At 33.6% G+C, this 57,671-nt stretch carries 36 protein-coding genes, 2 tRNA genes and 3 pseudogenes (2 of these 41 only partly in view); 13 read left to right on the top strand and 28 right to left on the bottom strand.

Features of this window, described 5'->3' with window-relative positions; all coding sequences use genetic code 11:
- The 7 genes from P5P89_RS19740 to P5P89_RS19710 form a co-directional block, all read left to right on the top strand.
- Positions 1-966, top strand: the 3' portion of a protein-coding gene (locus P5P89_RS19740; RefSeq protein WP_278009857.1) for a ComEC/Rec2 family competence protein. The gene continues 201 nt to the left of window position 1, outside the view; only the last 966 of its 1,167 coding nucleotides appear in the window; its start codon lies off the left edge, out of view; its stop codon occupies positions 964-966.
- Positions 966-3,221: a ThiF family adenylyltransferase gene (locus P5P89_RS19735; RefSeq protein WP_278009856.1), complete on the top strand. Its 2,256-nt coding sequence runs from the start codon at positions 966-968 to the stop codon at positions 3,219-3,221. Before P5P89_RS19740 ends, P5P89_RS19735 begins: the two co-directional genes overlap by 1 nt.
- Positions 3,214-4,527 carry a patatin-like phospholipase family protein gene (locus P5P89_RS19730; protein WP_278009855.1) on the top strand — a complete coding sequence of 438 codons (1,314 nt, stop codon included), beginning with the start codon at positions 3,214-3,216 and terminating at the stop codon, positions 4,525-4,527. The genes P5P89_RS19735 and P5P89_RS19730 overlap by 8 nt, the downstream gene beginning before the upstream one ends.
- A gap of 36 nt (positions 4,528-4,563) precedes the next feature.
- The gene (locus P5P89_RS19725; RefSeq protein ID WP_278009854.1) at positions 4,564-5,418 is read left to right on the top strand and encodes a ComEC/Rec2 family competence protein; all 855 of its coding nucleotides are present in this window, start codon (positions 4,564-4,566) and stop codon (positions 5,416-5,418) included.
- Positions 5,419-5,747: 329 nt separating this feature from the next.
- On the top strand, positions 5,748-6,278 hold the full coding sequence (locus tag P5P89_RS19720; RefSeq protein WP_278009853.1) for a hypothetical protein: 531 nt from the start codon (positions 5,748-5,750) through the stop codon (positions 6,276-6,278).
- Between the two features lie 407 nt (positions 6,279-6,685).
- Entirely contained in the window at positions 6,686-8,176 is a 1,491-nt protein-coding gene (locus tag P5P89_RS19715) for a recombinase family protein (RefSeq protein WP_278009852.1), read from the top strand.
- Complete coding sequence (locus tag P5P89_RS19710; protein ID WP_278009851.1) at positions 8,163-8,381, top strand: PTS sugar transporter subunit IIBC; 219 nt, start codon at positions 8,163-8,165, stop codon at positions 8,379-8,381. Before P5P89_RS19715 ends, P5P89_RS19710 begins: the two co-directional genes overlap by 14 nt.
- Positions 8,382-8,898: 517 nt before the next feature.
- Here the strand turns inward: P5P89_RS19710 and P5P89_RS19705 are convergent.
- Entirely contained in the window at positions 8,899-9,645 is a 747-nt protein-coding gene (locus P5P89_RS19705; protein ID WP_278009850.1) for a hypothetical protein, read from the bottom strand.
- Between the two features lie 425 nt (positions 9,646-10,070).
- Between P5P89_RS19705 and P5P89_RS19700 the strand changes: the two genes are divergently transcribed.
- The 3 genes from P5P89_RS19700 (at position 10,071) to P5P89_RS19690 (ending at position 16,647) form a co-directional block, all read left to right on the top strand.
- Complete coding sequence (locus tag P5P89_RS19700; RefSeq protein WP_278009849.1) at positions 10,071-12,542, top strand: dsDNA nuclease domain-containing protein; 2,472 nt, start codon at positions 10,071-10,073, stop codon at positions 12,540-12,542.
- 188 nt (positions 12,543-12,730) lie between these two features.
- On the top strand, positions 12,731-14,176 hold the full coding sequence (locus tag P5P89_RS19695; RefSeq protein ID WP_278009848.1) for a hypothetical protein: 1,446 nt from the start codon (positions 12,731-12,733) through the stop codon (positions 14,174-14,176).
- 11 nt (positions 14,177-14,187) lie between these two features.
- Positions 14,188-16,647, top strand: a complete 2,460-nt coding sequence (locus tag P5P89_RS19690; protein WP_278009847.1) for a hypothetical protein — start codon at positions 14,188-14,190, stop codon at positions 16,645-16,647.
- Positions 16,648-16,833: 186 nt separating this feature from the next.
- On the opposite strand, the gene P5P89_RS19685 is transcribed toward P5P89_RS19690, so the two are convergent.
- The 6 genes from P5P89_RS19685 to P5P89_RS19660 form a co-directional block, all read right to left on the bottom strand.
- On the bottom strand, positions 16,834-18,354 hold the full coding sequence (locus P5P89_RS19685; RefSeq protein ID WP_278009846.1) for a hypothetical protein: 1,521 nt from the start codon (positions 18,352-18,354) through the stop codon (positions 16,834-16,836).
- A gap of 406 nt (positions 18,355-18,760) precedes the next feature.
- The gene (locus tag P5P89_RS19680; protein WP_278009845.1) at positions 18,761-20,674 is read right to left on the bottom strand and encodes a UvrD-helicase domain-containing protein; all 1,914 of its coding nucleotides are present in this window, start codon (positions 20,672-20,674) and stop codon (positions 18,761-18,763) included.
- A gap of 19 nt (positions 20,675-20,693) precedes the next feature.
- The gene (locus P5P89_RS19675; protein ID WP_278009844.1) at positions 20,694-22,835 is read right to left on the bottom strand and encodes an ATP-dependent endonuclease; all 2,142 of its coding nucleotides are present in this window, start codon (positions 22,833-22,835) and stop codon (positions 20,694-20,696) included.
- A 338-nt stretch (positions 22,836-23,173) separates the two neighbouring features.
- Positions 23,174-26,866, bottom strand: coding sequence for a YecA family protein (locus tag P5P89_RS19670; protein WP_278009843.1), 3,693 nt, complete (start codon positions 26,864-26,866; stop codon positions 23,174-23,176).
- A 400-nt stretch (positions 26,867-27,266) separates the two neighbouring features.
- Positions 27,267-27,452, bottom strand: a complete 186-nt coding sequence (locus P5P89_RS19665) for a hypothetical protein (protein ID WP_278009842.1) — start codon at positions 27,450-27,452, stop codon at positions 27,267-27,269.
- A gap of 213 nt (positions 27,453-27,665) precedes the next feature.
- Positions 27,666-27,739, bottom strand: a tRNA-Arg gene (locus P5P89_RS19660).
- Positions 27,740-27,904: 165 nt separating this feature from the next.
- Between P5P89_RS19660 and P5P89_RS21830 the strand changes: the two are divergent.
- A pseudogene (locus P5P89_RS21830) lies at positions 27,905-27,993 on the top strand (adenine phosphoribosyltransferase); the annotation flags it as partial.
- A 90-nt stretch (positions 27,994-28,083) separates the two neighbouring features.
- Here the strand turns inward: P5P89_RS21830 and P5P89_RS19655 are convergent.
- From P5P89_RS19655 to P5P89_RS19645, 3 genes and pseudogenes are all read right to left on the bottom strand, one after another.
- The gene (locus tag P5P89_RS19655) at positions 28,084-28,692 is read right to left on the bottom strand and encodes a 3'-5' exonuclease (protein WP_278009841.1); all 609 of its coding nucleotides are present in this window, start codon (positions 28,690-28,692) and stop codon (positions 28,084-28,086) included.
- A 1-nt stretch (position 28,693) separates the two neighbouring features.
- Positions 28,694-30,611 (bottom strand): annotated as a pseudogene (locus tag P5P89_RS19650) (DUF294 nucleotidyltransferase-like domain-containing protein).
- Positions 30,612-30,944: 333 nt separating this feature from the next.
- Positions 30,945-31,361 carry a hypothetical protein gene (locus P5P89_RS19645; protein WP_278009840.1) on the bottom strand — a complete coding sequence of 139 codons (417 nt, stop codon included), beginning with the start codon at positions 31,359-31,361 and terminating at the stop codon, positions 30,945-30,947.
- Between the two features lie 138 nt (positions 31,362-31,499).
- Here P5P89_RS19645 and P5P89_RS19640 point away from each other — a divergent pair, with 138 nt between their 5' ends.
- Positions 31,500-32,729 carry a multidrug effflux MFS transporter gene (locus P5P89_RS19640; protein ID WP_278009839.1) on the top strand — a complete coding sequence of 410 codons (1,230 nt, stop codon included), beginning with the start codon at positions 31,500-31,502 and terminating at the stop codon, positions 32,727-32,729.
- Between the two features lie 55 nt (positions 32,730-32,784).
- Here P5P89_RS19640 and P5P89_RS19635 read toward each other — a convergent pair whose 3' ends face one another.
- The 6 genes from P5P89_RS19635 to P5P89_RS19610 form a co-directional block, all read right to left on the bottom strand.
- The gene (locus P5P89_RS19635; RefSeq protein WP_278009838.1) at positions 32,785-34,047 is read right to left on the bottom strand and encodes an NAD(P)/FAD-dependent oxidoreductase; all 1,263 of its coding nucleotides are present in this window, start codon (positions 34,045-34,047) and stop codon (positions 32,785-32,787) included.
- Between the two features lie 144 nt (positions 34,048-34,191).
- Entirely contained in the window at positions 34,192-34,716 is a 525-nt protein-coding gene (locus P5P89_RS19630; RefSeq protein ID WP_278009837.1) for a GNAT family N-acetyltransferase, read from the bottom strand.
- A gap of 20 nt (positions 34,717-34,736) precedes the next feature.
- Positions 34,737-36,071 carry a DEAD/DEAH box helicase gene (locus tag P5P89_RS19625; protein WP_278009836.1) on the bottom strand — a complete coding sequence of 445 codons (1,335 nt, stop codon included), beginning with the start codon at positions 36,069-36,071 and terminating at the stop codon, positions 34,737-34,739.
- Between the two features lie 203 nt (positions 36,072-36,274).
- Positions 36,275-36,952, bottom strand: coding sequence for a metal-dependent hydrolase (locus P5P89_RS19620; RefSeq protein ID WP_278009835.1), 678 nt, complete (start codon positions 36,950-36,952; stop codon positions 36,275-36,277).
- A 25-nt stretch (positions 36,953-36,977) separates the two neighbouring features.
- Positions 36,978-37,940, bottom strand: coding sequence for a 1,4-dihydroxy-2-naphthoate octaprenyltransferase (menA, locus tag P5P89_RS19615; protein ID WP_278009834.1), 963 nt, complete (start codon positions 37,938-37,940; stop codon positions 36,978-36,980).
- A gap of 71 nt (positions 37,941-38,011) precedes the next feature.
- On the bottom strand, positions 38,012-38,845 hold the full coding sequence (locus P5P89_RS19610; protein ID WP_012024845.1) for a 1,4-dihydroxy-2-naphthoyl-CoA synthase: 834 nt from the start codon (positions 38,843-38,845) through the stop codon (positions 38,012-38,014).
- Between the two features lie 997 nt (positions 38,846-39,842).
- Here P5P89_RS19610 and P5P89_RS19605 point away from each other — a divergent pair.
- Positions 39,843-39,923: transfer RNA gene (locus tag P5P89_RS19605), tRNA-Tyr, on the top strand.
- Positions 39,924-40,067: 144 nt separating this feature from the next.
- On the opposite strand, the pseudogene P5P89_RS19600 reads toward P5P89_RS19605, so the two are convergent.
- From P5P89_RS19600 to P5P89_RS19545, 12 genes and pseudogenes are all read right to left on the bottom strand, one after another.
- Positions 40,068-40,266 (bottom strand): annotated as a pseudogene (locus P5P89_RS19600) (NAD(P)/FAD-dependent oxidoreductase); the annotation flags it as partial.
- 149 nt (positions 40,267-40,415) lie between these two features.
- Positions 40,416-40,988 (bottom strand): SDR family NAD(P)-dependent oxidoreductase, encoded by a 573-nt coding sequence (locus P5P89_RS19595; protein WP_278009833.1) that lies wholly within the window; start codon positions 40,986-40,988, stop codon positions 40,416-40,418.
- A complete protein-coding gene (locus P5P89_RS19590) occupies positions 40,915-41,133 on the bottom strand; it encodes an SDR family oxidoreductase (RefSeq protein WP_278012043.1) in 219 nt (72 codons plus the stop codon). Before P5P89_RS19590 ends, P5P89_RS19595 begins: the two co-directional genes overlap by 74 nt.
- A 224-nt stretch (positions 41,134-41,357) precedes the next feature.
- Positions 41,358-44,408, bottom strand: coding sequence for an efflux RND transporter permease subunit (locus P5P89_RS19585; protein WP_278009832.1), 3,051 nt, complete (start codon positions 44,406-44,408; stop codon positions 41,358-41,360).
- 8 nt (positions 44,409-44,416) lie between these two features.
- A complete protein-coding gene (locus tag P5P89_RS19580) occupies positions 44,417-45,298 on the bottom strand; it encodes an efflux RND transporter periplasmic adaptor subunit (RefSeq protein ID WP_278009831.1) in 882 nt (293 codons plus the stop codon).
- A gap of 251 nt (positions 45,299-45,549) precedes the next feature.
- Positions 45,550-46,866, bottom strand: coding sequence for a TolC family protein (locus P5P89_RS19575; protein ID WP_278009830.1), 1,317 nt, complete (start codon positions 46,864-46,866; stop codon positions 45,550-45,552).
- Between the two features lie 69 nt (positions 46,867-46,935).
- Positions 46,936-47,553, bottom strand: coding sequence for a TetR/AcrR family transcriptional regulator (locus P5P89_RS19570; RefSeq protein ID WP_278009829.1), 618 nt, complete (start codon positions 47,551-47,553; stop codon positions 46,936-46,938).
- A 1,053-nt stretch (positions 47,554-48,606) separates the two neighbouring features.
- The gene (locus P5P89_RS19565) at positions 48,607-50,670 is read right to left on the bottom strand and encodes a protein-disulfide reductase DsbD family protein (protein ID WP_278009828.1); all 2,064 of its coding nucleotides are present in this window, start codon (positions 50,668-50,670) and stop codon (positions 48,607-48,609) included.
- Between the two features lie 51 nt (positions 50,671-50,721).
- Positions 50,722-52,137, bottom strand: a complete 1,416-nt coding sequence (locus P5P89_RS19560) for an alpha/beta hydrolase family protein (RefSeq protein ID WP_278009827.1) — start codon at positions 52,135-52,137, stop codon at positions 50,722-50,724.
- Positions 52,137-54,140, bottom strand: coding sequence for a TlpA family protein disulfide reductase (locus tag P5P89_RS19555; protein WP_278009826.1), 2,004 nt, complete (start codon positions 54,138-54,140; stop codon positions 52,137-52,139). The genes P5P89_RS19560 and P5P89_RS19555 overlap by 1 nt, the downstream gene beginning before the upstream one ends.
- Before the next feature lie 62 nt (positions 54,141-54,202).
- Complete coding sequence (locus tag P5P89_RS19550) at positions 54,203-55,600, bottom strand: RagB/SusD family nutrient uptake outer membrane protein (RefSeq protein ID WP_278009825.1); 1,398 nt, start codon at positions 55,598-55,600, stop codon at positions 54,203-54,205.
- An 11-nt stretch (positions 55,601-55,611) separates the two neighbouring features.
- On the bottom strand, positions 55,612-57,671 hold the 3' portion of the coding sequence (locus tag P5P89_RS19545) for a SusC/RagA family TonB-linked outer membrane protein (RefSeq protein WP_278009824.1). Its footprint extends 1,531 nt past the window's final position; the window shows 2,060 of its 3,591 coding nt (coding positions 1,532-3,591); the start codon falls outside the window, past its right edge; its stop codon occupies positions 55,612-55,614.

The following is a 57,671-nucleotide window of genomic DNA, read 5'->3' as shown; positions in this document are numbered from 1 at the left end:
GACGTTTTTATTCTTACCCATGGTGATCAGGACCACTGCCGTGGTTTTAAAAAGAATTTCTACACGGGAGCACCTGAAGATTATTCAAAAGCAGATAAAGAAAATAATCTGATTAGAGTTGATGCTATGTGGTTCTCGCCAATGATTGCTGAGCAGTATAGTAATGATGATGAAGATGCTTACCAGCAGGAAGCGGAAAGAAGATTAGAACTGCATCGAAATGGAGATTCTAAAAAGGACCTACCAGGAAATAGAATCAGAATAATAGGTTATGACGGCAGTAAACAGTATGATGATTTAGATCATCTACGATCAAAGCCAGGTGAGGTCGTTTCTCGCTTCAATGACAGGGATCAAGATAAATTTTCAGTTTTTATTCATGCTCCTTTTAAAATTCATTTAGATTCTCCTGAAAAAGATAAAAATTCGGCAAGCATAGTTTTTCAAGCCAGATTTAAAGAAAATTCATGGGATACAGAATTTTCATGTCAGGCAATTTTTGGAGGAGATTCAGATCATACAACTTGGAAACAGATAATAGAAAGAACCGAAAGATACGGTAACGATATAAATGAAAGGGCTTTGGACTGGGATTTATTTATGGCCCCACATCATTGTTCTTGGACATTTTTTAATGATACAGATAAAGATGACGTAATTGAAACATCTCTGAAAGCGCTTGACTATGCAAAAACTGGCGCGTTTGTTATTGCATCCAGTAAAAAAGTAGTCAACAATGATGATAATCCTCCTTATTATGATGCCAAATTGGAATACATCAAGAAAATTGATTCAAAGGATAAATTTTTAAATACAGCAGTTGAACCAAAAGAATCAAAACCGGAACCGATTATTTTTGAAATTACAAAAAATGGTCCAGCGAGAGTTATTAAGCAAAACATTACAGGATCTGCTACCTCTGCTGGTGGGAGCGGTGCAGCATCAACTATAATATCTCAAGGCTGATGCTTTATAGCGATAATCTAGAATTGTACAATGGCGAGCTGCGTCCGCAGGTTGCTGAGGCCGTCGATGAAATCAAGGAATACTTTAAGAATCCAAGTTTACAGGTGTATTCATGGGACGAACGAAATATTGTAATTGCAACCAGTTACAATGTTTCATTGCCTTCAAGAGGTTCGATAGATGATATTATATTATCTGTCGAACCAATTTTAATAAAAATATCTTTAAATAGATACCCAGATGCTGCGCCCTTAATAATGTCGGATAGGGTATCTTTTCCTAAAGCAAGGCAACCCCATCTTTATTATTCAGCCGAGGGAAAGCCAGCGACTTTGTGCCTAGTTAGAGGAAGTTTGGATGAATGGTTTACAACAAAAACAATACAAGATTTTCTTGTAACTGGTTATCAATGGTTCTTTAAGGCTGCAACAGGAACATTGTTGACAGATAATAAGGAATTTGATCCCGTGCGGCTGGAAACTAGTCTTGGGAAGCACATATTTAAATATGAGAATTTTAGGGATATTGTAAGTGAAGACAAGAGATTTCTACCTAAATTTCCAATGGCTGTCATTCTAAGTTCTTTGTATCAGGGGGAATATAAAAAGGAAAGGGCTTTTAAATCAATATCGGACATTCCGTTTATAAATTTAGATAACGTAAAAAAAACGATATCTAAAATTCGAAAAGAGAAAACAGTAGAAAAGGATTTTCTTCCATTTTATACTGTTTTGGTCTGGGATTCTGATCAAAGAGAACAAAGAACCTATTTCACAAATCTTCCAACTAATTACAGAGAATTACGAGAATATTTACTACTTAGTGGGATAAATATTGCTGAAATATTGGTTTCTTTGAAGGCTGGTAACGTGCCGATAAAAGTAATTTTGTCTGTAACTCATGCAATTAAAAGACCCTGTAAAGTTATTGGATATGATGGACAATATGAATTTTTTACATATACAGTTCTTTTAGAAGATAATTTTACAGGCGTAATTAGCGATGAAGAAGAAGTTTATGTCTCCTCGCATGCCCAGCCATTTACTGCAGAACTTGCATGGGTTTTGAGCAATGAAAAAAGAGAAATAAAAACTTTATTTATTGGAGCTGGTTCACTTGGATCAAAAATAATTATGCATGATGCTCGTTCAGGAAAAAATGCTATTGGCGTTGCAGACCATGACAGTTTTCAACAGCATAATATCAGCAGGCACACATTATTTTCCAATCACATTGGCAAAAATAAAGCTGAAGCAATTATTGAAGAAATAAAAGCATTTTATGAACTTGATACTACTAAGAATCTTGTTTTTTACGATAAACCTATTTCTTTTGTTGAAAACGAAGAGATTAAAAAATATAACCTAATTGTTGATTCAACGGCAAGCCAAGGTGTAATGCAGAATCTGATTCAAAGGGAAAACTTTATTAATACAAGATATTCAAAATGTGAAATTGCAGATAATGGAGAGATTGGCTTATTGTATCTTGAAGGGAATAATCATAATCCAAGAATGGATGATCTTATCTATTTAGCCTGTTACCTTGCTGTTTCAAATTCCGATTTGGAACAATGGAGAATAGCTGATGCAGATCGGGAGCAAGACATATTAGATTTGGGGTTAGGTTGCAACTCTATAACAAATGTTATGTCTGATGATTTGATAAGTTTCCATGCTAGTGCATTTTCCCAGGTTCTATCTATATGCTCGTCAAATAATTTTGATAATAACGGATTTATATATTTGAATGTTTTCAGAAGAGCTAAACAAGAGCTTCCGCGGATTTCAAATGAAAAATTTAATGTAAAGCCGTTTGAAATTTATAGCAGTAAAAATGATAGCGCCTGGACGTTAAGATTTTTATCAGGATTGGGCAAAAGATTACTTGAGCAGTGCCATCTACATGCGCCTACTGAGACAGGAGGCATATTGATTGGTGTAGCAAATTACAAGACTAAGACTATTCACATTTACGATATAATTAATGAGCCAGTAGACAGTACAAGTTCTCCTGTTGCTTTTAACCGAGGGATTGAAGGTCTTCCAGATCAGATTGATCATATAAAATACCAGACGGGGCAGGTTATTGGATATATCGGTGAATGGCATACTCATCCTATGAACTTGGAGGTGTTAAGTAGGCAGGATATGCAAACGATTGAAAAGCTTCAGGCAATTAACAAACAAACACCTATTCCGACTTGTGCTGTGATTGTGACGAAAGATAAAATAATACCATTTGTATATGATTAGAACTCAAACTAAAAATCTTAGAATAGGATTGTCATTGTCCGGTGGGGGATATAGAGCCGCTATTTATCATCTCGGAACTTTTAGAAAACTACGGGAAATGGGCATTCTGGAAAACGTGGACGTGATTTCAACAATTTCAGGAGGTTCAATTACCGGTGCATGCTATGGACTGAAAGGAGATAATTTTGAAGACTTTGAAAAATGTTTAAGAGGGATCGTGCAGAAAAGCATAATTAGAGGGATTTTATATTCCTTTAGATTTATCTCCATATTTATTTTTTTATTATCCATAGTAATTTTTTCTATCTATTTGTTATTCACTAGATTTGCATGGGTTTCAACTCCGCTGCTGGTAATTGTAATATGGAGCTTACTGATATATCAATTTAAAATATTTCCAGTGAGCAGTATTATAAATAGGCTGTATTCCAAATGGTTTTTCGATGGCAAGACTTTAAAGGATTTTAATCCAATGCCTCGAATTGCAATAAATGCAACCAATCTAGAAACTGGGAGGCCTTTCACTTTTTCTAAAAACAAGATGAGTGATTCTACTTATGAGCATCCAGAAAAAGGCAGGAAATCCATAAAATTTAAACCTGATGGATTTCCAATTTCTTTAGCAGTCGCTTCGTCAACGTGTGTACCGTTTGCTTTTACGCCAATATTTATAGATAAAAAATATTTTGAAGATGAAAAAGATTTTGAAACGATAAAGCCTTGCTTAGTTGATGGTGGCGTTTATGATAATCAAGGTGTACATAAATTAACTCAAAAAAACAGTTCGTATGAGTGTGATGTTGTTATTGTAAGTGACGCTGGAAACATCATGCCTAAAATAAATTCTTTTAATAATGTCATACAACTTTTGATGAGAACCAGTGAAATATTCATGAATAGGATCAAAAACTATCAAATGATACAGCATGTTTATGAAAATTACAGGTTTAATAAAAAGTCAATTGCGTATCAATCTTTAGGATGGGATTTCGAGGGCTGTTTAGATGGCTTCATGGATAATTTAAAAAAGGGGGCAATCTTGGAGGAAGTTATAGTTGCTCATGAAATTTCAAACCAAGATATGATGAATGGACGTTGGGATATTATAGAAGACAAGCTTATGAGAAAAATAAATTACTCAGGAATTAAGATGAAAATGCCTACTGTTGAAGAGTTGAAAACTGCAAGAGGAGTGTCTACAAACTTAAAAGCCTTAAAAACCAGTCAGATAAATGCGTTAGTAAAACAAGCCGAATGTTTGACAGAGCTTCAGGTAAAGTTGTATTGTCCAATCCTTTTAAGTTAAATAATTACATTTTTAATAATAAAAAATTACCAATTTATGGGGAACGTTAAAATGCGAGTATGGGATGTTAAGCATGGAAATGCCATCTATGTAAAAACGCCAAATAATAAAAATTTAGTATATGATTTAGGACGTGGTGATTACTCAGAAAAGAGTGATGATAGAAGTCCTTTAGAGACTTTATATGATCATTATAATATTAGAACAATTGATTATTTAATGATTACGCATCCACATCGCGATCATATTGATGATATTCTTAATTTAGATAAATTCGTAGTTTCTTCACTTCATAGACCTAGATTTTTAGATAAAGCTTCTGTAATGCAGAGTATTAGTGAAAGGGATCGGCTGAAATTTGAAAAATACTTCGAATTTGATGAAAGGTACAATGCAGATGCAAGTGATTCGACAACTATTTCAAATTCTGAAAATTACGGAGGATTACGTATAAAGGTATTTCAAACGTCGAATTTGAATAATAATTTAAATAACAGGAGTTTATTTTCGGTTTTAATTTATAAGGGAATAAAGGTGATAATTCCAGGAGATAATGAGTATGAATCCTTAGATCTTTTAATGAAAAGAGATGATTTTAGGGATGCAGTTAAAAATGCACATGTTTTAATAGCTCCGCATCATGGTAGGGAATCAGCATATCATACTGATTTTGTTAAGTTAGTAAATCCACTTCTGACAATAATTTCTGATGGATCTTTATGCGATACAAGTGCTAATTCAAAATATTCAGCGATGTCACAAGGATACAATGTATATAAAAATGGAGAATTTATAAACCGAAAATTATTGACGACTAATTCAGATGGTGAAGTTTACATTGATTTTGGAGAATCTGGAGGTAAGCTATATCTTAATATAAAGATAAAGTAAATATTAATTCATGATCTCTAATGTTACCTTTGTAATTTAATTGAGAAACTTTTTTGAATTAAGGAAACTATTCCAGAAGTAGAAGTTACAAAATAAAAAGGTCGAAAGACAATATGAACTGCCTCTAAAAAGCATATAATTTTTAGGGGTATTTTTTATACTTACAAAGTCGGTGATAATGAATGAAAAAGAGTTTTACCTTCTTGACGTGGATTTCACAAGTGTTGTCACATGTTTTATATAATATATGGCTTACTGCCTAAATGGAAAATTTATAATTTACATGTAATCAAAGATTGTGCTTTGATAGATTTTTTTTATCTTTAAACATGCAAGAAGAAAACAAGCAAATTTTAAATCGCATAGATAAAGAAGCTCTGATATTGATAAAATGCGAGGCAGAACTTTTAATGGATGAAATAACACTTTCTGAAAACACAACAATTAGTAAAGCAAATAATTATTTTCAAATTCTTTTTGCTGTTTGTATTTCCATAGTTGGATTTTTAGTTAGTAGAAGTGGTAATTATGATAAATATTCTCTATTTAATCAGATTAGTTTAATTTTCCTCTTGTTTTTTATGGTATCGCTATTCTTTCTATTAAGAATTCTTTATCCTAAAGCTGAAGGCTTGAAAGGTGCACTTCCTTCAGAAGTTCTACAAAATGACATATTTAATAATTCCAAAGATGAAATTGAACTCTTTCTTTCAAACAGGATAGTCTCTTTGCAAAATAGTATTGCTAAACGGATAAGAAATCAGGAAAATCGAATAAGAGATATGAAAGCAGCTATAGTTTTAATTGTAACATCATTAATTTCAGTTGTAATCTATTCGTTAATCTATTTTATTTCTTAACAATACCATTTTGATTTTCTGATCTTTCTTGGTAAGTTGATGTATCTCTGTCAGGAGTTTGTCTTCCACTACCACTCGAATCTTGAGATTGTGATGTATTGCTATTATCGTCTTTATCGAAATACATAAAATGTTTTTTTGTTACGTATAAAATTACTGATTTTTGTCTTTATTTTCCAATAAAAAAATATTTTTTTTTTCATTAATGATATTATTAATTGCGCAAAAGAAGCCTAAGATCTGTCAGTTGGAGGATAACACTACGCTTCCAATTTAAAACATTTTTTTTTTGAGGGGAGTAATCTTTGTATTGGTGTAACTTTTTAATATTTGTACTGAATGCTTTTTCAATTAATCATTTCATGTGTTAAAAATATTTAGTCTAAATCAATCAAATATATAATTCTATGAAGTCAGCCTATTTATACGTTCGTGTAAGTACGGACGAACAAAAAAGAAAAGGTTACTCCTTGCCGGAACAGGAGGACAGACTATTGAAGTATTGTAAATATTACGATATCGAAGTCAAAGGAATTTATCGCGAAGATTACTCAGCCAAGAATTTCAATAGGCCAGAATGGAACCGATTGTTTTCAGAAATCAAAAAGAAATCCTCAGGAGAAGACAAAAATATATTATTTATCAAATGGGATAGATTTAGTCGTAATGTTGAGTATGCTTACGAAATGATTGGAAAGCTACGGAAATACAAAACAACAGCAAAGGCTATTGATCAGCCAATTGATTTTTCTGTGCCGGAAAGCACAGTAATGCTGGCTGTATATTTGGCTGTCCCGGAAGCAGAAAATGCGAGAAGGGCTCAAAACACTTCAAATGGTATTCGTCGGGCGAAGCTGATGGGCAGACATCCTAGTAAGGCACCATTAGGATTTATCAATTTGACGATGATGGATGGTAGGAAAGGCATTGCTCCTAAAGAGCCAGAAGCCGAAATTATAAAATGGGCTTTTTATCAAGTTGCGAGGAACGATCATAAAATATCCAAAATCATTAAAATAGTCAATGATAAAGGATTAGTATGCTCAAGATCACACTTTTTCAGGATTTTACATAATCCTGTTTATTGCGGGCTTATACCGGTAACACTTGACTCTGGTAATGAGGGAGTGGTAAAAGCATTACACGAGCCATTGATCTCTGAGTCATTGTTTAATCAGGTTCAGTCTGTTATTAATACAAGAAGAAGAATTACTGCCAAGAAAGATGATTTACAATCATTATTTTTTCTTAGAAGTTTTTTAATATGCCATGTTTGTAATCGAAAACTTTGCGGAAGTGTTTCAAAAGGCAGATCAAAAAACTATCCATATTATCATTGTCATAATGGATGTAGAACAAGAATAAATGCATTATTCCTTAATGACTGTTATTATAACAAGCTTCGACAATTAATGCTCTCAAAGAATGCAGTTGAATTATTTAAAAAAGTTTTGGAAGATCAGAATATAAAAACACAGAAAGCAAGTTATTTATGCACCCAAAAGATATTGGAGAGGAAAATAAATGAGGAGGAGCTGACCCTTTCTAGAGGGAGAAAATTATTTATAGCTGGAATATTAAAAATTGATGACTACAACCAATTAAGAAAAGAGAATCAAGTCAGCACTAAAAATCTTAAAAAGGAAGCGCATGATATTGCCGTTAAATTAAAAGATATTGATAGAAAAAATCAAATAGAAGAAAAAGCATTAGTTGAAATCTTTCATAGATTTTCTGAATTTGAGGCTTCAGATAAAAGGCATCTTGTAAATCTTATTCCACCCACTAATATTGATTATAAAACGGGAGATCTATTTTTAGGTTTAAATCAAGCATTTTTAAAAATATTATCAAAAAAGAGAAACCGAAAAAACAATAGAAAAAATGAATTTCATTGAGAAGAATGTTTCAGTAGAGAAAGCCGTTATTATTCTTTCCAAAAACGGCATTCAGGTAGATGAGAAGGAAGCTAAAATTATTTTGGAATTACTGTATTTAGTATCAAAAAATTACGATAAACCAAAAGAGAAAAAATCCTATATCCTTAACGGGATTTCGAACCATCGTTCAGCTTCGATTAAATCTCTGATAGCGTCACTTTAAGACTGTTTATTTCAAACAGACTAAGAATTTCTTGTGAAAAAATCGAACCACAAATATTAGGCTGTGAAGGCTTGAAAAATCTACGTATTAGGGCATAAAAAAAGAGACAACTAATTGCTAGTTGTCTCCTTAAGTGAGGGACAGGACAAATTACAACATCATTTTTGGAGGATTTGAAGAAATTGGCTTTCTATATGTAGTGTCTGTCTTCCATTGGCTATGTAAATTTGGTTTAGATGTCCTGTTGGGGATTGATGCAAAAAATTATAAAAACTCAATTGGTTCATACCAGTAAACTAACATACAATTCTACAAATATTATGGAGGATTTGTAAAGATTGTTTTAAGTTGTGGCGGGATTGTCTTTCTTTGGCCTTATGAAATAATTAATTGTTGTTCCATTGGAGCTAAAAATTGGTTTATTTCTAAAGTATCCTTTTATATATACAACAGAATGAAGGGGGTAAAAAGATGTTAAATTAAAGCCTGCTTTCGTGCAGGCTTTTACGTTATTTATTTAAAAGTAAAACTTCCCTTCTGCTTCAAAACCCAAAGGAATCTGCAGTGGGAGTTTCTCCAATGCTGATTTTTCTCCTTTTCGGGTATAGATTCCAATAAGTCTTTCTCTGTCTTTTCCCATCAGGTGTTTTCCTTCTTTTCTCTCCAGCCATCCGCTAACGGTTATCCCGACAAAATTTTTATAATGTTCTTTACGCGCAAGAGGAGTAGTGTTGTTGAAATTCTCACGTTTGTTTCCTTCCAGCTCTGCCTGCGGATGTTTGCTGTGGTCATATTTCCACCATATAGAAATTTCAAGTTCCCCAAAGCCAATATCGCGCCATCTTACAACGGATTGGAATCCGAAAATTTCTGTAAAGACATATCCCTGATCATCTCTTTTATTCTGTGCGCTGGAATCTTCCAATGCAATAAGCTTATTTTTAAGAAGATGATTTACTCCAGCTATCAAAAGATTACGATACGGGTTCAATGTTTTTGAGAGCACAGGTTGGAACATCTTCTGAGAAACCTGTGCAACGTTTTCTTTTTTTAGAACGCTTTTTTTCAACTGACTGTTCTGAAAATTTTTGAAATTGGTGAATCCAGCTTCTCTGGCTGCAATGTCCAATGCCTTTGTGTGGGTGATGTTCTGTTCTTTTTTGATTTTCTTAGCCAGACGTTTTAAGTGCTCGTCTGTATGGCTTGTTGTACTCTTTTTCATCATGAAATTAAGTCCCGTCAAAAGATGTCGCCCATCATCCATTTTTCGAAACGAGAAATTAGTTTCGCAATGAATTTATAAGTATCTCGGTGCTGATACAGCTTCGCAGTGATGGGCGGCACGCTTCCGATGTTAGCGTAATATAAAAGTAAGAAAAAAAATTAACAGACTGATATTTCCTAAGATATTTAAAAAAAAATAAAGATACTCAAAGGGAGTCTTGATCTGCAAAGATTCAGATCTTAGATTTTTTAATTATAAAATCCAGAAGCACTAAATCTAACAGTGAGAAAGCAAAGGTTAGTAAAACTATTAAATTTTTAAAATACGTAGATATACTTGGAATGTAGTTGATATAATCCTTTATTTTTGTTTATAATCGGCCTGACTGAATTTAGTTGTTATTTTAGAACAGTCGAAGTGATGGTATCAAAACAAAATAACTCATACAATACATTAAATATTAGATGGAAGGTTCATATTCGCAAGCTGGTTTCTATTATCAAAATAACGTCGCAGCACTTAAAATTATCGATTGTTTAATTTTAAAATCAGATATACACCAGATAAGACTTGAGAATTATGATAAAGGCAATCATATAGATGACATCATTGTATATAGAGAAAATAAAATTGAATATTATCAGGTCAAGTGGTCAGAGAATGAAGATAAGGTTTACACCCTGCATAACCTGCTTCAATCTTCAGAAAATGATGACGGCAAAACAACCAAGAAATCATTATTTAAGCAGTTAGCCGAAGGATATATATCGGCAAAAAAGAATAGTGAAAATTTTTCAATTATTCTTCATACCATAAAAAAGGAAAGTCCTCAAAAACGCCCAAGTTCTGGTCTGCATTTTGGACTAACTGAAATAAGGACAAATTTTTTTGATCTGGTAAAAGTATCTAGCCTCAGATATGATGCTATTGCTGAATATCAAACCTATAAAGCAACAATTGAACTCATACGGGAGGAGTGTGAACTAGATGAGGATTCTTTTGACGAATTTATAAAAAATCTGGATTTTAAGTTCAAACAGGAACCAACGGATCAAATTCAAAATATTATAAGAGTTAAACTTGAAGCATTAGGAATTGAGGGCGCTTTATTGGATAAACTTTTAAATGCGGCAGTCAAGTGGAGCATTTCGGGAGAAGCTATCACAAAAGATCTTCTATTAAAAGAGCTTGGAATTCTGGATCGTTTTGAAGATAAATTGTCTCATTATTTTAAAATAGTTAACGATGAGCATTATGTTCGAAACCAAAGTTTATTTGTTCAGCTGGAGAAGGCTTTGAGTGAATTAGACCGAGGATATATTTTTATTGAGGGACTGCCTGGAGTTGGAAAATCAACCGCTTTAACCAAGTTTAAAGAGTCAAATCCCGATGTAGCTCTTGCTTATTACTGTTTCATTCCTGATGTCAGGAACAATTTTGGAGAATTCAGGCATCAATCACAATATTTTTTAAAATCTCTATGCATTTCCCTGGAAAAAAATTTTCCTGAGGTTGATTTGCCAAGCAGATATTCGGATAAATATGAAGAAAAATTTAATTTTTATCTGGAGAAAATAAGCGGTCTTAAAAGGAAAGTTATTATTATAGTTGACGGTCTAGACCATGTGCACAGGGGCACAGCTGCGGGAGATAAATCTCTTTTAAACTCCATCACAGGGGATTTACCTGAAAATATTTTTTTTATTCTAAGCTCGCAATACGATACCGTTTTATCTCCTTCTGTTAAATTGCAGATAACTTCGGATTCGAGAAGACATATAAAAGTGAATCCATTTACTCAGAAGGAGATTAAAGAGTACATGGAAAACAAAGACATTACAATAGGTGAACATATAAATCTTCTGGAGCAGGTTACCAGAGGAATTCCAATATATTTGCATTATCTATCTGAACTGCTTTTAAATACATCCCGAAGCCATTATGAAGAAACTATAAAGAACCTGCCCCAGCTTACTGACGGGGAGATTAATACTTACCATGAATATCTTTATCAGCGTATAGAAAATAATGGATTTGCCAGATGGATTCTGGCTGTATTAGCATATAGAAAGGAGAATACCTCTCTTCAAACGATTAGAGAAATTCTAAAGCTCGCAGGAGAGGATAGAAATATTGCAGAAATAGAAGACGTTATAAAAGATTTTAAACATCTTTTAAGGCAGGTAGAGGGAAGATCTTATACAATTTTTCACAACAGTTTTCGAGAGTTCATTATAACAAAGACTCTGGATCTTAAAGATACGTTTAATAAATTTCTGGCAGAGTTTTACCAAATCAATCCTTTTACAGATGATGCGTACAGGAATTATTTCTCGCATTTATATGAGATAGGGGATTTTGATAAAGTTATGGAAAATACCACATTAGAATGGCTAAAGTCTGCCTGGTCGCATTTCAGGGCCATGGAGGAGACGGAAGATAATCTCAATATCTCCATAAAATCAGCAATTCAGAAGGGGTCTATTTCAGAATTTATCAGAATTGTATTTTTAAAAGCGCAATTTGACCGCATCAAATGGAACTTAGACAATTCAGATGTCAATTTTACAATTTTGCTTCTTGATGCGGGACAGACAGCTAACAGCCTCCGAACTATATGGGATGGTGATTTTCTTTCCTGCAGTAAAGAATTTTTCTATTATTATTTGGGTAAGTATTATAATAAAATCGGCTCTATACTTCCTAGAAACATACTTAAACAGGGACTTAGCAAATCACTGATAAAACAGAATGTAGAAACTCTAACAAGCGAGTATAAGGCAGAAGCAATTCTTTACAATGACATTGATGGGCTTTTTAAAGAAATCGATGACATCAAGTGGCTTGATGCAGACAGTAACAACAGAAGCTACAAAAAAAGAAAAATTCGGAAGAGGAAAATTCAAAGATCAATGAGGGAATTAAGGTTAAAGTAATCGAGTATCTAGTTGTATTCAAAGAGCTGGATAAGTTATTTCAGCTTTCTAAAATCTATGGCAAAGCAGAACATGTATCTAACCGAATTTATGCTGGGATATTTAAACTGTTACTGCCAGTAGCCTCAGAAAGACAAGCAGCTATAGAAGCTGTTCAAAATATCGATTTCAATAAGGTTTCCGATAAGATGTATCATAAGCTTATTTCATTTAGCAGTGATTATCTAAATGAAGATGAAATTAAAAGTATATTTCCAAGCCGTATTAAGGAACCCGAACTATACAACGAAATAGTGGTGGAGGCTAGAATGGATTTTATCCTGCGAAAAGAGATTGTGAACCTATTTGACGATTTGAAAGCGGTATGGATTTTTCAACCTGAGTTAATTGAAACTCTTCTGGAAAATGCTTGCTTGCTGCATGGTCCCTCAGAAGATATTTATGATTCAATTTTTTCACTTTCCCGTTTATGGAATGATGCAAGGAAAGGGGTATTGGAAGGGGAAAGTGTCCTTGAGAATTTTAAGGAGTGCATTGATTGTCTATGCGTAAGGAGGTCTGAGTACATACAGGAAAGATCCTCTGGTCTTTTTGATATGAATACGGATAATTCGTTTATTTCGCGTGATATCAAATATTTATATAGAAATATATTTCAATTAGCAGCAAAATTGCTCACCAGTACAGAACTGGAAGATTTAGTAGATTACTGGATATCAATTGATCAAAGTGCAAATTTTAACCATTATTCCACTGGACTGACTATCAGCCGTCAAATTTTTGACAGCAAACAGTTGGATACTTCTTCATTACTCAAAAAGATAATTTTACACGCGGAGAAGATTGCCAGGGCAGAGCAGGATACGGGAACTTTAACAGGAAGTCTTGCTGAAGTTTCACGCACCTACGGTTACTGCGGTTTTAACGATGAATTTAAAAGAGTTTACGATCAGATTATTGAAATTTCATTTGGACTGGGATATCGTAAAGATTATCAGGCATCCAATATAGTCAAGCCTTTAGAGTATATGCATTTACAAGATCCCGAAGGGACTTTGAAAAGACTTTCAGAGGTTTTTTACATTCAAGATAAGTTGGGGGAAGCTGGTAATGGAAGAATGCGTCATATCTGCATGTGCGATCTGATTGCTTTTACATCCACAATATACCCGGCTCTTAGTTTGACACTCCTGCAGCTGGAGGAAGATAATATTGCTCGCAGTGAGGCTATGAGCAGAATAATTGGTCCAATGATCAATAACAGTACAGAAAGTGATCTGGTACTTTATCTGGCACTTGTAAAGACGGTGATACGACTGAAAGATACAGGAACTTCTGACGGTCATTTTATCCATCTGGCAAAAAAAATACTTAATAAGGCAATTCATTATAAGAATATTGAAATCATTGAAGAGGTACTGCAACTTATCAGATACAATCTGGAAGTAGAGCTTAAAGATGAAAAGGAGCTGATTAAATTTTCAGGATTTTTATCCGATAAAGGTTTTGATCCTGCTCATTATTCGTTTCCTGTTCATGAAATTCCGATCGTTGCTGTTAAGGAGGAATCTGCCTCTGAGCAAGATCGTATTGAAAAAATTAAATTTGTCAGCCAGCTTAAAAAAATCCAATAGACGAAGTTATAATGCTTTACAATGCTAATAAAGAGGGATTTATAAAATATATTAAAACTAGTTACGAAATTCTGACTAGTAACAAGCGGAATCAGATTTTACGAAAGGAATTTAAATCATCCGCTAATTTATTTGATGGTTTTCTTGAAAACCTGACCGAGCCTCAAAAATTAATTTTTAATGGAGCAAAAGGTAAGATTGTACAGCGATTTGCTACGCTGAAAAATACGATAAATAATTTGGATTCCACCGCTGATGTTAGTCTCCAAGAAATAAAAACAAATTTCTATTCCCTAGTTGACATGGTTGACAGTTTGTTTACTGATAAATTATTGTCAATTTACATTGAGGATCAGCTGGAAATCGATCAATGGCTTGAAATAATAGCAGAAGAACTAAACGCTAGACATGTATTTTTATTCGAGCAAATCCTTACCAGTAAAGAGATAATGAAACTTATTGACCAGTGCTCGACAGTAGACTTGAAAGATCTTTCTGGTTTTGTTGATAAGTGGTGCAAAGGGAGAACCAGAACAGCGGCATTACTTAAAATAGCAAACCGCTTAACAGCTATTGATCCATCAAAAGCTAAGGAAATTGTATTGACAGTATCTCAGTTTGAATATGACAGTATTCTTTTTCAAAAGGAAGATGACCCAGATGGACTAGATTTTGACATCTTCGAATCTATTTTAAAAATGGATCAGGAATTTGGGAAAAAGTTTCTGCTGGAGAGCTATATTTCACAGAACGGCCGTTATTCGGGTGATCTTACAAGCTCGGTGGACAAGCTCTTAAAATACAGCGATTATTTTGAAGATAATGCTGTACAAACCTATTACGAGTCCAATCTTTTATATAATAATGAATTAGCTACCGGTCTTCCGAAAAAGCTATCAAAATATGGATTTTTGACCGGTCATAAAGAGAACTATGGCTTTTCTGAAATTATCATTAAGCACTTAGTATGGCTTTTTAATTATCCTGTTTTTAAAGTTCGGGAACTTGCCCTTCAGTCGATGTTGGATTTAGTTATGCAAGACAGCTTCCGTTTGAACCTATTTATAAAATTTGGAATTGAAAAAGGAAGTAATAACGAAATAGAATATAGTTTAGTTGTACTTCAGGCTCTTGCTTTAAAAGAGCCGTCAATGCTTATAGCTTTCAAAGCCCAGCTGCTTTCCCTGCTGGATAAAGAACATTTCAATATTTTAGAGCAGTGCAGGGCACTTCTGTTGCTGCTGCAAGAATCCGATACTAAGTTTTTAAGTTCACGTGAATTATCAAGGCTTGGTCAGATTAATAGGGCTTCGAAAAGAATCAAACTGCTTTCCAAATTGCCGGACTGGCTGTCTAAAGGAATTTTATGGTCTAGCAGATTGTTTGCGCAGAATACAGAGCAGAATACAGAGGGCAGGAGAACAGTTTTTGTCTATGCTCCGTATCAACTTCATTTAATTAAGAAATTAAGTTTAAATCAGAAAGAGGGATTTTCAGTTAAAGATTTTCTTTATGACGATATGTCGGCAAAAGGACTACTGGACTACGATGGAGAACAAGAAAGCATTATCCACAGGCGGTATAATATTAATACCAATTTTGATACTATTGAAATATATTCTCCCTATTATGATGAGTTAAAAAGCAGTATTAATAAAGTTTTGTGTTCTGGAGTAAATAATGGAAGTTTCGAATCGTTTTATATTGACGAAATAAAAGCACTTTTCAGGGTTTATGATCCTTCAAAACTTTTGTATAGGGAAATTTCTAAACCGAATTATATAAACTGGATTCCAGAGGACATTACAAAAGCAGACTATTTAAGATTTACCGATTTTGAGACGATGGCAGCGCAGTTGGCAACAAGGGAAAAGGATTATATCACATTAGCAGAGTATGGTAGCCAGAGGGTTAACAGATATAAAGTACTGCACGGAACGTGTTACTTTGAGGTAAGCGCATTTTTAAAAAATAAAGATGGTAAATTAAAGAAATTAAAACTGTATCCCTATCTTGAAATGGGAAACCAGTATGCCTTTGAAATTTCATCCCCAAGCTTCACTTCTTCTTTTTATAAAGAAGAGGACAGCTCTGCTCTAATTCATTTATCCCGCAATAATTTTAGAGGACATAGCGATATAACATGTGCCAACTTACTTTCAGATTTATTTGTGAAAGCTGAAATAAAACCAAGAAATCTTCTGGAAATAATATGCCAGGATGACGATTATCCTTTAAAGGCATTCAGATGGATTAGTGCCAGTATTTCAAGCACTGACAGGAGAAGATATGAACCCGCATCTGAGGGTTTTAATTTAAAGATCAAAAAGGAAGTTCTGGTTAATTATCTCCGAAGTAACAATATGAAACTTTGTTACCATATTAAGCTTGAAAGGGCTGCTGACGAATACATTTCCGAAAACAAAATGGCATGGTTTGATTTAGATAAGATAATAGAAATAGATTTATAAATTTTGTATTAATTCTTAACATCTTATCATTTTCATCACATTATTAGAGGCATTATTTTGCTTGGGATTTTTAAGTAAAGGTAAACTAAACTTAAACAACTTACTAAGTTAAATGTGAAGCAAGTGAAGAATTTTACGTAAATGAAATACTAATACGGGAAATGATAAATAATTTTATAGTTTGGTTTAACTCCTCACATGTTTTCTAAATGAGCGGATAATTTCAAAAATACCTATGCTTACTATTATTCGTGAAAAGAAATCTACTAATGAACTCCATGTACCAAGAACATCTGTTTGGTTCATAAAATCAATACGGTGCAACGGATTGATAAACTGTGGAAAGAAAGGTAGAAGGTAGGTTTTGAAAAATATTCTAAGTCCCGATAAGCTTGGGTCAAGCTCCACATCTTTAAGACTGTAAACAAATAAGATAAAAAAGAACAATGATCCTACAAGAGTAACAAGACATGCTTTGAGCCAGTCTGTGCCGTGGTTGCTGTAAAGCAAGGATACGGTAATAGATATGCGTGATCCGATATGTCCCTTTTTCGCTGTAGATTCATACCGAAGGTATTTGTAAAGATACTGTTGCGAAATACGGTAGTAATCAATCTTGTCTTTAGTATTATTCTGTTTAGCTGCAGAGGTATACAGGTCATTATATACATTATAATAATTTAGATAATTGTCTGAAACACCAACATCGGGGATATGTGAATTTATAAGTTTAACTGCAGAAAGATCGGAGTTTAATAACTCCAATTTGTATTGCTCAAACTTAATGTTTTTTAATTCAAGAATACCTGCTGATGAATTGTTTATGAGGAATTTAACTGAGATGTTCTCTTTGTAAGAAAGAAAATCGGTAAAAAAATTTTTCTCTATAAAATCCTTAAAATAAAAAACGGGTAAGTAGCCCATTAAAAGTTCTAGAGTACTGTGTTTTGCTGAAATTTCGTTAATAAAATTAATTTCTTTTTGATGAGCTTCGTTTGATTCATTAAAAGCCTGAAGATACTTTTTTAGTGGAAGGTCTAGGAAACCTTTTACACCTGCTTGTTTTAAGTGAGTAAAATAAATTTTACCATCATTGTTTAGGTTTTCCAGTTCGATTCTCTCATTGATTATCTGGTTAAAATTTAATCTAGAGGAAACATTATAGTATCCGTTAATATGGATGCTGTTAATTACTGCTTTATCTGCTAGAAGTGTTATGCCTGAAGTAGACTGGACAGCCAGAAATTCGATCAGAAGGAATTTTCCAATAAAAGAAAATTGTGTTTTTTCATTTACAGGTATGATGTCAATTATTCGAAGTATTCCCCCTTCGATATTTATGCCGTTCTGTGATTCTGACTTGTGAAGATGTAACGTATCTATTTTACAGTTTCTGATAAAAAATTTCTTAAGGAAATCACAGTTATAAAGCCGTAAACTGGATGCTTTAATATAAGTAATGTCAAAATCCTTTGTAAAAGTACAGTTATTGAATTCGATCGCCACAATGGAAGCATTATGTATAAATATGTCATCAAACTCACAGTTGGAAAATGTTACTGGTTCTTTAATATTGTCAATGTTAATTACTAGTCTACCTTCAATTTTTTTGTCTGATATAAGTTTTGTTTTGTAAACTGTCTGTGTGATAATTAGTTGTGTATGTTCTAATAATCTTATAACATCAAAAGCTTGTAGGTTTTCCACTGATATAATTTTAAGGTATTTCGAATGATCTAACTAATGGCTATTGTAAATATAGTTTTTTTTGTTCTTTGATTATCTCTTAATTTGGTGTTCTGTTTATGGATGGATGTGCTAAAGAAAAAAGGAAATATAATTAAGGATACAACATTTTGCGAACTTAATTTATTTTACAAATCTTATTTTATAAATAGCATAATGTATTTTAAAATTTACCTAATCTATGTGTTTTTATCCTTAATATTTGCAATTCTCTTAATTCTCGAAATTGCTACTAATTTTAAAGAATTGCTTTCTAAACTATACATTTAGTTCTTTTCATGGTTATTCTTTTCAATAAATTCTAGAATTTGAATTTCCGATCAATTTGGGAGAAAGTGTACTATTTCTCTCACTTGTTCGAGTGTTCCTATTGGATAATTTCAATTTCACTTTCACTAAACCATTTATAAAGAACAGCATTTTGTTTAACAATCTGCGGAGTATCGCTATAAACTACGATAGCTAAACTTTTTTTAGCTCTGCTGCAGGCAACATAAAATAGTCTCTTAGTTTTGTCAAATCCAGTTTCTTTCCCAATCTTAATATTGTCTTTATCAGTTTGTGATAAAGGTTTAGTACCAAAAAGTTTGTCATAACTAAAAGAATTACCTCTAGAGGCAGTGTCATCCAAAATTACCATCACTCTGTCAAATTCAAGTCCCTTGACTCCCTGATGTGTCCCAAATTTTGAAGTCTCCAATAAATATTCATTGTAGTTTACAATTTGGCTAAATGGAACTTGTAAGGCTCTGTCCCATGCGTCGATTACTTCATTACTGTCATTGTTTTCTTCATTTGAGCTCTGATTCATATAGTTCTCTGCCGCTTTTTTTGCTTCTGAAGTTCGGTACGCAATTGTTGATAATGGATCTGGAATTTGGAATAGATCCGACGCACCAACGTTTTCAATAATTTCGAATAAACTAGGATCTTTATTATCTTTCCAAAGACCAAGAAGTGATTCGATTTTTTTGCGGGTAATGTCAATTTGATTCCCTTCAGAATTCTTCTTTATACCTTCTTTATTTAGGTCTGGAGAAAATTGTTTAGCTATGCGGGCAATAGAAAACTCGTCTTTCTCATAAAAGGCTTTCCATAAAGGCAGAATAATTTTTATAAAAAAAGTCAGAGATGAAAGTGATCCTTCCAGCAGACCAGTTTTTAGTTTCTCAACTGTGTACAACGGCCAGAAAAAATCAGAAAATCCCATTCTTTGAGCTGCCATATGGTGTTCTAGGATTAAAGTTTTTACATGGTCAGTTCTATCATTGTCATTCCATAGGGCATCATTTGTTATTGCCACCATTTTCTTCTGTACGTCTTTTTCTAATTGTTCTTTATTTCCTGCCGTTCTATCGATTATATACAATCGGACATGGCCATCTTCTTTTTCTATTCGAGGAAGCTGTGTTTGTTTATCAACTTCTTTTCTAATTGTGTTCACTAAGGTCACAATTCTTTTATTGGAACGATGATTCATTTTTTTACTGGGTGTAATCCAGTCCAGGGGCAAATTCTTTTCCAAGTTTTCCTTTCCATCAAAATATATTCGTTGCATAGTATCTCCAAAAAGACCTAAGCTGAAATTATCTTTCTTAGCTTTCTGGAGAACAAAAAAAGATTCGATGAGTTCTTTGTTGGTATCCTGGCTCTCATCTATAACAAGAATTGGGAAACGCGATACCATTATATCCCGCATTAAAGGTTTTGCATTCAAAAAATAAGCTAGTATATGGAGGACTTCAGAATGACTGAGCGAGTCTCTGGTAGAATTATTTCCATTCGGGTCATAAGTGAATTTTGTAATACTTTGGAGGTTATCGAGCCTCCTGGTTTTAGATTCTATGCGGCGTTTTCTGTCAAGTGAAGTCTTATTTTGAAGATTTAATGAGCGGCTCTGTTCCTCTTGTAATTTTGCAATTTCGGCTACGAGATTGTTTTTTAACCATTCTCGGATATCATTATTAAGGCCCTGAATAAGTTCCCATGAAAAACTATGGATTGTGCTGACCGAAAAAATCGGATGATAATCAAGGCGGTGTATTATTTCGTTACACGCAGCATTCGTATATGTTATTATGGCTACTTTCTGTCTTTTAAGACGAAATTGATGGCCATAATTTTTTTTAAAAGTTGTAAGGACATTAACTAAAGTCCTTGTCTTTCCTGATCCTGCTCCAGCAAAGAGAAAAAAACTCTTTGGGTTTCTGGGATTTAGAGCGGTGTAAATCTCGTCATCGACTGATTTATCAATATCATTTGTGTAAATAGGCTGAGTCATATCAGATAAATAACTAATTTTATTTTTTAATTTCGAGCTTTTCCTCCATCCAAACCAAGCCTTCCTTTATATATTGAGGAACTTCTAATACATTTGGTTCTTTAAGATAAAGCAGTTCCAATGCAAATTCTGCCTTTTTAACGCTTTTAGCAGTTATACATTCGTACATAGCCTTTGCAGAATTATTGATATCACTTTCTTTAGAGGCTAGAATCATTTTTTGCAATAAACCAGTTGCAGTTGGCAATGCTGAAAAAAGATTTTTGTTTTCCATGACAAGCGAGTCTTCAAAGGTATAGGGCAGGGCTTCATTATTTACCGATACCTGGATAGGAATTTGAAATGCTACTCTGATTGGATGATTTTTATGGAGCTTCTTTTCAAATTTTACTTCATAAAGATCATCCAGTTTTTTTGATTTAGATAATATTTTTTTAAGAGTATCATTATTTGTTATTTGATTGGATGCTCTTTTAGGCTGGCATTTTGTTTTTCCGGGAGTGATGATGGTGTCGATATCTGTGATGATCAAAGTAATTATGCCCAATTGTTCGAGAAGCGGGAGCAGGGTATGAGCGTGGCTGCCTCCAATTTCAAGTATTGAAATGTAGCATGTTGAGAGTTTATTGTGTTGATTTTTAATAAAATGAGGCACAAGCATTCTTTCTACTGGGCCTTCAACTATAATTACTGCATCGGCAAAAAACAAGTCACTATGAGTTGTCTTAAGATAGCGAATTGCAAACTTTGTTGTTCTGTCTTCAGACCCAAATGTTGTTGAAAGATTGACTACAGTAGAAGTACTAAGACTGCCTTTTGTGCGAGGATTCCTCTTGAAGTATCTTAGAGCTGTAAAATCGATTTCATGTGCAATGTGATTAGAATGAGTACTTATCAGCAGCTGGGAATGGAATTGTTTTTTGCCACCGAGCTCGGGATGGTTACGCAGAACCTTATATGCTTCTTTTATAAAAACTTGTTGAACCTGCGCATGTAAGTGAGCTTCAGGCTCTTCAATGATTACTAAATGCAATGGCTGGAATTCTTCGGCATTTTCCTCATGTAGCTTTTTACCAACATTCATCCAATCGTCTCTGAATCTAATAAGCTTAAATATCATTGATATAAGATTTTGGTAGCCTAGACCATTATATTTTTCAGGAAGACTAAGCTTTGGATTATCTCCTGATAAACTATACTGCACAGAGGAATCGTGATTTAGACTTTCTACTGTATCGATACGGCTTGATAGAGAAATTGTCGGGTTTCCAAATCCTGGGTAATTTAAGTGTGCAAGTTCACCTAATGCTGATTTAAAGCTTTCTTGAAGATTCTCGTCAAACTGTTTTTTTGCATCATTAATGGCGCCAAGAGCTTTTAGATCATTTTTTGTTGGATTATCTGAAGGATTTAAGTGCTTATCATAATAGTCTCTAAGCTGGTTTGAAAGGTTTCTGATGTTTGATGTTTCGCTTGTATCTGAACCAACATCTGAAAAGCCTCTTTGAGCGTTTATAATGTTAACTTTTATAAGTCCTTTTAAAACGTCCTGCTCAAGAGGAAGACTTGAAATAGGCAGGGGTTGAAAAGGTGTAGTATTTAATGGATTAAGCAAATATGATCTAACAGTAAAGAGTTTATTTAGATTATTTTTCTTATCTAAAAAATCCCACAAATCATCAGGCCATAATTTAAGCCTTGATGCATCCAAGTCCTTTTTGTTTTTTTGAGTTAGTATGAATTCCTTATATAATGTTTCTACATCCTGGGGTTCGAAACGCATACGTATTCCTAATCTGCCTCCTTTCCACTCTAAAGTTGGTATTAATGGCAAAACATAATGAGCTTCATTTTTTTCAACATGCAGCCACAGATCCAGAGTAGGTATGAAATCTGCAAATTGGTCTACCGATAAATCTATATTACTAATTTCCTTTTCTTTCAGCCACCTGTTTCCAATTTTGTTTAAGCCAATCCAGTTATCCAGCGTGAAATCTCTAGTGGAAAAGATTTTTTTCGTTAGGAATATTCTAAGTGCATCCAGCGAGGATGTTTTCCCGCTGTTATTTGCTCCGACAAATACAGTTTCTTTTTCAGCCAATTCAATTTTCGTCTTCTTGAGCTTTCTAAAATTCTGCAGGTCAATTGAGTCAATTCTCATAAATTTTTATATTTAGTAAAGTTTTTTATGCCGTTTTTTTTCGGGAATAGTTTAATTGATACCGATCATATCTTTTGAATGCAAATTGAAAAAAATATAATCAAAATAATGACCATTGCTAATAATCAACTAAACCGGCGTGAAGTAAAAATAGAGAAGCAGACCAAATAAATTTTAAGTATAACTACCTGTTTTTTGCGGTAAAAATGAGATAAAGATTAATAACAAGGAATCCACTCCATTTTTTTTGAAATATTCAGGTTAATAATCTTACTTAAAATACTATAGCCATTTGCTGTAAAAATGGCTGCAACCCGATTCTATATTAAATCCTCTTGTTAAGCAAAAAGCCTTTCACGCTTAATTTCCTGAAATGAGTAAATGGGAATTTTTATGTTATGCAAATATTTTACTGGCAATTGATAGGATGAAATTACAATTGCAGAAACGGTATATCCATTTAGATCAACATTTATTTTTTTAGAAAGCTGCTCTAAGTTATCCGATATGAATCCACCTCTTTTAATATGCTTTGGCAATTGCTTTTCAAGATAGTTTTTAGAATCAAAATGAAAATCATACATAACTTTAGCCTGTTTGGTATTTTTGCATTCAATCAGATAAACTATTTTTTTGCTGTGATCAATAGTTAAAAGATCAATGTCGCCATAGTCTCTGTCAGCATTAGGGAAAACACTTTTTCTAATTTTAATTTCATTTTCGATAACCTGCAGGGAGGTGTTTTTAAACCATAGTAATACTTTAGTTCTAAATTCATCTGATTTTATATTTAGCCGCTCATTTAATAATGCCGTTATATTGGGGTGAACAAGTTCATCAACTTTTAATGTTCCATTGTAGAATATTGCCTTTAAGTTATCTGATGCCATGACAAGGTGCCTTGCACTCCATAATAACACCTCTGAATCTCCTTTTTTTAATTTTATTATGGGTCTTCGAATGTAGGATAGTTTTCTGTTAAATCGCCAGATCCATGTTTCTTTAGCATGATGGCCCTCCGGCACATTTTCTATTTTGCCTCTGGATTCTAATTGCATAAAAGATAGAAATGCCTGAACTTCAGCCTGTGAAAGGTTTGAGTTTGAAATTACTAAATCTGTAAGTTCATTTTCGGTACAACACCACCAAGAACATTCCTGCGAAAAGCAGTAACCTGCCATGAATTCGGCAATCATGCCAATTTGATAAAAGTCTATTCCTAGATCTTTTTCGAACAGATTTGTAATTTTATCGTAATATGCCTCTTTTTCCATATCAATTTCAGGATTTGGCTCATTACTTTGAAAATGACTTTCGAAATCTTCGTTAATTCCCTGAATTTCATCTAAGATTATGGAATCTTTGTAACCTGCCAAAATTGTATCGTGAAAATCGTGATCCATCCCCAATCGTCCAGATGGAAGCAATCCCATTTTTGGGTTATCAATCCCCAGAGAGATACTATCTCTGGTAGTTCCATAGAAAATGATTTCATTAATCATGGCCAATAAAAAATCGACATCATCAATATTTAGTATTTTGCTGCCTTCAGGCGATTCCGCGATAGCATATTCTATTAAACTTCTCAAAGAATGTGAAGATTTGACAACGTTGTTGTAATCTTCTTTATATTCCGTAATTACGTCCTGATATTTTTCAAAGCATTTTATTCGAGCAGGTAGATCTAAGTCCCACGAACTTGAACTTTGAATAATCGATTCATGCCTTAACATTAAGTCGACAAGGAGTTCTTTTGCGTTATAATCTTTTAAGCACTCCTTTAGTTTACGGGTCAAGGTATTTATCAATTCATTTAAGAAAGGAACTTTATCTATATCATTTATTTTTTCAGGAACCTGATACGAAAGATTCATCCATTTTATCTGGCTCTCAAGAACTACCGAGATATCAGCATCTTGTATATATCTTGGTTTGGGTATGTATTTGTCAAATCTTTTGAAGTCATTTTCTTTATGGGAAGTCAGCAGCATTTTTTTACTGTTTAGCGGCATTTGAGACACTAAAAATCTCTCTTTTTCTTCCGGAGTAAATTCTTTAAGCCCATAACTGCGCTGTAAAACATTGAATGATTTTAAAATGGCATCTATTAAAATCTGTTCCCCGTAGTTATCTTTTCTATGTAAAGCGGAAAATATTTCAATGGGAATTTTAAGCTTAATCTTTCGTAGGTATATGTCGGCTTCATATTTAACATTAATTTTTACTCCCTTTTCAATCTCAAATCCTGAAGACAGAATAGATTGCAGCCTTTCATCAAATGACAAAATAAATTCAATCGGAAGATTGCCCAGATTTGCCAGGTAAGGACTCAAAGTGCTGGCAAATTCATTTAGCCAGTAAACCATAGACTCAATAAAATTGCTGCCTACAGTCCCGACTCTCTGATCATAGCTGAACCAGATCGGAAAAGGGTAAGCTTCTAAAACTATTCGTAATTTTCTATTGTATATTTCTTCAGAAGTGTAAATTGGAGCATAGTCTTTTGTTTTAACCACCGGCAGGTTTCTAAGTTTAATTTCCGAATTATCTCCGATTTTATTTTCTACCTGCATAACAAAATGCCTGTCGGTTTTTTGCGCAGATTCAGCAATTATTTTCGCTTGAGTGCTAAAATCAAAAGTTACAAAGTTAGGTGCCGCATCATCTGTTGGAAAAAATGAGTCTTGATTTCTTTTATACCATTGAAAATATGATAATATAGAAAATATCGGCATCATTTTCATGTCAGCTTTGTCTGCTCTTTCTTCGGCTTTGGCATATTTCCATAAAGTTAATTCATCTGGTTTCCAATGATAGAATATGCGCTCAAGGTCAAAAAAGCTGAATGCTATTTGATATTTGGTTTCCTTTAGGTACTCGATAGGATACGAATGGACTTCATCTATTTCATGACCTGCAAAAATAGTTATTGAAAGAAACTCGCTTTCTTTATTTTTGAGGTTAATTTTGGCTGCCGCAATAGTTGAGTCTGCCCTTTGTTTTATATCATTATCCTGATGTTTTGAAATAAATCTTACATGCGCATATTTGTTGGCATCCATCTGCCATAATGATTCATTGCTTTGCAGTTCCAGACCTAAATCTACACTGTCCCACATAACATTGAGATATTTATAGGACTCATTTAAGACCATTTTGGCATAGCATGAATTTAATACTTCAGTCTGGCCTTTCAATTCTATCTGCTTCCTAATAAAAATGTTTAAACTGTACATCTGCGCAGAAGGAAGTGCCAAATAAAATTTATCTTCAAGTTTAATAAAAGGCCTTCTTACTAATACCGTGTCTTGTCCCTTATTTTTAATAAAATCTTCGCGTGTGGCAACAAAATGGAGTATGACATCCTGCTCAATATGGAGCTTTTCATAAATTTTATCAATATCTTCTCTGGTAAACTCAAACAGATCTTTATGATTTTTGAATACACTGCTTTCGGGAAAATAGATATCACCTTTCCAGTCATCTTCGAAAAGGTATCGTTTAAGCCCTATATTTTCTGCAATCATATTGTGAATAAACAGCATAAAGTATGTTCCGTCATGAATGGTTCGTTTCAATTCTGGAGATAAATCATTTTCCCATGTAAATATTGAATTAAAAAGCATTTGGTTTATTAAAGTGCTATCTTTAGCTATTCCGGGAAATACAATATTGTTGCCATTGAAAAACATGAAATTTTCCGTTCCACATGCTTCGGCAGGATCTTCTCTATAATCTGCCGCATAGTCATTGCCAATTAATCGTTTTACAGAATCGTAATCTATTTCTTTGCCATCTGTTTTTAAGTGTGAACAGATTAAATCTTGTATGCTTTCCAATCTAATGAGTTTGGATTGGTTAATCGGTAACAGCTGAACTAGCGAAATCATCTTCAATAATTCAGAGGTATCATGTGTTTTGAGGTAGTTTAGAAAAGTATCTGTCGAAATTGTCGATTCAGAGTTTATACAGCATTTTTTATATTTTTGACCACTCCCACATGGGCATGAATCATTTCTTCCAATTTTCATTTTGATTGTATTAGTTAGTTCCTAAATTTACAATAAAAAATGAGGTGACTAACTGAATTATATTCAATTGCCTTAAGGATTGTTTATAAATTGAATTGGGTTTAAATATGAGCATTAAACTTCAAAAGGCTTACCAGTTTTTAAATCAAGTGAGTAAGCTTTATTGAGTTGAAAAGCAGATATTTAGTTTATTTCTAATATTTATGAGGCTACTGAGTTTTTACTTTTTTTTTATAAGCTTGCGCCACAAATCTGCTACGAAATCAACGAACAAATAAATGATCATTAGAATCGCCTTAGGTATGTGTGTAAAAAGAGGTGCTTAGTTCATTTCTGGATCTATCATTTATATGGAGTTTTTTTGCACTAATTTTAAAGAATAGCTATCTAAACAATATAATTATTTTTTTTCAGTCGTTTTGTTCTTCTCGATAAATTTTACAATATGAATATTTGCTATAAGTCGGAGAAAATATAATATTTCTTCTGCCTGCTCAACTGTTACATTCATTCCTTCCTTTTTAAGCATTTTCTGTGCCTTTTCTGGAGATATTTTTCCCTTGTTTTGCTCATCTCTATAATTCATAATTTAGTTTTTTAATGTTAAATTATTCTTAATATAAAGATAAGTTAAATGTTTTTGTATCTGTAAATCAGCATGTTAAGTTTGGTTTAAATCCTGACTAGTCACCTCAACAGGATGTCTAAACCGTGTATTTAAGTAGGATAAAGTGTGTAAAAACTACATGAAAAGAATAAAAAAAACGCTAAAACCTAAGTTTTAACGTTTTTTTAGTAGTGACCTCGACTGGATTCAAACCAGTAACCTTCTGAGCCGTAATCAGATGCGCTATTCAGTTGCGCCACGAGGCCTAATGTTTTCTCAGTAAGCTTATTTTTGCAGCTTTGATGAGCGTTGTTTGCGGGTGCAAATATAGGCATAAATGTTGGATATACAAGCAAAAAAATACATAAAAATAAAAAAAAATGAACTTATAAAATTATATATTTGATATTCAGTGATTTCCTAAAGAAGGAATTTTATTTAGAGATATTACTCCACTACTAAATATCCTCTGGTTAGAGAATATTGTCTTAGAGTTTTACTAAATTCTTTAGGTGAACAGTAAATTGATTTTCTTAGCGGAAGAGATAAGATAAAAGCATATCCCATATTTACTGCTATTAACTATTAATTGATTCTACCGATTAATTTTTTAAGGACTGACTTGTTTAATTCCTAATCTGGATTTTAGCTTTAAAAATAATAGAGAGATTTTATATGCATCTTCTGATGAAGAATTTCTGTCGCTTTTTGGAATCTTATATATTTCACACAAATCATCAAGAGAAAATTGCTTGTCATTAATATCATGCAATTTTCTATACATAACATCAATATCCAGTGCCTCGTTTTTTAATCTTCCACAACCCAGTCTCTCCAATGCTGCATTTATCATTTCAATATCAAAGTTGACATGATGACCCACTAAAATGGCATTCCCCAGATAATCTATAAAAGTTTCGAGTGCATCATTTTCCTGAAGTTTAGTCATTTTACTTTCAATTATAAATTCGTTTGATAAGCCATTATCATGTAAATATTTATATTGCAACAAAACCGCTTCGAAATTATCTTTAATTATGATACTGTCATCAACAATTGCAAAAGCCCCTAGTGACAAAATAACATCTTTTACAGGGTTAAGTCCTGAAGTTTCTGTTGATATCACTACAAATCTATTGGGTTTAGTTTCGAATTTACCAAGGTAGTTTTTCCAAAAATCAGGATATTCTTTATTAATATTTTTCAGCCAGTCCAGCATATTATGAAAATTGTGTAAGTTGAAATTTACTTTTAATTAATTCCTCCAAATCACGCATTGGAGCTAATGCATTCTTTAATTTTTCTCTATCCGTCTTAGATAATTCTTTTATATTTATATATTGGCCAGAGTCATCATTTTTTAACCCTTCAATTGTTCTGAATTTTAATAATGTCAAAAAAGCTTCGGCACAGCTAAGATATATTTCAGCATTTTTAGAATCCGAAATAGCAAGTTGTTTAAATCTTAAGTAAGTGTTATTTATCCCCTTAATATTGGAACTTAGAATTAAGAGTCTTGCAGAATCGATTAAAGGCATTAATGCTCTCGTTTTAATGTCAAATTTCATTTTATGAGGACCTTCTTCTTCTAATATGAACTTTTTGAAAAAACTTAATGGGGAATTCTTTTTTTAAAGCATCGTTTCCTAAGAAGTCAAAAAATAAAGTGTTGTTGATTGCATTTTTAAAAATGACATTTTCAATTGCCTCTTCAATTTTTGGCTCACCAAAAACAATCTCATAATCAAAGAAAATACTACTCAAATCATTGCTGTTTTCACCTGGAGTATTCATCCAACTATTATATTGTTTTATCCAGTCTGTCAATGATTTACACCAAAGCATATTACTTCCCATATGGCCATTTGGACAAAATTCATAACCCACTTTTTCAAGTAAAGAGGTAGTTCTTTTAGCTAATCTTAAAAAGTAATCCTTTACCTCTCTGTATTTCTCCGGTGTAACATCTTCAAAAATTAATATACTGTCCTGATCCGTAAGCAAAAGCTGTTCTTTCCTTCCCTGGCTCCCTATGCTTAGCCATGCAAAACGGGCAGGAGGGGAGCCAAGATCTAAAATCGTTAATTCAACTGCTCGCTTTATCAATGCCAGATTAATTTCATTAGCAATATTGCACACATGTGAAATCGGAATATTTTTTTGAATTGAATTCTGAATTAAATCAGATAATCTGTCTCTGATCTGTTTTAAATCTTTTGGTAATTGTGATCTCTTAATTTCTTTAATCAAAACTCCAGGATTGCTGGCCTGGGCAACCACTAAATCATGTTCAGAAATAATTCCTTTAACAACCGATTTATTAGTCCCGTCTTTAGTAACACATAAATGCGTTACATTATGCTTTAGCATTAATAATTGCGCTTCTGCTAAGGATACGTTTTCAATAACGGTTACAACAGGAGAAGACATAATTTTGTCTATCGTTTCTGTAATTGGATAACGTCCTGTGGCTATTTTTGAGGATAAATCAGAATCGGTCAAAATACCTATAGGATTGTTGTTTTCGCAAACAACAATATTATCAACCATTGAATCAGTCATTAAAATAGCAACATCTTTTACGATTTTGTCAGCTGTGGTTGTGAGTGGTGAATTATTATAAGTAAGTGACTGGATATATTGCAGTTCTGATTGTGTATCTGAATAAAATCCGTTGTCGGGCATTAATTTGTTTGATGAATTCACATTGTCTTTCGTATGACGTGAATTAATTGCAAAACTTTCTAATAAGAAGTTCAGAACATCTGAATTATTTGCTACGAATGGTCTGAAAACAGCAATAGGAATAGCATAAACAATACTTTCCTCACGTGCTTTAGCAGTCATCATATAATTGTTTTTTGCAAAAAAAGGGCGTAAACCAAAAATATCACCCTCATGACATTTGTTTATGATGGTTTCTTCAGCATCAGCAATAGTAGTAAGATTGATGATACCGGATGCTACAACATAAAAGCTGTCATGAAGTATATCATTGTTTTGAAATAACACAGCGTGTTTTTCTAAATTTATTACACGTATATTGGTAGCAATATTAAAAAGTTCCTGAAATGTCAAATTATTAAATGGCGGATATTCTTTTAAAAAATCCGCTATATGTTCAGCAATTGTATTCATAGTAAGTTTAATATAGTCGATTGTAAAAATAATAAAATAATAAATCACTTTATGATATTGTTACAACTAAACGGAGGATTTAAATAATTATTGATTTTTTATTTTTTTTTGATTAAATAACTAATTTTTTTATTGTATTTATTTGATTATCTTTTATTTATAAATATTCGTTTGAATCTTGATTTTTGTAATGACTAATTTTGTTATGCAAACTTAAAATAGAATATAAACAAAGTTTTCTATTTTACATAATATAAATTATAGTTCAAAACATATATCAATTAAAAAGGATTAACTTTACTAATAAAGTTAATCCTCACCATTTCAGTAGTTTCAAAGTTTTTTTGCATAAACTGCTTTACCATTCAATGAAACTTCAATTTCATTTTTTTGTTCGTTGAAAGTCGTTCTTAAAACATTTCCTTTGAAAACTGATACATCGCCGTAAATCTTTCCGGTTTCCGATGACACATATTCGAATAATAATTTTTTATTGTCAGGCTCAATTCCTAATTTATAGCTTGAGAATTTAGTGCCCTTTAAATCGAATTGTTGTTGTGAATCAATGATTTTTCCGTCTGCATAAAAATTTGTGATGGACTTGTTAAGCGTAATATCCGGATAATATTCATTTACCTTTTTAAGAAGTTCGTATTGTGATGCACTCACTTCTTCAATTTTTGATGAAATGGTCTGTGCAAATGAAATTGTGCTAAAAATAAGAGCTAATAATAGTGTGAATTTTTTCATAATTTAATTTTTTAATTAGTGTGATAATGTTTCTCTATTTTACATAATTCCCGTATTTTGGGATAAATGTTATTATTTGAGATATTAAGGTACTAAATATTTACCTTTGTCTGAAATTAAAAGCGATATTTTAAGGAAATGACAACAAAAAAATACGTAAAACTCATACTTATTCTTGGATCTATGACTGCACTTGGTCCTTTTTCAATAGATATGTATCTCCCAGGGTTTTCAGGAATTGCCGCAGATTTACATACTAGTGTAGCAAAAGTTTCAATGAGTCTGTCAAGTTATTTTATTGGTATTTCTGCAGGTCAGTTGCTTTATGGTCCTTTATTAGATCGTTTTGGGAGAAAGAAACCTTTATTTTTTGGTTTACTCGTTTATATTTTAGCTTCTTTAGGATGTGTATATGTAGCAAATATTGATACTTTTATATTTCTGCGATTTATTCAGGCAGTTGGAAGTTGTGCAGCAACGGTTGCTTCTGTTGCTATGGTTAGGGATTTATTTCCTGTAAAGGATATCCCGAAAGTTTTTTCTCTACTCATGCTTGTTCTTGGTCTTTCGCCAATGCTGGCGCCAACTATTGGTGGTTACATAACTGAAGACTACGGCTGGCATATAGTGTTTTTGATCTTAATGTGTATGGGAATTGCTATTCTTATAGCTTCACAAATTGGTCTTCCAAACACTTACAAACCTGATACTTCGATTTCGTTAAAACCAAAGCCAATCATTTTGAATTTTTTAAAAGTAGTTAAAAACCCACAATTTTTTACTTATGCCTTTACAGGTTCAATTGCTTTTTCAGGATTATTTTCATACGTGGCGGCCTCCCCGATTATTTTTATGGATATCTATCATGTCGATGCTAAGACATATGGATGGATTTTTGCTTTTATGTCAGTAAGTTTTATTGGTTCCAGTCAGTTGAATTCGGTTTTATTAAAGAAATTTTCCAGTGAACAGATGATATTTAGTGCCCTAATTACACAGTCATTAATAAGTATTGTTTTTCTGATTCTTTCATGGAATAAACTTATAGGATTATATGGAACTATTGGAATGTTGTTTTTATTTTTAGGATGTTTGGGGATTTCTAATCCCAATACAGCCGGACTTACACTAGCTCCTTTTGCTAAAAATGCCGGAAGTGCCTCTGCGTTGATGGGAGCCATCCAGCTTGGTTTAGGGGCTCTGGCTTCTTTTGCTGTAGGTAGTTTTGTCAAAGATTCTGTTGTTCCAATGGTAGTAATTATGACATCAACTACTATTTTAGCATTTATTATTCTAAATATAGGAAAACGCTTCATCAAAGAAAAAATAGAAGCATCCTCTGAAGATGAAATTACGATTGGTCATTAAAAATTATATGAAATCATATATGAAAAAACCGGAATTAAAAAAATTCCGGTTTTTTTTATGGCTGTTTTTTATCTGGTCTGATAATCATTCTAAGTGATTGATCTCTTGCAAAATAAGCGACCATCCAATTGTAAAAAGTATTTATTCTGTTCCTGTAAGTGATTAATGAAATTAAATGAACAAATAGCCAAATAAACCATGCAAAAAATCCTTTAAAATGCCATTTAGGTTTTGGTAAATCAACTACGGCTTTGTTTTTCCCTATAATTGCCATTGACCCTTTATCTTTGTAAATGAATGGTTTAAGCGTCTTGTTCTCAAGAGTAGCTTTAAAATTCTTAGCAAGGTTAATTCCTTGTTGTATGGCAACCTGTGCAACCTGAGGATGTCCATTAGGGAAGTTTTTATCTGTAGTTAAAATAGCAGTATCGCCAATCGCATATATATTTTCCGTAGCATTTACTTTATTAAATGCATCCGTTGCCATTCTTCTTCCCCTGCCATAACTTTCGGCCGGCATTCCTTCAAAAATCTTAGCGGTAACACCTGCCGCCCATATTAAGTTTTTAGTTTTGATGGTTTCTCCATTTTCAAAATATACGGTGTCATCTACATAATCTGTTACCTTACTGTTCAGTTTAACAACAACACCTAATTTTGTAAGTGCTTCTAAGGTGTCTTTTTGAGAAGCTTCGCTCATTGGTGCAAGCAGTGCGTCTCCACCATCAACTAAATAAACATTACTGGCGGTGGTGTCTAATTCAGGATACTCTTTTAATAAAATGTTTTTTCGCATTTCTGCAAACATACCTGAAACCTCTACTCCTGTTGGTCCCCCACCGGCTACAACAATTGTTAGTAATTTGCGTCGTTTACGGATTTCTTTGCAAATAGCTGCTTTTTCGAGATTTTTAAGCAATGTATTTCGCATTACGATGGCATCGTTTAAGGTTTTCATCGGAATAGCATTTTTCATGACATTCTCCATACCGAAATAGCTGGTTTCAGCACCTGTAGCAAAAACCAGATGATCATATGATAATTCGCCATTGTTCAAAACTACCTTATTTTCAGCTGGAACGACTGATAGTAATTCCCCTAAACGGAATTGGAGATTCTTTTTTCCGGCAAAAAACTTCCTAAACGGATAACTGATGCTTGAAGGTTCTAAAAAAGCTGTAGCAACCTGATATATAAGGGGTGGAAAAAAATTATAATTATTCTTATCTACAAGCGTTACCTGTATTTGAGGATGATTTAGAAGTTCTTTTGCCAGATTTAATCCTGCAAAGCCCCCTCCAATGATGACTATATTCATAATGTTTTGTATTTAAGACTTTTGTGTAAAAACTATTTTGTTTGCATTACTTTATAAATTTAACACTAAATAATTTCAAGTACAAACTCATCTTCGAAATTTATTTTGAATAATTACTGCAAAGTAATAGTATTAATTTTTGTTCTAATTATTTAATTGCAACTTCATCATGATATCCGTCTGAACGTCATTCCCTAATTTAAAAATATGTTTGTCAAATTCTATAAAGCCATTTTTTGTGTAAAAACGTATTGCTTTTTTATTTTCTTCCCAAACGCCCAGCCATACGTATTTTGAATTTTGTTGTCTGGCTCTTTCTATAGCTTTTTCATAAAGTAATTGACCCACATTTTTTCCATGAAATTCTTTTGTGACATAAATACGTTCAATTTCCAGGGCATTACTATCTTTTAATTCGGTTTGCGCCTCTCCAAAGTTTATTTTTAAGTAACCAATTACCTTGTTTTCTAAAATTGCAAAATAGAATTCAGAGTTTTCATTTATAAGTTCTGTTGTTATTTTTTCGTTAGAAAATGCTTTTTCAAGATAATTTTTCATGTTTTCTTCAGAATTTGATTCTGAAAAAGTTTCCCGAAAAGTCTGTTTGCTGATTTCCTGAAGCTGATTAATTTCTTTCAGCGAAATTTTTTTTACATCAATATTGCTCATCACTAATTTTTAGAGTTGATTTATTTTTTGAACTTCTTATTAGTTCTTTCAGTTATTTCAACTTTGTTTTGTAAAACATAGTTTGCCAGTAATTTTTCAATTAGTTCCTCTTTTGTGAGATGATGAAAAACAGTTTTGACCTTTGTTTTTAAATCACTTGAAATATCGTGATTTGGTTTTGTTTTAAAAATTTGTTTTGCCCAAAGCAAAGTATTGTTTTCTTCAAGGCTAATAGCTGAAGGTTTTTTGAATTCATTAAATTTCAAACCTAATTCTCTTTCAAAATCTGCAATTTCAACAACCTCTTCATGCTGCAAAACAGTTAACGAAAGTCCCTTTGCTCCTGCCCTTGCTGTTCTTCCACTTCTGTGGACATAGTTTTCGTAAGTATCAGGCAAATGATAATTTACTACATATGAGATTTCTTTTACATCTATTCCTCTGGCAGCCAAATCCGTTGCTATTAAAATATTGATATGTCCTTCACGAAACTGCTCCATAATTCTGTCACGAATTCCCTGTGACAAACTACCGTGAAGTGCTCCTGAAGAAAAACGGTTTATAGCCAGATTTTTAGCCAGTTTGTTTACAGCAGCTTTCGTTTTACAGAAAATGATTCCGCGTTCTCCTTCTTTTGAGTTTAAAAAATGCATCAAAACATCTAATTTTTCAATAGGATCAACTACAATGTATTCGTGATCTATTCCCTGGTTTCCTACCGTTTCCATGTTAGCACTTATCTGAACTACATTTTTATTTAAGTAGTTCTGAATTAACTGTTTGATGGTTCCGGGCAATGTAGCGGAAAACAATATAGTACGATGTTTTTTAGGAAGTTCAGCAATGATTTCGTCTAAACTTTCTTTAAGGATAGCAACCATTTCGTCTGCTTCGTCTAAAATCAAATATTTGGTTTGTTTTAATTCGATTGCTTTTCGCTGAATCAAATCAATCAAGCGTCCTGGTGTTGCTACCACAATATGTGTTGGATTTTTAAGTCGTTCGATTTGAGGCTTTATTGGAATTCCGCCACAAACAGATGCAATAGAAATAGTTGGAATGTGCTTTGCGAAATCTTCCAGATTCTTGAAAATCTGCTGTCCAAGTTCTCTGGTTGGTGCTAAAATAACAGCCTGAACAACCGGGGATTCAGTATTTACTGATTGTAATATTGGTAATCCGAAAGCAGCTGTTTTTCCAGTTCCTGTTTTGGCTAAGCCAACCAGATCATGTGTTTCAGATAAAAGTAACGGAATTGTTTTTTGCTGAATTTCGGTTGGCTCAACAATGTTCAGTTCACTTAGTGCTTTTAAAATTGGTACTGAAATTCCTAATGATGCAAATTGCTTAGACATTGTTTTTATTTTTAAATTTTGAATTGTCCACTTAGATATGTGGATTTAAATTGTTCTTTTGAGATAATTAATATCTTATAAAAACTAAAGCCCTAGCCCTGATGGAAACGGCATCCTTTTATGCCGGTCCCGATAGCTATCGGGAGGCATAAAAGATATAGTGTACAGCAGGAAAGAGCTTCTTAATAAATGAAATAATAATTTTAAAGTTGGATTGATTCCCCGATTTTGAGAAGCATCAAATCTTTTCCTTTATCAAAAAATTTACGGATCGATTGTTCGTGATTGATTTCGATGTAACCAAATGTATCGTAGTGATAGCCGAGAATTTTGTCGCACTCTATAAAATCAGAAGCGATAATAGCATCATCAATATCCATTGTAAAATTATCTCCGACTGGCAAAATAGCCAAATCCAGTTTTGTTCTCAAAGGAATCAGTTTCATATCCATTGTTAGTGCTGTATCTCCGGCGATGTAGATGTTTTTATGTTCACTTTCAATTACAAAACCTCCGGGATTCCCTCCATACGTACCGTCAGGAAAGGAACTTGAGTGAATAGCACTAACATATTTCACCTTTCCAAAATCAAATTTCCAGCTTCCTCCATGGTTCATAGGATGTGCTTTTAAACCTAATTTTGCATAATAACTTGCGATTTCGGCATTTGAAACAATGGTCGCTTCTGTTCGATTTGCGATTGCCTCAACATCCAGAACGTGATCGCCATGTGCGTGGGTAAGCAAAATATAATCTGCTTTTAATGTGCTTATATCAATCGCAGATGCTAATGGATTTCCTGTAATAAAAGGGTCGACAATGATATGCTTACCTCCTACTTCAATTGCTAAAGATGCGTGGCCAAAATATGTAATTTTCATTTGATAAAATTTTAAAGTGAAACAATTATCTTCCTCCTAAAAAAAGATTTACAATAATGTCTGAAATTAATGAAATCATACAAACTGTTAATAAGATAGAAAGTAAAAAAGTGCTTATTGCTAATTTTTTTAATTCCGGATCTAACAGCTTAGGATTCTGATTTTTATAAACAGTAATTAAATGTTTAGTTAAAGGTATGTAAGCAAGTAAAAAGAGATACTGGTCGAATCTGTAATTGCTTAAAACAGCAAAAATAATTACTAAAAGCATTGCCGTAATTATCAATGAAAAGTGATAAATTTTGGCTTTTTTTCCTCCTATTTGAACTACAATTGTGTTCTTTCCTGATTTTCTGTCTGACTCTTCATCACGCATATTGTTCAGGTTTAAAACCCCGACACTTAATAAGCCAATTGAAATAGCCGGTAAAATCAAAAGCGGGTCAACTTCTTTGGTATGCAGAAAATTAACGCCTAAAGTACTTACAAGTCCGAAGAAAACAAAAACGAATACATCTCCAAAACCTCTGTAACCATAGGCAGAATTACCAACTGTGTAACGAATTGCAGAAGCAATAGCTGTGATTCCGAGTATTAAAAAGAAGATAGAATACCCAAAATTATTTTCTCCGAAAGCAAAATATATTAAAATAATCGCAGACAAAAGCGTTAATAATGAAGTGATTATAATTGCTTTTTTCATGGCCTGCGGTGTAATTGTACCACTCTGGATAGCTCTTTGCGGACCTACTCTGTCAGCGTTATCAGTTCCTTTTACCCCATCCCCATAATCATTTGCGAAATTGGATAAAACCTGTAGCCCCAGTGTTGTTAAGAGTGCAAAGCCAAAAACTTTCCAGCTGAAAACTTCTGTTGGTGTATTGACAGTTTCTGTTGGATTAGATAAAGCATAGATACTTCCTACTATAATTCCGGAAACTGATAAAGGTAATGTGCGCAATCTGGCGGCTTCAATCCAATGTTTCATTATTATCGTTTATTCATTAATTGTTTTGAATCGTTTATTTGATTCTATTATGCCTATTATTAATTTTTCAATTATGGGAGCCATTTATTTTCTCCAAAATTCGGCTTTCTTTTTTCCAAAAAGGCATTTCTTCCTTCTTTAGCCTCTTCGGTCATATAGGCAAGACGTGTTGCTTCTCCCGCAAATACCTGCTGTCCAACCATTCCGTCGTCTGTCAGATTCATGGCGAATTTTAGCATTTTTATAGAAGTAGGGGATTTTTGAAGAATTTCCTGGGCCCATTCGTATGCGGTTGCTTCCAGTTCATCATGAGGAATGACTGCATTTACCATTCCCATTTCGAAAGCTTCCTGAGCAGAATAATTTCTTCCTAAAAAGAAAATCTCACGTGCCTTCTTCTGACCTACCATTTTTGCCAGGTAAGCTGATCCATATCCACCATCAAAGCTGGTTACATCAGCATCTGTTTGCTTAAAAATAGCGTGTTCTTTACTTGCCAGTGTCATGTCGCAAACCACATGTAAACTATGACCACCGCCAACTGCCCAGCCTGGAACAACTGCAATTACAACTTTTGGCATAAAACGAATTAATCGCTGCACTTCAAGAATATTTAAACGGTGTTGCCCATCATCTCCCACATAGCCTTGGTGGCCGCGTGCATTTTGATCTCCTCCACTACAAAAAGAATATACGCCATCTTTTGTTGACGGACCTTCGGCAGATAGCAAAACTACTCCTATTGAAGTATCTTCCTGTGCATCGTAAAAAGCCTGATACAACTCTGATGTTGTTTTTGGTCGAAAAGCATTCCTTACATTCGGTCTATTAAAAGCTATTCGTGCAACTCCGTTACATTTTTTATAGGTGATATCTTCGAATTCTCTGGCAGTTATCCAATCCATTTTATGTTATTTTGTTTTAAATAATTATAGTGTAAAAATAAATCATTTTTACATCTTTACCTACTCAATTCTTTGCTAGTACTTTTTTTGAACAATATTTCAGGACATTTTAAGAGTACTAAAATAAAAATAACACTTTTTAACACTTACTTTTGAAAAAAAATAATTAATTTTACAACCTAGAAATCAATAAGATACATTTTTTTTATTGATTTCTATAATGATTTCTTTTCACTGATTTATTAACCTAAAAAATGACTTTTTTTGAGAAAAATTAAAAAAATTGTCGCTCATTTTTTTATGGTTTTTAATTACAAAACTAAAAACAATGAGCAAATGATTTATTCATATGTTTCAACTTCAAGAAAAAAATAGTAACACCAAAGGTTAAATAGTAGAATTGTTATTTCAATTTATCAAAGAGATTACGATAGATGAGAATTAAAATTGAAAACTTTCTAAAAATATATTACAAAACCAAAGGGTAAGCCGTGAAATTGATTGATTGTTATTGAATAGATGAATCAATTGTTTAAAAGACATACGTTAAAAAAGTAAATCTTAAAATTCGTAAAATTTTTACTTTTAAAAATGCATTAAAAATTATTTTATTTCTGTTTTTTTTTAATTACAATTTTTTAAAACTAGAATAAAAAGAGGAAGGCTATTCGTATAAGGATAGCCTTTCTTGTTACTATAAAATATTTTTAAGGGTTTAGCTATGTTTTTTAGCAGGTAAATTTTTAATAAATAAGTATTTTCTGTAAGCTGGTTTATATTTATATACTGAATATTGCTACTTAGCATTTTTGAACCTGAGAAAATGTTTCTGCACCTGACTTATTTTAAGAACGTAAAAAATATTCGTTTTTATTTTATTCACTACCAATGAATTAAAAAATAACTTAAAATTAAGTTCAATTTTTGTTTGCAAACATCAAAAACGTTCCTATATTTGCAACCGCTTAGAACAACAAAGCGCAACAATGCTGAGATCGGGGAGATACTCAAGCGGCCAACGAGGGCAGACTGTAAATCTGCTGTGTGAACTTCGCAGGTTCGAATCCTGCTCTCCCCACAAAAAGGGAATAAGAAACGAAAATTTTTCAATCTTTTCAAAAAGCCTAAAAAAACATCGTAAAGCCTGCAAATCGTAAGATTCGCAGGCTTTTTTTGTTTTTCTGCACTTTTCATATTTTTTAAAACGGATCAACACTAGTCCTTTTGCTTTTGCCGCAATTACACTTGGTTTCTCCCCGTCCTGTGTTGAAGTTATGCGAATGAGACGTCTGCCGGTTACAGGGCAGACCACTGTCAATAATTAAAACATTTCTTAATGCTATTCCCAAAGCCATAGCTGCAGAAAGCCCTGAATAGCTTCCGCCAACTATGATTACGTCAAAATTTTTGTTATCTGTCATTTCGTTAAAATTTAAAAATGATGTTATTGGTAAAGGTAAAACTAAGACTGCTATAGCGAGCCCTCCTTGTTTAATCAATTCTCTTCTTGATATTTTTTTACTTCTACTATTTGGTTTGATATATAAATTATTTGACCGGCAGAATAAATTTATTTTGCCGATCTTACACTTTTATGAATTGTATTTTCAAACATTGGATAGGCGTAATTATTAAGGAATAGTACCATTCCTGCCATTTTCCCTACGATGTTTCGGAATTTTGGATTTTTGGTATTTATCACTTTGATAATTTTGTCAACTATTACAGAAGGCTCTTCTCCATTAGCCAAACCATTTTTGATATAGTGATTCACCTGCTCTTTATAGTTTCTATATTCTGATATATTGCCATCAACAGCAATCATATTCTTGCCAATATTTGTTTTTGCCCACATAGGTTCTACCATGCTAACCTTGATATTAAATTGACTGACCTCAAAACGCAATGACTCAAAAAATCCTTCCAAAGCATGTTTGGATGCAGCATAAATTGGATGCATAGGCAGCGATATAAGTCCCATCATTGAGCTAACTGTAATAATTTGACCAAATTGTTGTTTTCTGAAATAAGGCAATATTGCTTTTGTTACATTTACTGTTCCCCAAAAGTTAGTTTCGAATTGAAGTTTCCCTGCCTTCTGTTGAAGTTTCCTCTGCCAATCCGGTGAGCATATAACCCGCATTATTAACCAAAATATCCAGTTGATTTACGGTTTCAAAAATTTGTCTGGTAAATTCTTTTATCGAATTCTCATTCGTAATGTCCAAAGCCATTACTTTAAAAGAAACAGTGGCTTGTAGTTTTTCTGGATGGCGACTTGTACCAATTATCGTATGACCTTGCTCATAGAATTAATTGGCTAACATCAAGCCAAAACCTGATGATGCACCCGTTATTAAAATTGTTTTTTTCATCTTATTATTTTATTTTTTTAACCACACGGAAACATAGTTTTTATACCTTTTTAGATGCTTTGACTATGCAGCTCTTTTTATTTTATATTTCTGTGTGGCTTATAATTTATAAATGTTTTACTAATTAAATGTTTGATTTATAGTTTTTCAAAAGACGGCGGAATCAGTTTATACATTACCGGAGTTACAATTCGTGCCAAGATTGTCGAACTTATCAAGCCGCCAATTAGTACAATTGCTAAAGGCGATATTTGAGGATTGGAATTGAGAGCCAGAGGAATCAGACCGCAGATTGCAGTAACTGATGTTAAAACTACCGGAAGAAAACGGGTTTCTCCTGCAATGGCAATCGCCTCGTCAATGGACTTTCCATCCTGTCTTAATTGATTTGTAAAATCGACCAGAAGAAGGGAATTCTTGACCTGGATTCCAGATAGTCCAATAAAGCCAATAATAGAAACCAGTGACATTGGATTTCCTGATACTATTAAAAACAGTACACCCCCTAAGATACCTAACGGAATGATTGACATTACGATAATGATGCCTTTAAATGTTTTAAATTGAAGCAGCAAGACAGCAATAAACAAGAACGTACTCAATATGATTACAGAAAGAAAGTTGCCTCCCAAAGCATCCCCTTCCGATTCTTTTTCTCCTGATAGTTTGTAATAATACCCTTTAGGCATTTCAAGTTTATCCAGTTTTGGTATAATATCTACGAGCATATCATTGGCTAGATAACCATTTTTTGTCATGGCACTTACTTTGGAAAAGCGTGATTTATTAAAGTGGTTTATGGCTGTTGGTGCTGTTTCAAAAGATACTGTCGCAATTTGATTTAATGCTATTGGCGTTCCCTGAATATTATTTACATATAAATTTTTCAATGCATCAAGATTAGAAAACTTATCCCTTGGTAAGGTGATAGTTACATTTCTCGCATCTCCACGATCATCTATATAATTCCCTACGGTTAAACCAGCAACAGCTAGTCGGATTACCTTGTCGATTTCGCTTGTCAGTACGCCCAAAGTTCTTGCCTTTTCTTTATTAATTTTTACTTTAACATCTGTCTTATAAGTATTCAGCTCATTGTTGATGTATACAGTTCCTTCCTGATCTCTCAGTATGTTTTCTACCTGGGAGGATAATTTACGTAAAACAGACTGGTCTTCGCCAAATAACCGCACTACAATATTTCCCTCCAATGGCGGTCCCTGTTCAAAATCTTTTACCTCTATTTTTGCGTGAGGCATCGTTTTAAAGGCATTACGCAATTCTTTTATTAAATTAGTTTTGTCTGAAGGTTTTGTTTCATCTTCCAACTGCACGAAAATTTGGGCGTAATCAGATTTTCTGTCCTGTGGATGCACATTGTAATAAATCTGTGGGTTTCCGTGTCCCACATTTGAAGTATAATAAACAATCTCTTTGTGTTTCTTCAACTCTGTTTCCACCACTTTTGTAACCCTGTCACTTTCCGAAATATTGGCCTGCAGAGGCATTTTAATGTTGACTAAAAACATAGGCTTTTCTGAAGTCGGGAACAATTTAAATCCGGCTACCAAAAACAATCCAAAGGCCACCAAACTTAAAAATACAGAAATGGCAATTGTGGTTTTCGGAAATTTCAATGCTTTTGGCATAATGCCGCTGTAAGCTCTGGTCAGAAACTTTTGCAGATATTGAAGAAAGATGTTTCCTTCGGCGTGATCATGTGTTTTTAAAAATCGGCTGCCCAAAAACGGGACAAGTGTCAGCGCTACGATCATAGAAGCCAGTACACTAGTGATAACTGCCATAGGTAGGCTTTTTAGAAACTCACCTGCCATATCAGGAAGGAAAGTCAATGGTAAAAAGGCAATTACCAAAGTAGCCGTAGTACCTACAACAGCAATACCTATCTGCTGTGTACCTTTTAAAACGGCATCCATCTTAGAATGTCCTTCACGCAGCCAGCGTTCAATGTTTTCAACCACCACAATACTATCATCCACCAATAACCCCAGAGCAACTACCAGCCCCACAATACTCAATTGGTTTAAGGAATATCCCAGGGCATTCAGTGCTATTAATCCTAAAGCCAGCGATAGCGGTATGGATATCATAACGATTAGTGATGCTCTTCCGCCTAATGGAATTAATGTAATGACAACCAAAACAATGGCTAACCCAAAATCGAAGCCCAGATGTCCCAAACGGGTTGCCACCATATCAGCCTGGTCAAAGTTTTTTACCAGTTTGATGTTAGCAGGCAGGTCTTTAGAAAATGCATCTATTATCGGTAAGTATTCTTTTTGGATATCGCTGATATTTACATTGTCCTTCAGCCCTGCAGTAACCAAAACACATCGGTGTCCGTTAATCCTGGTAATATGGTTTACCACTTCAGATTTATATCCTACTTCGGCTATATCTTTCATGTAGATGATTTTCCCGTTGGCATTGTAAACCAACGTATTGGCAACATCATCTGCATTTTTAAATTTACCGCTTGTTTTTACATTGAATACTTTGGTATCCATATCAATACTCCCGCCGGGAATATCGACAGCTTCACTTTGCAGACTTCCCATAACTACATTTAATGGGATTCTAAATTGTGCCAATTTTTCCAAATTCAAATCTACACGGATTTCCTGCTCTGGAATTCCATGGTATTTTACCTCCTTAAGATTGGTTATCTTTTCAATTCTTGTCTTTAGTTTATCGGCCTCATCACGCAGTTTTTTATCAGAAGCATTCTCTGAAACCAGAGCAACCTGAAGAATCTTTACATCCGAAGACGAAATTTTTTCCGTCTTAATCTGATAGATATCTTTGGGAAGTTCACTGCTTTTAAGTGCATTCATCTCAGTTGAAATTTCCTGATATTTATTATCAATATCCACTCCATATTTGAATTTTACCTCAAAAGCGGCTACACCATCTTCTACGGTTGTCAGTATTTTTTCGATATTATCCAATCCGTAAATTTTATTTTCGATAGGTTTTACAACCTGTTCCTCCATATCTTTTGGACTAGTACCTGGATAAATAACGGTAATCAGATATTGTGGAGGATGTGTTGCCGGATCTTCCGATCTTGGCATCGTGAATAAGGTCAGAACCCCTACCACTGCCACTAATAGCGCCAGAATCAGTGTGAACTGATAATTTTTAACAGAAAAGTTTGTAATTTTCATACGATTCGTTATTTAATGATTTTGATAGTGGATTGTTCGTTTAGGTAAGCACTGTTGGAAATAACTATTTGATCGTTTTTTTGAAGCCCGTCTTTTATACATACCTTGTCCTTCTCAAAATTATTGATCGTAACAGGCTGGCGTTTTACCTTGTTGTTTTCTACAACAAATACAAAGGCTTTATTTCCATCGGCTTCAATCAGTGAATTATAAGGGATGATGATAAAATCTTCGGCTTTATCGGCCTTGATTTCCGCCTTTCCGAACATACCCACTGCCGGCTTGCTGTTTTTCATATTCAGTTTTAATTCTACCTGAAAAGAACCAAGTGCAGCATCTGCCGCTTGCGACTTCCTAAAAACAGCGGCATCAAAGCTTTCACCAGGAAACCCATCAAGGCTAACAACCGCTTTCTGGCCTATTTTTACAGCTGCCCATTCCTGATCTGTCAGACCAACTTTTAGAAGGTAATTGTTGTTTTGGCGGGTTTCGTTTATGGATAGAATTGGAGACCCTGCTCCCACAACTTCACCTGCATTAGCAATTTTTGAAGTAACAAAACCGTCTGCGGCGGCATATATTTTCGCATAACGGGCATTAAAAGCAACGGCTTCTTTCTGTTTTTTAGCGATGTCAAGTGCTGTTTTTGTGTTTTGAAGCTGCTCTAAAGTATATACACTATCTTTATAAAGGTTCAAAGCACGTGTATAATCACGCTCAAATTTCTTGACGTTCAGGTCGGATTGATTCAGTCCAGAACCGATTTCAGTTGCGTCTAAGCTGGCCAGAAGCTGCCCTTTTTTAAAAAACTGTCCTTCTTCTACATAAATATGGCTGATAACTCCGCCTATTTTGAACGAGTAATTGGCTTGATTTTCTGTTGTTACCAATCCTGATACACTTATATTGTGAGTAAGTGTAAGAGATCCGGCTGTTGCAGTCTTGATCGGGATAACATCTGCAGCTTCGAAAGGTGTATGCTCTTTTTTTCTTCCTTGCAGGCGAAGAAGAGTGGTAATGCGAATAGGAAAATAACTATTGATTTTTTACTTATAAGTGCAAATTTGATTTTTTTGTATTCGTGATCCGAGCCATTTTGGCGAACGGATGCAGTAATCTTTGATTTCATGATCTTATTTTTTTATTGATTTAAGGTAAAAGTTGCATTGGCTCTTTCTAATTCTGCATAGGCAATCCAGGAATTAAAAAGTGCTATATTTGTATTGAGCTGGGCATTTACCCACTGATTTTGAGCATCCAGGAGTTCAATATAGATGGCCTGACCTTCTTTATACAATTTGGTTATATCATCATTGTAATTTTTGGCAGACTCTTTTTGATTCTTATTCGCTTTGAATTGTTCCAAAGCGGATTGTAGATTATTTTGCGTAACCTGAAACTGAAGCAGCAGCTGCTGTTTTACATTGTCTATTTGTGAGCTTATCTTTTTATTGTCTTCTTCTACTTGTCTGAGTTTGTACTTGTTCTTATTGCCCGAAAAAATATTCCACTCCAAGGCAACACCTGCGAAATAATAGCGTGAGTCTTTATTTATTTCAAAATCAAAATCCTGAAAACCGACATCGGCAAAAGCACTTAATTTTGGAAACCAATACGATTGTGTCAGCTTACTTACATTTCCATTAAGCTCTTTAGCCAGACCAAGTTTTGCTAGTTCTTCCCTGTTCTGGGTATTCTCACTGACCATAGCTTCAGGCAACAGCTCATTCTGATTATCAGCTTCTATTTCAGAATCAAGCTGCTGGTTAATTAAGAAGTTAAAATATGATTTTGCATTATTGCTTGTCTGCTTTGCAGTTTGAAGATTTGATTCTATGCGAATTACCTCGTTTTCACTGCGTAAAACTGCCGTACGGTTTATTTTCTCATTTTTGAATAAGGATTGGTTTACCCTCTCGTTTTCTTTAACCAGTTTTAAAGCATCTTCATAGATTTTAATTCCCTCAATAGACTGGAGGTATTTGTAGTAAGCAATTTTGATTTCCTTTACCAGCTCCCTTTTGTAAATTTCGAGTTCTGTTTTCTGTAATGAATTTTGCTGCGTTTTGATTCTCTTGTTGTAGATGATTTCAAAATTCAGCAATGGCATAGTAGTGTGAATTTTGGCATCGTAAAAATTATCAGGATTTATGAGAACTGACTGATTTTGTAAAGCCGGAAAAGCATTTGAATTGGTCAGTTGGTTCAATGTGCTGTACACTGAATTAAGCATATCTCGAATAGGAATATCTATTGTTCTCCCGCCTTCAGCCTTTGTGTAATTGGCATTTAGGGAAACACTTGGGTAAAAAAGTGAATGTGCTTCTTTTAATGCATAAAGACTTTTGTTGATATCAAAATTATGCTGCTTGATGATTTCATTGTTTTTTAATCCGGTTTCAATATAACCGTCTAGTTTACTTTGGGAATATGTATGATACCCTAGTAAGATTGTCATTAGAAATAGCGTTTTTTTCATTACATTGTTTGTTATTTGAACTATGTTCATTTTTTTAAGCAAAAAAAATTAAAATTTATCTATCATTTTTACATAGGCATTGTATCCTTCAAACAGTATAGTATCTGGGTTAGTAAATTTCACGCCTTTGATTCTTTGCCTGATTTCCAGACAACACATGCCGTGTACCATACTCCAGGTCATGAAAGAAAGCGCTTCTACATTGTGTCCTTTAAAATGACCATTATTCATACATTCTGCAACTGTCTTCTTTACCAATCCGAAAGTTACCGCCCCTTCATCCCAATAATCGTTATCAGATTTTTCAAGATACTCCATCGGCGCTTTAACATTAAACATCAAATCATACATTTCCTGATTTTCGATTGCAAACTTGATATATTCCATCCCCATTTTTTTCAGCCTTTCCATTGGGTCTGCAATAATAAACAACTCTTTAAAATGCTTTCCAAGTTCCTGAAATCCAACACAATGAAGATCATGCAGAATAGCATTTTTATCTTTAAAGTAAACATATACTGTCCCTACACTATAATCTATTTCATCAGCTATATTTCTAATAGTTGTCTGCTCAATTCCCTTCTCTAAAAAAAGCTTTTTTGCTCCTTTCAAAATCAATGCTTTTAAGGCTTCTTTTTCTCTCGCTTTCCTATCTGCTACGCTCATAAATATTATTTTCTCTGCAAATGTATATATTTTTTTTGAACAACGTTCATTTTTAAAGTATTTTTTTTGCCTTTATTTATTTTTCTGAAGGTGTGTGCATCTTTAATCTTTTAGTTAAGAATAAATGCATAAAAGCCTTTGGATAAAATATTTTCTTATTTCCAAAGGCTTTTTTTAACCTACTTTAAATATCCAGTCTATTATTTTAGTAACCTGCCTAATAATTCTTTAACTATTTCATTTACAAACAAATGGAAATAAATTATCCAAATTTGACATACCATAATTGAAAAAAGCAGGGCTTCAATTCTTGAGCCTTTTTTTCTATTGTTACTCAATTAGACAATTAAAACATATGCTGAAATTGGTGTTACCTGCAGTACTGCGGTAAATCAATAGCGAGATAATCCGGGAAAACATTCAGTTTTTGGTGTAGATGACACAAAATTGTCTCCAAGAAGCTATAAAAATTTATTAATTAAAGAGAAAAAAAACAAAAGAGCTGCTGTTAAACAGCTCTTTAAGGTTCTTCATGATAGTTGTATATGCTTACTAATTCAAAATACTTCTAAAATTAAATGAAAAACCAAAATATTTAATATTACAATTTAGTAATATAAGGCTTTGATTCACAACCCACTCCAGCATGTTCTGTTTTGTGAAAAACTATTTCGAAAAGCTTTTATATCCTTCGCTGTTACTTTATTTACTGGATTTTTATAAATTACATCACATCAGCTTTCATTATTTAACATTATATTTTTAATACTGATCATGCAGAATCTCTTTTTCAGAACTTTTAGGTCCTGCCTCTAAACTTTGTTTTTAATAGACTCAATATCCTCCTGTTTTGTTACAGCAGTTTGAGTTAAATTATATGTTCTTAATATTTTTTTAGCTTTTCGGCATTATCGTCAAAATTAATTATCATTACCTAATTATTTGAAAATAAAATAATTATACTTGAAGATACATGAACGCATACTACTTAATACTAAAAAAAATTAACATCATTTTAATTATCTGGAAACGAATTTTATGAGTTTGAATTTTCTATTTTTTAAAATTCTTTACACCTTCCTGAAGCCATTTATAATAAGCTTCAATGTCAGGATTATAAGCCGACGGTTTGTTTAAATCATTTTCGTTATGATCCATCAAAACGTAGTATGGCTGCGCGTTAGTTTTGTATTTTAAGATTTGAAGTTCACTCCATTTTTGCCCTGTATATTTTAAAGTTTTTCCGGTAATTTTAGAAACAACTTGTTCATTTTCCGGCAGAGGTCTTTTGTCATCTACGTATAAAGAAATCAGTACAACATCATTGTTTAATATTGATAAAACTTTTGGGTCAGGCCAGACTCTTTCTTCCATTTTTCGACAGTTTACGCAGGCATAACCTGTAAAATCAATCATTACGGGTTTGTTTACTTTTTTTGCGTAAGCTAAGCCAAGGTCATAATCATGAAATGTGGTAATTCCGTTTGGTCCACTTTCCGCGCCTTCCGGTAAAGCCATTTTTTCAGTATTTACAGTTGTTGTATTTCCAAAACCATTTGGTGATTCACTATATTGTTTTGCGGGAGGAAACCCACTGATGTATTGTAAAGGAGCTCCCCAAAGTCCTGGAATCATGTAAACTACAAAAGAAACAACCAGAATACCTAAGCTTAATCTTCCGACAGAAATATGTGTTAACGGAGAATCATGCGAAAGCTGGATTTTGCCAAACAGATATAATGCGAGAACCGAAAAAATACCAATCCAAATCGCAATAAAAACTTCTCTTTCTAGTAAGTGTAATTGTAAAACCAAGTCGGCATTACTTAAGAATTTCAACGCCAATGCAAGTTCCAGAAATCCCAAAACTACTTTTACAGAATTTAACCAGTCACCGGACTTTGGAAGTGAATTCATCCAGCCCGGAAAAGCAGCGAAAATGGCAAACGGTAATGCAATAGCTAATGAAAAACCAAACATACCTACTATAGGAGCAATTCCTGCCTGACCTGCAGCCTGAACTAATAATGTCCCAACAATTGGTCCTGTGCATGAAAATGAAACCAGTGCCAATGCCAAAGCCATAAAGAAAATGCCAATGAGTCCCCCAACTTCCGATTTCTGGTCGACTTTAGTCATCCATGAACTTGGTAATACGATTTCGAAAGCTCCTAAAAATGAGATTGCAAAAACTACTAATAATAAGAAGAACACGATATTAAAAACAACATTCGTTGCCAGTGCATTTAAGGCATCGGCGCCAAAAACAGCAGTTACAAGACTTCCTAAGATTACATAAATGATAATGATAAAGATTCCGTAGAAAGTGGCATTTCTAATCCCTAAAGCCTTATTTTTACTTTGTTTGGTAAAAAAGCTCACTGTCATTGGGATCATTGGAAAAACACAAGGAGTCAGCAAAGCGGCAAGACCTCCTACAAAGCTAAAGAAAAATAATGTCCAAAGGCTATCATCAGAATTTGGCGATGACAATTTTACAGGATTCTCCTTCGATTTAAGAGTTTCCTTTTCGCTTGCTGTAACAGAAATTGTTGTATCTTTTTTTATTTCCTGCTTTGTAACTGTATCAGTACTAGTTGTTTCAGTTTTTGTTTCTTCTCTGTTTGTCACTGTTACTGCCGGATCTTCTTTTATTGGAATAGCCGATTTTTTGAAGGTGAATTTTAAATCTTTATCACCTGGTGGCAGACAGCTATTGTCATTGCACACCATAAAAAATATGCTGGCATTTATCGTAAAGGCATCTGCTGTTTTGCGTTCTATATTTTGCATAAAAACCGCTTTATCAGCAAAATATTTAATTCGCATATTGAATACAGGATCGTCTAATTCGTGACCGCCCGGTTCTGTAACACCGCCAATTGTTTTATAATTTTTGGATTTCGGAAACGTAAAGGCTGTTGGTGCGGGTCCGCCTTTTGGAACATTTTGTGAATAAATATGCCAGTTTTTATCAATTTTGGCGGTGATAATCAGAGTATACTTATTCTCTCCAATTTCTTTTACTGAAGTCGTAAACGAGACCGGATCGTAAATTTGGGCAGTAAGGTTGCTTATTGTAAAAAGTAAAATGATAAAAAAGATTATTTTTTTCATGACAATTTGGAAGTAAATTTTATATCTCAGAATTTAAATTGTTGTAACGAATTATTTTTTATAACGGTCCATAATCCATTTTGAAACATCATCAAGGACTTCGGGAGAAAAAACCTCGTCGATTTCCTTACTTTCTGCCTGAGTACATTTTATACAATGCTGGTACATATGGTTCAGACCCGGATAAATTTTGGTCGTAACATCAGTACTTTTTAAGTATTTCTTAAAGCTTCCTAAATTTTCTGCTGCAGGAACCATGATATCTTTGTCTCCGTTTACGGCAAATACCGGAATATCTATTTTAGGCAGATAATCTTGTGGATTGTAGTGAATGCTGTATCGGTACCATTTGCGTTCTGCATCATTCCCATAACGGTATATGAAATCTTTTTCACGCCCGCCCCACATATGAATTTCTTTTAGTGTAGTTGAATCTTGTGTTTTTATCCACTCATCCAGTTTTACCTGCAAAACCGGTGTTACAGAATCTGTTGCTTTTGTATCGTAAACAGCTTTAAACATAATGTTGTACATTTCCATTTGTTTGTTTACCACTTTATCTGTAAAACCATAATTTTTTAAAATTGCAGTATTTTGCAGGTTCAGCATTTCCAGCCCGCTAACAGCGACGCCTGACAAACTCACCATGAATTTTACATTTTTATTTCTTGCACTCACGATAGAGGCAATCATACCGCCTTCAGAGTGTCCTATTAAACCGATATGTGAGGCATCAATATTTTTATCACTTTTTAAATAAGCGATCTGAGCATCTACGTCATCAGCAAAATCCCCGGTGGTTGACTCTTTGAAATTGCCGGATGTTTTGCCAATTCCTCTGTCGTCAACCCGAAGCGAAGCAATTCCTTTTCGGGCCAGTTCGTCTGCCAAAACCGTAAAAAATTCTCTTCCCATGTAGGTGTAATTACGATCGTGCTGACCTGTCCCTGAAATTAAAATTGCCAGCGGATATTTCTTTTTCCCTTGTGGGATTGTTAATGTGCCTCCGTAAGTTAGTTTGGTGCTTTTTCCCAAAAAAGTCATATCAATAACCTGATACGGATATGGCTTTTTAGGATGTTGTGCAAAATAAAGAGGCTGTACTTCTTTTTCTTTCTTTAAAATAATATTTGTATTTGGAATGGAATAATAGTCAAAAATTCCTGAAATAGCCGTTTTGTCTGCATTATATTTCCCTTTAAAAGAAAAACCATACATTTCATTTTTAAAAGATATGCTGTCTCCTTTTATGGTGGTTACTACTTTTTTATCAATTTCTAATTCAGGTATTTTAACACTTAGCGAATCGGTTTTGTATTTCGCCAAATCTCCTGACAAAACAACTCTGTATGAATGATGCTGGCCTTGCCAGATAGTTTGTGCAAAACTATACTGGCTGGTCATCATCAAGAAAATTGCCAATCCAAAAAAGACGCTGTTTCTGTTTAAATTAAATAAAACTTTCATTATTTTTTCTCTGCCTTTAAATGCTCAACAACAATTGAAATTTCATCTACTAATTCGCTTGGACTTCCAAAATAACCATTAGACATCCAACGTAATTTTCCACTTGCATCAATAATCATTTTCTCCGGAATTCCGGAAAATTTAAATGCTTTTGCGTACTGTTCATAAGCAACATCCATTTTTCCTGTTTTAGGATTTTTTCCATCATAAAGAACGTTAAAATCAAATCCTTTTTCTTTGATGAAAGCCTGAGTTTGTTCTTTGTAATCCTTGATATATTCCATTGTATCTACAAAATAGAACTTTACATTTTCATCCTTTTTGTATTTATTGACTGCCATCTGCATTCCCGGCATTGCATTTTTACATGGTCCGCACCACATAGCCCAGAAATCAAGTACTACAATTTTTCCTTTCTGGTCAGCCAGTTTTACTCTGCCGCCTTTACTGCTTTCTAAATCAAAACCTGCAATTGGAAGGTTTATTAATTCTGAGATTACTTTCTTTTTATGCTCTTCAATATTACTTAAAGATTTTAGAGATTCTAAGTAAGCATCAAAACCTGCTGTTGCTCCGCCATCTTTCAAATAAAGTTCTTTTAAAGAAGCTAACATTTCAGGAGTTACCTGATTTTGTTTTACCGAAAGTGCCATATAATTTTTAGCATCGGCTGTCTGCCGTTTTCTTAATAACATCCTGATGTAAACCTCATTATATGTAGCATCATTATAGCCGAACAGAGGTTTAATTTTAGCTAAATATTTTTCTTCTACATCATAGTTTTTTGTCTTTTCTGCTAATTTAGCATACGTAAAATATTCTCTGGCAAGCATCTGCAAAGCCTGCTCCTGCCATTCTTTTAGGGATAATTTTCCTACATACATTTTTGGAACAAATGTTAGTCTGTTCTCTAGTTCTGCCATAAAAATATCAGCGTATTTTTTTAATGTGTCTATGTTCGCTTTTTCAGTTCCTTCATGATCTCTGTCAAAAGGAATAGAAACTAAATGCCAGTGGTAATCTAATAAGTTGCCAAAAGAAACTCTTTTTACACTGTTTAAAGCGTAATCATAATCTTTATTATTTACGATATAGCCATAAACAATAGATTTAACCATTTTATCGTAAAACAAACTTTCATAATCGGTGTAAACATCCTCAAATTTGCTTTGTGGAAAATTCTTTTCGAAATCGGCGAACAGTTTTACTTTAGTCTTAAAATCTGTTTCACTAAATACCTTTTGAATTTGTCTGTCTCTTGCTAAAACTCCGTAAGGATATTTTGTTACCAACACTTTTTGAACAGAATCTATAAATACCTTATCAGCTGGATTTTCTAATAAAAATAAAGTCTTCTGAATATCGTATTGTGTTGTATTGTCCAGATTTGGATTTGCCAATAGACCACGCAATTCTTTTTTGATGGCTACACCTTCATCTTTACCCGATGTTAATTGTTTTAATTTTAAGCCATAATAAAAAATCTTTTTACGGCTTTCCGGATGATATTGCAATTCATAATTGATCCACATCAATCCCACCTGATCGGCTATGTATGCGCTGTCATGAACTACATTCGGGACTTCATTCTGAAAGGCCCTGCTTCTCAAAATCCCCCAGCCTGTATAAGATCCGGGAACTTGTGCAAACATGTAACCATTTGGAAATTTTACTCCTCTGTCTACTATTGTATCTGATTTGAAAACACAATTAATAAACGAAGCATGGTTTGAAAGCTTCATTTTGGTTTCCCATTTTTTATCCCCGGCTGCTTTTAAAGTGATGTCGTTTGCAATCCATTTAAAATTATCAAAAGTATATACAACTCCATTTACATACATCGCATTCGCTAAGGGTCCGTTTGCAGCATTATAAGTAATGGTAACTTCATCTCCCGGATTAGGATGTTCAGGAGAAAGAGACAATACAGGTGCAGGTGCATTCTGAGCAAATACTGCAGTTGTAATACTGAATAAAAATAAGATCAGTTTTAAATTTTTCATTTTTTGTTTTTTGAATTGAGTGCACTCAAAAAAATTGGAGTGAACATTTTTAATTAATCGAATTATGGGTTTTGTTGCAGGTTTGGAGCGTAATCAAAATAAATTGGGGCAAATGGCATTTGATAACGTTCACTATTTGGAGCAAGTGTGAAAGACTGTGTACCAAAAACATGTGTAATTGTTTTAGCAAATTCAGGTTCTTTGTTCAGTCGTTTTAAATCAAACCACCTAAAACCGCCTGTTCCCATTAGCTCCCTTCTTCTTTCTGCCAAAACTTTAATCAAAGCATCTTTATTGTCAGTAGCCGTTAAGGCAACATATTCTCCTGCTCTGAATCTTTTTTCTCTTAACTTATTTATTTCTGCCATAGCTAAGTTACCGGAACCTGATCTTGCCAGACATTCTGCTTTTATAAGCATCATTTCCGGTACGGTTGGTCCTGCATTTCTGCTTTCTCCTGTTAAACCTTCTTTAGCATAAGTTCTTCCAATTGTATAATCAAAATTAAAATTACTTGATGGCTGTGTAAACAATACGTAACGTAAATCATTAGTGTCAAACGAATTGATTAATTCATTGCTCAACGATAATATTTGCGGTGAATAACTAAAGGAGTTATAACCATTCCATTTTGATAATATTAATTCTTTATCCTGTTTTCTTGACGGAAAAGATGTAAATTCATAATCTGCCAGATTGTTCAATGTACTTTGTAATGCTAAAGATTTTTCGGCATTTTCTAATGCTAAAGGATAATTACGCATATATAAATAGGTTCTGGACAAAAGTGCATAAGCCGCTGCCTGTGAAGGAAATGCAACATTATTACCAGAATTAACCGGTTTTAATCCTGAATTCACAGCGTCTTTAAGATCACTCAAAATCACATCGTAAGCCTCCTGAACCGAAGTTCTTTTAATATCTTCTGATACTGTTGGAGTTGTAAAAAGCACAATTCCTGGATCTGTCGCAGACGTTGTAGCATCATACGCTTTTCCAAAAGTATTTACTAACGTCAGAAAGATGAAGGCACGGTGTACTTCTGCCTCACCTTTTATGGCTACTTTTTGAGCTTCTGTTCCATTTTTACTTTTCATTACTTCATTGATAACGATGTTAACACTATATAATGCATTATACAAAGCATTCATATCATAATCTATCTCACTGCCAGAATAAACAACGTCAGACCATTTATACAAATTAGTAAAAGGACGATAATAATCGGATGCGCCTAATGCAGTAGTTTGTGCCTCATTTTGAAAACTGATATCATCTGAAGGTATATCTACATTACCATAGGCTTTGTCTAATGTGCTTGTATTTTGCAGAAGGTATCTGTAATTTGATGTTTCTTCCGGTATTAATTTTCCTTCGGTCTTGATATCGACGTAATTATCGCAACTTAAAACAATTGTTCCTAATGCAACAACTGTGATGTATTTTAAATATTTTTTCATCTTTAAAAAAATTAAAAATTAACATTAAAACTAATTGAATACGTTGCCATTGCCGGCAGTTTCATATTAATTCCTGTATAAGGCATAAAATCCGGATCTAAACCATCTTTGTTTTTTCTCCAGAAGAAACCAAGATTTCTGGCTGCAAAAGATATAGAAGCACCTCTTACAAATCCTCTGTCAATCAGGCTGGTCAAATCATATTTTAAAGAAAGCTCTCTGAAACGAATATGATCTCCGTCAATAACCTGGTCATCTCCAAAAACATATCTTACATAACTTAACCCTGTTGATCCCTGAATTCCTGGTACAGAAGTCGTAGCTTCGTCTCCCGGATTTCTCCATCTTTGATCAATATCTGTATTTAAATCGTATTGGTTGAATCTTCCCTGTCTGTTTACGTACCCTCCATAAGTTGGTTTAAACAATACATAGTCAAATTTATAAGTTGCTAAAACGTACAATGATAATTTTTTATAATTGAAAGTCTGGCTAAAGCTTCCGTAATAAGAAGGGATATTGGTTCCCATATATTTCATATCGCCGATTTCTTTTAAAGACGTAAAAGAATTTACAATATTCCCTGCTTTATCGTATACCTGGGTTCTACCGGCTGCATCTAAACCTGCAGATCTGAAAGCAAAGACACTATTTAAAGGATAACCTTCAATTGGTGGTGTTGACCCTGTACCGTTTAAATAAGAACTGTAATTCTGAAGACGGGTATCTGTAACTTCTGTATTGTTAAAAGAAACTACAAGAGCCGAATTCCATGAAAAATCTTTTGTTTTCAGAATAACTCCGTTTAAACTTAAATCGATTCCATGCCCTTCTAAAGTTGCAGCATTTTGTACCAATGTATTGTTTGGCGCTCCGTAAAATGGTGAAACAGGAAAGTCTACAATTAAATCTTTACTATTTTTTTTATAATATTCTACCGTACCATTTAATCTGCTGTTGAAGATCGAAAAATCCAATCCAAAATTTAAGATTCCCGTTTTTTCCCAACGTAAATTAGGATTTGCCGGTTGGCTAATAAAAGCATAAGGCTGTTGCGAAAAAGTATCTAAATCCGCTAAACTGACATTGGTAAATGGAAAAACTTCTAAGTTAATATTTCCGCTATATCCATAACTGGCTCTAAAACTTAAATTATTAACCAGACTTACATCTTTAAGAAAATTTTCATCTTTAATATTCCATTTTGCTCCGGTAGACCATAATGGTGTTCGTCTTAATTTTTTACTTACTCCAAAATTGTTGTAGTCATCTAATCTTGCGCTTCCTGTAAGTGTATATCTATTTTTGAAAGTATAACCGGCATTCGCATAATAAGATAAAAATCTTCTTTTGAAATCTTTATGCACATTTCCATTACCTATAATGTAATTATAGCCGTTAACGTCTACATAATTTTGCGATGGTAAATCTATAGAAGTTTGAGTTTTTGAATTGTAGCCGTAAAGTGTTCTCGAATCCTGAGTATTTCCCGTTTCTCTGGCTTCGATACCTCCGATAGCATTAATCAAATGATCTTCGCCAATAATACCGTCATAATTTAGTTGTCCTCTCATAGTAGAACTGGTTCTTCCAAATCTATTGCTTTGAAAAATTCCTCCTAACGGAATTCCGTACACTAAATCGCCGTTACTGCTTATTGATGTAGCTGAATTAACAGCATCGCGGGTATAATACGTATTTTCATTAAAAATATTATTACTTGTTGATGTTGATGTTTCTACAGAATACGTACCAACAGCATCTAAACCTCTTAATAAAGGAAGTGTAGCTGAAACGGTAGCACCAAAATTCTGCTCATTCATCGTTTTATCCGAATTGTTTAATTCGTCAATATAATTGTAAGTCCACGGTAAATAGCCTCTTTGCTCCAACGGAATTGTTTGTCCGGCATAATAACGACGATAATAATCGACTGAGTTACCATTATCTCCAACGATTTGATCGTAAGGCAATAAAGTAGTTAGTGATGTTCCTAAAGGAGAAAGTCCCAAACCATTGTCATTGTATTTGAAGATAGAACCTCTTAAGTTCGTTGTCATTTTCACATAAT

The sequence above is a fragment of the Flavobacterium gyeonganense genome, assembly GCF_029625295.1.
GTDB classification, from domain to species: Bacteria; Bacteroidota; Bacteroidia; order Flavobacteriales; family Flavobacteriaceae; genus Flavobacterium; species Flavobacterium gyeonganense.
The sequence above is the reverse complement of the archived record's forward strand: the minus strand, read 5'-3'. Positions and strand labels throughout refer to the sequence as shown.

Coding starts and splice junctions, on each gene's coding strand:
- P5P89_RS19700 (WP_278009849.1), top strand. CDS start 10,071: ATGGAAGGTTCATATTCGCAAGCTGGTTTCTATTATCAAAATAACGTC.
- P5P89_RS19695 (WP_278009848.1), top strand. CDS start 12,731: ATGTATCATAAGCTTATTTCATTTAGCAGTGATTATCTAAATGAAGAT.
- P5P89_RS19655 (WP_278009841.1), bottom strand. CDS start 28,692: ATGCTGGACTGGCTGAAAAATATTAATAAAGAATATCCTGATTTTTGG.
- P5P89_RS19645 (WP_278009840.1), bottom strand. CDS start 31,361: ATGAAAAAATTCACACTATTATTAGCTCTTATTTTTAGCACAATTTCA.
- P5P89_RS19550 (WP_278009825.1), bottom strand. CDS start 55,600: ATGAAAAAATATTTAAAATACATCACAGTTGTTGCATTAGGAACAATT.
- P5P89_RS19565 (WP_278009828.1), bottom strand. CDS start 50,670: ATGAAAAAAATAATCTTTTTTATCATTTTACTTTTTACAATAAGCAAC.
- P5P89_RS19640 (WP_278009839.1), top strand. CDS start 31,500: ATGACAACAAAAAAATACGTAAAACTCATACTTATTCTTGGATCTATG.
- P5P89_RS19690 (WP_278009847.1), top strand. CDS start 14,188: ATGCTTTACAATGCTAATAAAGAGGGATTTATAAAATATATTAAAACT.
- P5P89_RS19595 (WP_278009833.1), bottom strand. CDS start 40,988: ATGCGGGTTATATGCTCACCGGATTGGCAGAGGAAACTTCAACAGAAG.
- P5P89_RS19710 (WP_278009851.1), top strand. CDS start 8,163: ATGAATTTCATTGAGAAGAATGTTTCAGTAGAGAAAGCCGTTATTATT.
- P5P89_RS19680 (WP_278009845.1), bottom strand. CDS start 20,674: ATGACTCAGCCTATTTACACAAATGATATTGATAAATCAGTCGATGAC.
- P5P89_RS19585 (WP_278009832.1), bottom strand. CDS start 44,408: ATGAAAATTACAAACTTTTCTGTTAAAAATTATCAGTTCACACTGATT.
- P5P89_RS19575 (WP_278009830.1), bottom strand. CDS start 46,866: ATGACAATCTTACTAGGGTATCATACATATTCCCAAAGTAAACTAGAC.
- P5P89_RS19665 (WP_278009842.1), bottom strand. CDS start 27,452: ATGAATTATAGAGATGAGCAAAACAAGGGAAAAATATCTCCAGAAAAG.
- P5P89_RS19725 (WP_278009854.1), top strand. CDS start 4,564: ATGGGGAACGTTAAAATGCGAGTATGGGATGTTAAGCATGGAAATGCC.
- P5P89_RS19705 (WP_278009850.1), bottom strand. CDS start 9,645: ATGGATGATGGGCGACATCTTTTGACGGGACTTAATTTCATGATGAAA.
- P5P89_RS19570 (WP_278009829.1), bottom strand. CDS start 47,553: ATGAGCGTAGCAGATAGGAAAGCGAGAGAAAAAGAAGCCTTAAAAGCA.
- P5P89_RS19555 (WP_278009826.1), bottom strand. CDS start 54,140: ATGAAAAATTTAAAACTGATCTTATTTTTATTCAGTATTACAACTGCA.
- P5P89_RS19715 (WP_278009852.1), top strand. CDS start 6,686: ATGAAGTCAGCCTATTTATACGTTCGTGTAAGTACGGACGAACAAAAA.
- P5P89_RS19630 (WP_278009837.1), bottom strand. CDS start 34,716: ATGAGCAATATTGATGTAAAAAAAATTTCGCTGAAAGAAATTAATCAG.
- P5P89_RS19635 (WP_278009838.1), bottom strand. CDS start 34,047: ATGAATATAGTCATCATTGGAGGGGGCTTTGCAGGATTAAATCTGGCA.
- P5P89_RS19560 (WP_278009827.1), bottom strand. CDS start 52,137: ATGAAAGTTTTATTTAATTTAAACAGAAACAGCGTCTTTTTTGGATTG.
- menA (WP_278009834.1), bottom strand. CDS start 37,940: ATGAAACATTGGATTGAAGCCGCCAGATTGCGCACATTACCTTTATCA.
- P5P89_RS19730 (WP_278009855.1), top strand. CDS start 3,214: ATGATTAGAACTCAAACTAAAAATCTTAGAATAGGATTGTCATTGTCC.
- P5P89_RS19720 (WP_278009853.1), top strand. CDS start 5,748: ATGCAAGAAGAAAACAAGCAAATTTTAAATCGCATAGATAAAGAAGCT.
- P5P89_RS19735 (WP_278009856.1), top strand. CDS start 966: ATGCTTTATAGCGATAATCTAGAATTGTACAATGGCGAGCTGCGTCCG.
- P5P89_RS19670 (WP_278009843.1), bottom strand. CDS start 26,866: ATGAAAATTGGAAGAAATGATTCATGCCCATGTGGGAGTGGTCAAAAA.
- P5P89_RS19610 (WP_012024845.1), bottom strand. CDS start 38,845: ATGGATTGGATAACTGCCAGAGAATTCGAAGATATCACCTATAAAAAA.
- P5P89_RS19675 (WP_278009844.1), bottom strand. CDS start 22,835: ATGAGAATTGACTCAATTGACCTGCAGAATTTTAGAAAGCTCAAGAAG.
- P5P89_RS19620 (WP_278009835.1), bottom strand. CDS start 36,952: ATGAAAATTACATATTTTGGCCACGCATCTTTAGCAATTGAAGTAGGA.
- P5P89_RS19625 (WP_278009836.1), bottom strand. CDS start 36,071: ATGTCTAAGCAATTTGCATCATTAGGAATTTCAGTACCAATTTTAAAA.